The sequence below is a fragment of the Streptomyces sp. NPDC008238 genome (genome assembly GCF_042956445.1).
GTDB lineage: Bacteria > Actinomycetota > Actinomycetes > Streptomycetales > Streptomycetaceae > Actinacidiphila.
In genome coordinates this window covers 1-57,671 of record NZ_JBIBGK010000038.1, presented here as the reverse complement: position 1 = coordinate 57,671, position 57,671 = coordinate 1, and the positions used below count along the sequence as shown (strand labels likewise).

The window sequence follows — 57,671 nt, the reverse complement described above, 5'->3', positions numbered from 1 at the left end:
CAGATGGGCCAGAGCGGGGGAAGGCGCCGCACTCCGAGACTGGTCCACTTGCCCACGGGCATGAGCCCCTCCGCGGCGGGGCCCCCACCGCCCAGCCCACAGGCGGTGGGGGCCTGACACATTTCCCGGGCAGTCCCGCGGGCGCGTGAGGGGGGTGCCGTGCGGGACCGCACCTCCAGGATGCGCGCGAAAGCGAGCTGCCGCGCCGGTGTGGTTCCATCCGACGGGGTTTCGATGGCGGAAGTGAGGTAAGGCGACTGGCCGGAGCCGCCTGCCCCTGCCTCCTCCCAAAGCGTGGCCAGGGGGACGCTTTCGAAGCTACCTCGCATAAGCCGATCATCCCTGTCTCGGGCTCGCACGACGAGCCCCTCCCAGGCTTCGTGCGGAAAGCCTCACAGCTTGGCGCCCAGCAGACTGAGCACCTTCATCCTTACCTGGTTGAGCACTTCGACGAGTACGCCGACACCTACCCCCGGCCGTCCTCGCACCGATGCTGGGCCTCCACACCAACACCGTCGAAAAGTGGCGCCACCGCGCCGCTACCGACTGAACCGCCTACCTCGAAGCTCGCCAGGCAAGCCGCTCACCACACTGACTGCCGACCTCCGCCGCGGCGCCACTGATGTCACAGCTCTGAGGCATCGATCCAGCAAATCGTCGCCACCAAATCTGAAGTCTTGCCGGTTGCTTCGGCCGCCAACACAGCCCAGTTCCGGCAGCCAGCAGCACGCCGTGGGCGCGGCGGGCGGTCCCTGTCTTCCGCACGGCGCCAGCGCACCCAGCTCCTTCACCGCCATAGCCCACGCTGCTGCCCGCATCCCTGCCGGCGCAACGCGACTGAATCGGCACTCCACAACATTGCGCGTGTGAACCGCCTTGCCGGGCGCTGTCCGCCTGGCCAGCGCGGGTGAGGGAACCGGTTATGGGTCCGACCAGCTCCCTCGGAGGCGGTGCGGGCGATACCCCGTTTGCGCTGCCAGGTGCGAATGGCACGTGAGCTCCGGCCAAAGCGGCCGTTCCAACTGGTAGCGAGCCCTTGTGCCTCCGTCTCACTCGGCTATCTCCGTCCCCGGCGGGACCTCCGCTCACGCACTCGGATACATCCACGGGCCGAGCACACCAACCCGCTCCGTTTGCACCCCTACGGTGACAGTCGCAACGTGGAAGAACGGGCCTGTCCGCTCCACTGGGCGGGACCGCGACGATGATGATGAGAAAAGGGGCTTCCGCCGCTCGTGAGTTGAGCGGCGGAGGCCTCCGCCCTCACGGCCCGCTCGACGTACCTCCCACGCCACATCTGTACGGCGAGGTCGACTCGTGCCATGCCAGGGCCGGCTCTGGTAGGTGGCTGCTCCCGTTGTGTAGCCGCTACCCTTGCGTCGCATTCTGGAAGTGCGGCCTCGTCCGGCGCCACGGGCGAGGTCGCCGACCGGACGCTGCACCGCCACGGGCTCCCATCGGCTGTGGACGCCCGTAGCCGGGACGGTTCCGGGCAAGCAGTCGTCTGTTTGTAAGCGATCGTGCACGCATGGCAGCGGGATAGAGCTGGTTAGCTAAACAGGTGGTTTTTGCCCGCGCATGGCGGTTGATACTGACCACCGGGCAACAGAGAGTGACCCCCGGCAGGAATGATCAAAGGGGGGCGTTGGGACTTGGCGGGGTACCGCTTCACGTCAGCCCGCATCGTGCGCGTCGGCCCGATCACCGCGCACGCGGTCCTGAACGACTGGACTCGCGGGCAGATCCGTCCCCGTGCCCACGCTCTCGCAGATCAGCGGACTGCTGCCGCAGCACGGTCAGGCGACGTTGCCGGGCCTTGGGCATGGCCGTCAAGAAGGCTTCGACGTCGTGGACGTCGGTCAGGGCCCAGTCCCGCTTGTTGCACGTGCCGGTCAGGAAGCGGGCAAGACCGCGGACGATGGCCAGAGCCGCTTCGATGGTGCTGTCGGTGCGAGGCAGGGTGCCGAGCACAGCAGGTCAGTCCAGTGGGCGTTCACGATGCCGGCCTGTCGGACGCGATGACGACGCTGCGGTCCTCAGGGTAGGGGTAGTAGACGGTGGTCTCAGCGGCCTCCGGGTGCTCGCCGGACAGCAGGATCTCCAGGGCGCTGCGCGCCTCGTCCAGCGCCCGCAGGGCGGCACCCACCTTCTTGTGGGGTACACCCTTGGGTCCACTACTCGGGTACACCCTGTCGAGTTGCACAGCCAAGCACCCCTTCCGGAACGACACCCGCCGGTCGCCTTGGCGGTGACCGTGGACGGCACCCGCGACATCCTCGGTCGGTGGGCTGGCGACGGCGGCGAGGGGTCGTCGAGGGTGGACCGCCGGGGACGGCCAGCCGAAGTGGGGCCGGCTTGAGCAACAGCCGGAGACCTGTCCGTTCAGGGCCCGGCGAGCGTCGGCGGTGGAGCAGGCGGTATCGCCGAAGGCGTCCACCGGCTCTGTTCGTCGGCTCACAGGCGAAGCAGATCTGGGCTTTCGTGATGCTCGGTCACACCGTGGGGGCACTGCGGGTGCCGCCGCCCGCGGCGGCGGCACCCTTTTGGCGGGGCGGTCAGCCGTTGCCGTGGTCGCCGGCGGGCAGTGCGTTCTTCCGGATCACGTCGGCATACCAGTGGGCGCTCGCCTTCGGGATGCGGCGCTGGGTCGCGTAGTCGACGTAGACCGTGCCGAAACGCTTGGAGTAACCGTAGGACCACTCGAAGTTGTCCAGGAGGGACCACAGGAAGTAGCCGCGTACGTCCGCGCCATCGGCGATGGCCTGGCGCACCGCGTCCAGGTGTGCGTGGAGGTAGGCGATCCGCTGAGGATCGTTGACAACGCCTTCGGGCGAGACGTAGTCGTCGAAGGCGGCACCGTTCTCGGTCACCATCAGCGGCAGTTCGGGGTGCGACGCGGCCAGATCGGTGAGCAGGGTGTGCAGTCCGCTGGGGTCGATAGCCCAGTTCATCGCCGTCAGGTTGTCGTTGGCGAGGTGGAAGGCGATGTGCTCGGAGCCGGTCCACGGCGAGTGGTCGCTCGCGCCGTGGCCGTCGTTCTTGGTGGTGCCGGCGCCATCGGTGGGCAGCGAGACCACCGTCGGGGAGTAGTAGTTGACGCCAAGCACGTCGATCGGGCGGGAGATCTCCGCCAGGTCGCCGTCATGGACCAGGCTGTCCCAGTCAACGAGGTGCCGGGTGTCCTGGCGCAGGTCCTCGGGGTAGGCGCCGTCGAGGATCGGGGCGGTGAAGATTCGGTTTCCGACGGCGTCGATGCGGCGCGCGGCCTCGACGTCGCCGGCGCTGTCGGTCAGGGGGCGTACCTGGTGCAGGTTGAGCGTGATCGAGGTCTGCGCGGACGCCGGCAGGGCGGCGCGCAGTGCCCCGACCGCCAGGCCGTGGGCGAGGTTGAGGTGGTGGGCTGCGCGCAAGGTGGCGGCCGCTTCGGTGCGTCCGGGCGCGTGCACGCCGGAGCCGTAGCCGAGGAATGCCGAGCACCACGGCTCGTTGAGGGTGGTCCAGACACCGACCCGGTCACCGAGGGCGCGGGCCATGATGTTCGCGTACTCGGCGAAGCGGTAGGCGGTGTCGCGGTGCGGCCAGCCGCCCGCGTCCTCCAGCTCCTGGGGCAGGTCCCAGTGGTAAAGGGTGGCGACGGGGGTGATGCCCGCCTCCAGCAGTTCGTCGGTGAGCCGGCGGTAGAAGTCCAGACCTCGCTCCACGGCGGGGCCGCGGCCGGTGGGCTGGACGCGCGGCCAGGAGATGGAGAAGCGGTAGGCCTGGAGGCCGAGGTCCTTCATCAGCGCGACGTCGTCGCGGTAGCGGTGGTAGTGATCAGCGGCGATGTCCCCCGTGTCGCCGTTGCGGACCTTCCCCTTGGTGTGACTGAAGGTGTCCCAGATAGAGGCGGTCCGGCCGTCCTCGGCGGCGGCTCCCTCGACCTGGTAGGCGGCGGTGGCGGCTCCCCAGATGAAGCCTTGCGGGAAGGAGGTGGCCGGGGCCAGCCGGGGGCTTGCCTCGGGTCGTACGGCGGTCATGGTGAGAACGCTCCCAAAATTCGGGTGAACGAGCCGGACAGCGGGTGTCCGGCCCTGGGGGAAGTGCAGATGCGAAGGGGAGGGTGAGTCGTCGCCTGATACGGCCGCCTGCCAGGCGGCCGTACGAGCGGCGGCCGGAGCGAGCACACGGGCTGCAGGCAGGGCCGAGCCCGGCTGAGTGGGTGTCAGCCCTTCACGGCGCCCGCCATGATGCCTCCCACGATCTGCTTACCGAAGATCACGAACACCAGGAGCAACGGCAGGGTGCTGATCAGGGCACCGGCCATGACGATGCTCTGGTCGGGGGTGTAGGAGGCGCTGAGCTGGCCGAGGGCCACCTGGATGGTGGGGTTTTGCTGGTTCAGGGCAAGGAAGGGCCAGAAGAAGTCGTTCCACGCCTGGACGAAGGTGAGCATGCCCAGCACCATCATCGCGGGCCGCGCCACAGGCAGGACCACGCTCCAGACGATCCTCAGGTTGTTCGCGCCGTCCACCTTGGCGGCTTCGACCAGCTCGTACGGCAGGGCCTCGATGAGGTACTGGCGCATGAAGAAGACGCCGAAGGCGCCGACGAGGGTCGGGAAGATCACCGACTCGAGCTTTCCGCCCCAGCCGATGTCCGACATCATCATGAAGAGCGGGACGACGCTGAGCTGCGGCGGGATGGTCAGAGTGGCGATGACCGCCGTCATGAAGAAGCCGCGCCCGCGAAAACGCATCTTGGCGAAGGCGTAGCCGGCGAGCGTGCAGAAGAACAGGGTCGCGATCGTGATGCAGCCGGAGACGATGATGCTGTTGACGATCGCCTTGCCCAGGTTCGCCTGTTCCCAGGCGGCCTGGAGGTTGGTCCAGAGGCGGCCGCCCGGCACAAGCGGCGGCGGAGTGTCCAGGACCCGCTGCTGATCATGCGAGGCGGCCACCAGGGTCCAGTACAAGGGGAAGATCGACGCCAGGCCGACGATGACGAGGGCCGCGTAGGTCAGCGGGCCGGCCTTGAGTTGCTGGCCGGCGCCGAGCTTGAGGCGGCCCTTGCCCTTGCCCTGGGCTTGGGGCAGGCCTGCCGGAGCGAGATTCGGTGCGGCGCTGGTGGGACTGGTCGTGGTCATCGCATTCGCTCCCGTCAGGCCGCGTTCTTGTGCAAGAGCCGGCCGACGATCCAGTTGATCAGGGCTATGAGCAGCAGCAGGACGAGCATCGCCCAAGCCACGGCAGCGGCAGGGCCCAAGTGCCCCAGCTTCCAGCCGTAGTTGAAGAGATAGACGCTTAGCGTCTCGTACTGGTGCTCGCTGCCGCCGATGGAACCCAGGGTTCCCCCTTGCAGCAGCAGCGGCTCACCGAAGAGCTGCATCGAGCCGATGGTGGAGATGACGATCGTGAACAGGATCGTCGGCCGCAGCGAGGGGATGGTCACCTTGCGGAACTGCTGCCACCTGGACGCGCCGTCGATCGCCGCCGCCTCGAACAGGTCGGCCGGCACCGCCTGCATGGCCGCGAGGTAAATCAGCGTGTTGTAGCCGGTCCAACGCCAGATCACGATCACCGAAATGGCGATCTTGGAGGTCCACTGGCCATTGCCCCAGTCGATGTTGCCAACGCCGACGAAGTGCAGCACCCAGTTGAGCAGACCGCCGTCGGCCCGGAAGACCAGGGCGAACACCAGGGCCGCGGTCGCGACCGAGGTCGCGTACGGAGTGAGGATGACGGTCCGCCACACAGTGCTGGCGCGCAGCTTGTAGTTCAGAAGGTGGGCAAGGCCCAGCGCGACGAGCAACTGGGGAACGGTGGAGATGACACCGATCACGAAGGTGTTGCTGACAGCCGTCCAGAACTCGGAGTCTTGGAGGATCTTGGCGAAGTTGTCCCAGCCCACCCACTCGGACTGGCCGAGGCTGGTCATCTCCACCCGGTGCAGGGCGATCCACCCGGTGTACAGCAGGGGGTAGAGCCCAAAGGCGCCGAAGATCAGGAAAAACGGTGCGATGTACGCGTAAGGGGAAGCCAGGTCGTCGAAGCGCCACAGCCGGCTGCGCCACGCCTGCCTGCTCTTGGACGCGGCGCCGGAGCCGCCGGGCGGCGGACTGTAGGAGTCCGGGGTGGAGGTCGTAGTTGCCACGGGAGGAGGTCCTTGTCTGGGGTTCGGCCGGGGTCGTACGGGACCGAAGTCGCATCCTTGGGCCGGGCGCCGGTCCCCTCATCCCCACCAAGGGGGTCGGTACGGTACCGAGCGCGGCGCGGCCGGCACGGCGCCGGGGCCGCGCGGCGCCCTCGCCCTCACGGACCCGGGTGCCCCGCCGCCGCGGCAGGCCGGAACCTGCCGTACGGTTCGGGCACCCGGGCCGGATGCGGGCGGCTGTCAAGGACCGCCCGCACCGCAGTCCGTCAGCCGATGGCCTTGTCGATCGTGTCGGTTGCGGCCTTCCACGCGTCGGCGGGCTTGGTGCCCCGCTGTTCCATGTTGTTGATCTGCGTGGAGATCGTGTCCTTGATCACGCCGTCCTTCGGGCCGAGCACAGCCTCGGGGATGGACTTGGCCTCCTCGGCGTAGATCTGGCCGATCGGCGCATCGCTGAAGTACGGCAGCGTCGCGTTCTTCACATCGGGGAGCTCGTAGGCGCCCTGGTTCGACGGGAAGATGCCGGCCGCCTTGAACACCGCAGCCTGCTGCTCGGGGGCCGTCAGCCACTTGACCAGCTCAGTGGCCTCCTTAACGTGCTTGCCGCTCTTGGGGACCGCCAGGAACGAGCCGCCCCAGTTGGCCGCGGTCGTACCGGGCGCACGCGAGATGTCCCACTTGCCCTTGTAGGCGTCGCCAGAGTTGTTGGAGATCTGGTTGGCCATCCACGCCGGGCACGCCACGGTGGCCACCGAGCCCTTGCGCAGCGCCGCCGTCCAGGCGTCGGTGAACTGCGGCAGACCCTGGGTCAGCTTCTTCGACGCGGCCTCGGCGGCAAGGTCCCAGCCCTGCTGCACGGCCGGGCTGTCCTTGTAGACCGGCTTGCCGTCGGCGTCGTAGTACTGCTTGGCGTCCGAGCTGACGACCGCGTTGTACATGGCGCTCGCGGAGTCCATGAAGAAGGTGCCGGCGGGCGCCTTCGCCTTGTACTGCTCACCGAGCTTGATGTAGTCCTCCCAGCCGCCCGCGACCGCCTTGGCGACGTCTGCGCGGTCGGTCGGCAGGCCGGCCTTCTCGAAGAGGTCCTTGCGGTAGCACAGCGACATCGGACCGATGTCCGTGCCCGCGCCGATGACCACGCCGTCCTTCGTGGTGGCCTGCTTCTCCTTCCAGGACACCCAGTCGTTCACGTCGATCGACTTGCTCAGGTCGACGAACTTGTCGGCCTGAGTGTCCACGACCTCCTTGATACGACCGACCTCGATACCGGTGACGTCGCCAAGACCACTGCCGGTGTTCAGCTGCTGCAGAAGCTTCGGGTAGTAGTCCTGCTCGTTGGCAGTGACCTCTTCCTTCACCGTGATTTTCGGGTGGAGCTCGTGGTACTTGGCGAACAGCCCGGCTTCCTTGTAGCCGAACTGCCCGAAGTCAGCGACGGTGAGCGTGACGCTGCCGTCGGAGCCCGACGCGTCCGAGTCGCCGCCGTCACTGCTGCATCCCGTGAGCAGGAGCGCCGAGGCCGCCAGGACCGACGTCGTCAGGGCCGCCACTCTGCGGCCGCGACCGCCGCCGGTGCCAGTTATGCGCATTTTCCACTACTCCTTGTTCCAATGGGGGAACGGACCTCAGGAATCGGACTGCCAGCGGTCGACGGTCCTGACCTATCCCTCTCGGGCCGAGCAGCGGCCAGCGCAACAACACCACGAGCGGTGCAAACATGCTGGTCAAGCCGCGTTCGATGCGCGAACAACGGGACAGGCCTTTGGTCATTCAGGGCCGCGCGAGACGCCCCCGGCAATCCGTGGGACCGCTCCCATGCGGCATGCCGGAAGACTCCTTCGTGACGAGCCAGATGTCAAGACTTGAAGGCGGCGTCGTTGCGTAAGCGTGTCCAACAGATCACAAGGATGTGTGCCGCACCGGCCGCATGATGCACAATCTGTGCAGGTCACGCCCGGGACGCCGCGGCGGCAGTACGGCTGGCGGACCCCGGGACCCAGTTGCCGTGGCTTTCGGGACACAATGAAGCAGCCAATGCAAAACACCGGAAGGTGAAAGATGAGACCTGCCTCACAGCCGCCCGGGCCCACCCGCGCCAGACGCCCCACGCTCGAGGCCGTGGCCGCTCGCGCCGGTGTCGGCCGCGGCACGGTCTCCAGGGTCGTCAACGGCTCGCCCCAAGTCAGTCCCCGGTCTCGCGCCGCCGTGGAGCAGGCCATCGCCGAACTCGGCTACACCCCCAACCGCGCGGCCCGTTCCCTTGTCACCAGCCGCACCGATTCCGTCGCCCTGGTCATCCCGGAGTCCGAGACCCGCCTGTTCTCCGAGCCGTACTTCTCGGCCATCATCCGCGGCGTCAGCTCTGGCCTTGAGGGCTCCGATATGCAGTTGCTGCTGGTGCTCGTACGCGATGAGAGCGAGCGGGCCCGGCTTGCCACGTACCTGACCGAACAACGCGTCGACGGCGTCTTGATGGTGGCAGTCCACCGCGATGACACGCTCCCCGACCTGCTGGCCGAACGTGCTATTCCCACCGTCCTGGCCGGACGCCGCGGCGCCGCCGAGCCGCTGGGACATGTCCGAGCGGACAACGAAGGCGGCGCACGTGCCGCCGTCCGGCATCTGCTGGAGGGAAGCCGCCGTACCATCGCCACCATCACGGGACCGCTGGACATGGACGTCGCCCGCGCACGCCTCGACGGCTACCAGGAAGCTCTGCGCAACGCGGGCATCACGACCGACGAAAAACTGATAGCGGTCGGGGACTTCACCGAAGAAGGCGGGCGAGCGGCCATGCGCGAACTGCTACAACGCCGCCCCCACCTCGACGCCGTCTTCGCTGCCTCCGACGTCACCGCATCGGGCGCCATACTCGAGCTGCGCGCGGCAGGACGCCGGATACCCGACGACGTCGCCGTCATCGGCTTCGACGACTCGATCGTGGCCCGGCACACCGATCCCCCGCTGACCAGCGTGCGTCAGCCGATCGAGGAGATGGGCCACACCATGGCGAGCATGCTGCTGGACGAGATCGCCCAGCGCGGCAAGAGCCGGCCAGAAGTCATCCTGCCGACGCAACTCGTCGTGCGGCAATCGACATAAAACCGCGTACGGCGTATGACAGCACACCACATTCACCCCACACAGGTACCCGGACCTTGACCCCTGATGGCGGACCAACCTCACCCTGCGCCAACTGACCCCGCTATTCAGCGTCTACAAGTCCGCCGCCGACCGCCGTTGACCGCACCGGTCCACTGCTCGCCCTCAAGCAGCGACAGTGGTTCCGCAAGGGCACCGTCCTCATCGTTGCCGCTCACGCGGCCACCAGTACAGCACTGCCAGGCGCCTCCGTTACGCGATCGGTACTTCCGTCGCGATGTCGGCGGCCGTCGTCGCACTGGTCACACCCGCCCCGGCCGCGACGCCGCACCGCACAACCCGTCGTTTACTCAGGCGCCAGCACGGCGGGAACCGACACCATGAGGCCCGTGGCCATCTGCACTTCCTGCGGTCGCACCGTCACGTCAGCAGCCGGCGCGAGGCCTTCGGCGGGCCGGACTTCATCAAGCCAGTTCATCGTCTGAAGAACCAGCACATCGTCCCTGACCCTGAGCAGCGCCAGCTGTTCCTTGCCGCCGGTGCGCATGGTGACCTTGGTGATGGCGACTCGGCCGGCCTCGCGCATGGCGTCACGCAGCAGAACGTAGGGCTTGGCTGCGCTGGTATCGAAGCCGAGAAAGTAGGAACGCGACAGCTGTAGGGGGTCTACTGACGTTGCGTCGACGAAGGCCACGACGTCGACGGCCTTGATGGAGGGAAGCGGCAGCTCGGCCAGGTCGTCCTCCGTCAGCACGACGGTCCGGCCGTGAGGATCGGTGTAGCCGCGGACGACCTGCTGCACCGGGACCTCCCGACCGCAGATCTCACATCGACGACGAAGCCTGATGCGTCCGCCATCCTCAGCGTGGACCTGATGCAGCGACACGCCTTGCTCCTCGACGACCGAGTGGATCGTCACGGGGATCGTCACAAGGCCGAATGTGATCGCGAGCCTGGCGATGGACGGCATGGACTCATCGCACCCGGCGTGACGCTGCCCTGCATTCCGAGTAGCCCACATGGGGGTCGTCGCTCGTACGGGCGCCGCCCGGGTCACCGTCCCGCAGCCGGAATCACGAAGCGGGGTTGACCTCACCCGAACGCGCTGCCGGGCTCTGCCCGGCGGGGGCAACCCCCGCTCGTCCCTTCTTGATCTCCTGGGGGTACGGTTCGGGCGTGACAACGCTGAACCGGCTTTCGAGGGGCTATCTCCCGGCTGTCTCCTTCGACGAGGCGTACGGTGATCGAGAGCTCCGGACCGCGGTCGATGTACTCGTCAAGCGCGGTGACTGGCACGCGTTCCGTGATCTGCTGCTGGCTTCCGGCGATGACTGGGCTCTCAAGGATCACCGGGTGGGCTACGTTGCCACACGTGCCGCGGGTAGGCCGGTGCTTCAGGAGTGGGTCGACGCGGAACCCGACAGCCCTGATGCGCTGACCGTCCTCTCCCGTGCGGAGACGGTGCGGGCCTGGGCCGTTCGCTCCGGCCGGAGGGCGCGGTACGTTCGCAAGAGCGCCTGGCCGAAGTTCTTCGAGATCCTTGGCCAGGCCGACGACATCGCCGCGCGGGCCTGCGAGCTCGCACCAACGGACCCGACCCCCGCCGTGACCGCCGTGTCCCTAGCTCGCGGACTGCAGGTCTCGCGGGGGGAGTTCGACGCGCGCTGGGCAGCTGTGGTCGCCCGAGATCCCCTGCACCCGAGGGGGCACCATCAGGCCCTGCAGTACCTGTGCGCCAAGTGGTCCGGTTCCCATAAGCAGATGTTCCAGTTCGCCCGGGACGCCGCCGAGAAGGCGCCGCCCGGCCATCCTCTTGTTGTGCTGCCGCTGTACGCCAACCTGGAGATGCGGCTCGCCGACAACGGGGCGGGGCTGGGATCCGCGCGCTTCGGCATGGATCTGGCCCGGGTTCGAGAACGCTGGGTCAAGGTGAACCCCGACCCGTACCCACGCATCGTCGAGGACCGAGCCGTCCTCGCGTTCTACCTGGGCCTTGTGCAACGCCCGGCCGAGGCGGCGGTCCACTTCCGTGCCATGGGTCTCCATGGGTCCACCGTGGGCTGGGAATACTTCACTCTTGCTCCCCGGTACGCCTTCCGCCGGGACCGAGCTGCCGCTCTGCGTTCGGAGAGGGCCGGCCGAACTGACCGCAATAGGTGACTGTCCGGCGGCCCGGATCGCGGCGCAGGGCCCGGCGACCTCGCCGCCGACGCATGCACGCGCCCGCGAGGTACCGCGGAAGCGTTGATCGGCTGTGCGCGGCGGGTCCCGTACCTCTGTTGCCTCCGGAGCCGACCTCCTGATAGTGAAAGTCGGCTCCGCTCGAGGCGGCGCGAGCCGCCCTTGGTGCGGAGCGAGCGTAGCTCGACGGTCGTCTTTGAGGCACATGAGGCACAAAACTGATGCTCGGCGTCACGGAATTGGATCTCGACGAGTCAGCAGTCGGTCCGAGCGTCGGATCATTGGTGATCGACCTCGTGCCAGAGTGCGTCAGGCCGGGTGCGGCGGGCATCGGCAGTAAGCCCCAGGACGTATACCGGCTGGGTGCCGGGGACGGGTCCGAGGTAGTCGTGGCCGGTCATGTGGCACCAGGCCGACAGGTCCAGCGGGGCTGCGGGGTCGGTGGCGATGACGTGGACGACAGAGCCCGGCTCGAGGCCGTCGATCTCCTTGCGCAGGCGGAGCAGGAGGGTGACGCAGAGAAGGCCGGTGCCTCCGACGGTGAGGTCGGCTGCGGGGGGGGGTGGGATGCGCTGGCTCATCGGCTGCTCGCGGTGGCGGCGATGGCGGGAAGGATGGCCAGGGCGATGATCCCGCCGGTCAGTGCGAGGATCGGGTAGCTGGCCGCTGCGACCACGATGCCGGAGGCCAGACCGCCGGTGGCGCCGGCGGTGGCGATGGCGATCGAGACATCGACCATGCCCTGGGTCTTGGCGCGGGTGGCCAGAGGCACGGCATCGGTAATCATGGCGGTGCCGGAGACGAGTCCAAAGTTCCAACCCAGGCCGAGCAGCGCCAGGGCAAGGGCCAGCAGGGCGATGGAGTCGCCGGGCGCGGCAGCGGCGACGATCCCGGCGGTCATGAGGTGAGGCCGGAGGCCGCGGCGAGCGCGATGCGTCCATAGCGGTCGACGAGCCAGCCGGTCAGCGGGGAGGGCAGGTACATGGCGCCGATGTGGATGGCGATGACAAGGCCGGAGGCGGCGGTGCCATGGCCGTGGTCGTGCATGTGGATCGGGGTCATCGTCATGATGGAGACCATGACCAGCTGGGTGTGGATCATGGTTACGGCGCCCAGCATCAAACCCGGGCTGCGGGTGCCGCCCGTGACCGTGTCAGTGTCGCTTGAGGCTTGGGCTGCGGCTGCCGCCTGCTGCTGGAGGTCCAGCTCGCGGGCGAGCAGGAGCGGGTCGGGGCGCAGCCAGATGGCCAGGACGAGGACGGCGAGGATGTCAAACCTTCCGTCAGCCTCGCCGGTGCCCTCGGGCCTGCGCGTCAGCCCGTCCGCCGAAGCGGCGTTCGCCATGACCGACCCACCCGCTGCCGCACGCGGCCCGGGCGTCCTCGACCAGGCGCCGGCCGAGTCGGCTGCCGAACGCCGCCGCGGAGAATGACCGGCGCGGTCATCGAGGCTGGTCACCAGGGCGGTCGGCGCAGACCGGGTCGTCGATCGCGCTCACGGTGTACGGCGGCCGTCCCGGCGGCTCGTCGTTCTGGCTGTTGACGACGTAGAGCCGGCAGCCGTGGCGGGCCAGCGTCGTGGGCAGGTCGAAGGGCTCGCCGGTGACGCGGTGCGTCACCGTGCCGGTGCGCAGGTCCGGGTCGAGCTCGGCGACGTAGACGCCGTTCGGCGCACCGTAGTTGAGCACCGCGTACAGCGTCCGTCCGCGCAGCAGCATCCCGTCGGCGCCGAAGGACGCGCCGCCCAGGTCCACTTGGCCGACCTCCCGGGTGGCGACGTCCACCCGCCACACCGCCTCGGTCCCGTTGGACGCCACCAGCAGCGTGCGGCCCGTCCGGTCCGCGACAATGCCGTTCAGCAGCCAGTACTGCGCGGGGAACTGCGGGAAAGCGGAGCGGATGTCCAGCCACGGCTCCAGCGGACCGGGCCGGCCGTGGCGGAGGGCGGCCCGGTACACCACGGGGTTGGCCCAGTCCGTGACGTACACGGCGTCGTCGGTGATCACGAGGTCGTTCAGGTCGGACGCACCGAGCGGCCCGCCCTGCGCCGTGCGTGTGGCGAGCAGGCGGCCGCGGCGGTCGTGGACGGTCAACTCGGCGCCGCCGACCGAGTACACCCGTCCCCGGCCGTCGGTGTGCACGCCCCGTGTGCTCGGGCGATCCGCGAGGCCCTGCGCGCGGAAGGGCCGAAAGCGGGCGTCGCGGACGTCGCCGCGGTACAGCGCGCCGGTACCGTCGGAGGACACGTACATCGTGCCGTCGCGGTCGATCGCGATCCCCTCCGGCAGCACGCCGGGCGCCCGGGAGACGACGTAGGTGCGCGGCAGTTCGCGCGCGGCGGCCGGGGCGGCATGCAGGGGCAGGGCCATCAGGCCGGTCAGCAGGACAGCGGTGTACAGCCGCGGGAGTCGGGTGGTGCCGGGCATCGTCACAACCTCCGGGACGTGTGGCGTGGGTCCCCGTAGCGCGGGGACACACGAGAGCCTGCCGGGGCCCCGGGAGCGGCCGCATCGCCTTTCACGTCTGGGCGAAAGGCTCCGCCGGGCCGATAATCGGTTGTCGTGATCCGCTTACACTTCGACACCGCTGATCTGCGCCGGGTCACGCTCGCCCCGGCGCCCAACGCCCTGTGGGAGGCGGTCCTCAGCGTGCGCGGACTGCGGGCGCCGGCCGCCGGAACGGGCCGCACGCACGCCACAGCCGGGCAGTGGTGGCGGCGGTTGAACGGCAGCCTGGCCGACCGCGCCGGGGTCCTGCTCGACCTGGTGCCGCGTGACGGCTACCTGCCCGACTTTCTGCTCCAGCCGGCCGCAGCGGACCTCGCGACCGCCGTCGACCTGGCCGGGCGCACCCCCGCCGACCGCCTCGCCGCCGATCTGCGCGTCCTGCCGGGCGCCGGCGGAACGAGCGGCGGCCAAGAGCCCCCGAGCCGCTGGACGCTGGAGCTGGCCACCGGATCGCTCGCCGCACGACGCGTCCTGACGGCCGACCTGAAAAGCTATTTCGCCTCGTCGATCGCCCCGCTGTGGCCACGGGTCCGCACCGACGGCGCGGCGGACCGCGCCCTGCGGTCGGAAATGCTGCTGCGCGGGGGCGTCGACGCGCTGCTGACCACACTCGTTCCCACCTGGCGCTGGGATCCCCCGGTCTTGCACCTGCCGTCCCAATACGACTACGAAATCCCGCTGTGCGGCCGCGGGCTGCTGCTCATGCCGTCCTGGTTCGCCACCGGACCGATGATCGGTTACCTGCCCGACGAGCCGACCGTGCTCGCCTACCCGATGCACGTGCCCGAGCCGGCCCAGGCCCCGGCCGCACCGCCGGGAGCCACCCTCGGACCGCTTCTCGGGCGGACCCGGGCGACGGTGCTCCAGGCGCTGCGCGAGCCGGCCACGACCACTGCGCTCGCCGAGCGGGTCCAGGTCTCCCTCCCGGCGGCCAGCCAGCACGCGGGAGTGCTGCGCAACGCCGGGCTGGTGACCACGACCCGGATCGGCACCGCCGTCCTGCACAGCCTCACCCCGCTCGGCGCGGCCTTGCTGTCGGGCGAACCGCCCGCGGCGTAGCCAAGCCACGCCCCCAGGGCAACATCCGAAACGTGCCACGGCAGGCTGACGCCGTTCGACGACCGAGCCCCTTGACACCCGGCGAAGGTCCGGGCCCGCGACGGCGACCCGCGGGTGACCGTGCCCACGCCGGGCACCGGCTGGGTCTCGCTGCAGGTGACCGGCGCGAACCGTTCCGGCACGTCGGTGACGGAGACGGTCACCAGTTCCTCGGGGCGTTGGATGTGCTGTTCTCCCGGACGACCTCGCCGACGTGGTCCTACTCAGCGATCCGGTGCTCAGCCTTGTGGCCAAAGGCTGCCTTCCGGAGCCGACCCGTTAGCCTCGCAGGTCAGACAAGTCCTCCTCACGGAGACTGAGACCGTTCGCCGTGAGGTTCTCCTCCAGATGATCGAGAGAGCCGGTGCCCGGAATCGCCAGCACCGAGGGCGATTTCGCCAACAGCGAGGCGATGGCGACCTGCGCGGAGGTCGCGCCCAGGCGTGCCGCGTCTGGCCTGACCTGCACAGCGGACTGCCGCCTTACGATTTCGACCGTATCGCAGGGGCCTGCTGAGACGGAGCATGGTGGCCCTGCCGGGACGCAACGCTCTTTCAGGTCGTGGGCCAATCCTGGGTGGCTGTCACTTCGCGTGCGATACGACGCCACTGGTCCTCACCGCCAGGCAGGGGCCAGGCCCAGGTCGGTTGTTCCGCGGTGTCCAGGTCGTGGAGGAGGCGGACGAGCTGCGGGCCGGCGGTGGTGGCACCGTCCGGGACGTTGGGACCGTGGACGGCGCGGAGTCCGGCAAAGCATGCCAGTTCGCACTCGTAGAAGCCCGCGGCCTCCTTGATGCGCGCAGCGCGGTCATCGCGTGGCAGCGTGCGGTGCAACTGCAGCAACGGTGGATCGACGGACTCGGCTATCGCCGCGGCAAGCCGCGCGTGACCGTCCAGGATCAGATGGCAATCAAGGCCACTGACCCACCACAACAGGACGGGCGGAAGCGTCCCTTCACGGACCTGCTTGCGGTAGGCCTTGACCCGGCTGGCGTCGGCATCGGGCATCGGCCGCAGCGGAAGAATCTCCCACGAATGATTGTGGACAAACCAGTCGATGTATCCGTTGGGATGACCGTCGACGAGCATGGAGCCCCAGTACTCGGCATGCGAAGCGTCGGCGTGGCGCCAGCGCCGAAGCGGACTTTCGCACGAGAGCAGCCACCGGCCCTCGTGCAACGGGCTGCCCGGCGACTCGATCAGGTACTGGGCAAAGCGGTGAGCCCACCGATCCGGGCTGCCCGCCAGGGCGCGCCCCCCATCGACTCGCAACGGCGGGACGAAGGAGTGGTACTCGTCAGTGCGCCAGAAGTCCACGCCTTGGAGTTGTTCGTCGACAACGGCGAGCAAAACGGGCCGCGACTGCTGGGAAACCAGCAGCCGCTGGCCGGCACTGAACACGCACAGTCCTGGCTGGTGACGGTCCTGTACATCCAGGGACAGACCCACCCACGCGCCGTCGTCCCGCGTGACATCGCTGCGCTCCACACCCACGCCCCCTCCGTTCACCGTTTCCCCGCGTCGAAGCCCCGCATGGCGGTTTCCCAATCGATTCGTGCCGCGCCCTCGGCGTCGTCGATCTTGGTGACGGCAAACAGCCCAGCGACCTGGCCGATGATGCCGCCCTCACGGTCACACCGCCTCGTGCTGCTCGGGACGGCGGTCGGCGCGTCTGCCGCTCACTTCACCCAGTGTCCACTGCACGCACTCGGGGCGAATGCCCGTGCGGACCCGGCAGAACTCCTCGACGGCGGCTTCAATGTCCGCCGCCGGCAGTGTGCTGCGCGGTTCGAACCAGTACGGTTCGCCCGGATTGGAAATGACTTCCGGGTCGAAAGCGGGCGGGTTGGGATTGTCCGAGACCCAGATGTTGTCCAATACCTCATCCGGATCCGGACCTGGGTACCCCGCGTTGACGAACCAGATCAGTCCACCGTAGCCCGTCTCCCTGTTCAGAGAGACCATCAGGAAGTTGTTTGGAATGTGCCCTCTGTCCACGTGTCGATGTTCCAACCACGCGAACCAAGCCGTGTTCCCTGGATGCCAATACTCACCGCGCTTGTTCCAGCACTGCAGGTGACCGAGAACTTCAGCGACCACGGCGGAGACTTCGTCGCTTGTCTCAGCGAACCATTTGCGGCGCTCGCACTTCACGTTGAGGATCATCGTGCCGCGCACATTACCCCAGCACCCGGCACCCCAATTGCCCACACCTGGCTGGCGGGATCCCTTCTCACAGCCCCCACCACGGTGAAATAGGGACTATCGGTTACTCTCCACCGAGATCGCACAGCTCAGCGTTGGCCACCACCCCGGATCCCCTGGGCGGCAAGTCGGTGAGCGAGCGGCGGCTGCGGGCGGTGCCGCTGGTGGAGTACCCGGAGATGATCACGGTGGCCGAGGCGATGGCGGTGCAGGAGCGGCAGCGCATGTGAGGCCGCAGTTTCGACAACGCGGACCCGGGCTGGCTGACGGGCCGTGGGCCACTTGGGTGGGGCAGCGACTGGGCCTGCAGCGGCAGATGGCCCATGACGGTTACCTGGCTCTGTTGATGTGGCTGATGAAGCATCGCAACACGATTCGGTCGTGGAGCGGCTGCGGCAGGCCCCTCCCCCGCCGGGGTACCGATTCGGGCCGCTGGAGCCACTGGCTCCGCTCCAGGAGCTGGTGATGGGCCGGGCGTGGGAGGCGGTGTCCTGTTTGCCGTGGCAGCTGGGGTCGCCGGTGACAGCGGCGTCGTGACCGCGGCGCCGGTCCTTTGTGGCAGGGCCTGGCGGCGTGGCCGACTCAGGGGGACCGCACCGCATCGGCCACTGAACGATCCCGGCAGCCGAGGACCTGACTGCCGGCCGCGGCTCAGCCTGGCTTTGTCCATGAGAACGGGCAGTAGATGTTCACCGCTTCGGGAGGCATCAGAGCCAGTCGAGAATTCGAGCGGTGATGCTCAGCGTCGTGGCTGTGCTTCGGCCCCACAGCGCATTGAAAATACGTTGGTCGGTCTGCCACGGAGCTGCGAGGATGCCCCCTGTTCCCGAGCGGAGGACGTTTGTTCGTTTTCGTCTGTGTGCGGTGTGGCGCCGAGCTGACCGCCCCGTTGTCCCAGGTTGCCCTGCCGGCCCACGCTCGTCAGCAGTACGGGAACGGGCTTCAGCTCCCGGTGCTCATGGCATCGGGGACGTTCGCCGTGGAACTGGAGTGGGAGAAGATCGATCCGGACGAGGCGGCTGCCCGCGGCATCTACGCGCCGGTCCCCGCCCTGTCCGACGGCGCGCCAGGCGCGATTGTCATCGCACCGGGAGACACCCACGGCGCCGTGCTGATCCCGGAGAGGCGCGGCGGCGCCTGCTGCGGCTTCGCCGGGGGTGACGGCCCCAACATGGCCTGCGCGGCATGCGGTCTTCTCGTGGCGAGCAGGATCGACGACTGCTCGCTCTGGCAGGCCGTGTGGCTCGCACCGAACGCCGTGCGCCACGTTCCCGTCGCAGGCGCCGACGCCGGGCCGTTGTCCTGGGCGGACCTGCTCGCGCAGGGGGCGGGCGTGCCCCCGACCGAGCCGATCGCCCCGTGGGGAGAGCCGTTCCGGGCGGGCGACCGGTGGCACTGGAGTCCCCAGTGGGTGGCGGCGGCCGGGCAGGCGCTGGCCCACCTCCTGGTGGCCTCGGAAGGCCGGGCGGTGACCGTTCAGAACGGCCTGACCGCAACGATGTTCCAGCGCACCCTCGACGCCCTGCTGCCGGCCGGTCCGCCGACGCGGCGCGCAGTCCTGGCCGGACCGGGACTTCCGGCCCGCAACGCTGACGCGGACATCCTCCTCGTGCCGTTCCACCCGCAGACCGGGATGACATGGACCCCAGCCGCTCCGGAGTACTTGGTCCCGTTGCCGTTCGGGCTGTGGCTCCAGCTGGTCTTCCCTGAGCCACAGCTGCCCGTCCCCGCATCGGGTCCAATACCCCATGGCGTCCTTCGCGACGACCCGCCCACGCCGAGTGTCCATGACGTGTTCCGGATCGACTGGGACGTCTTCCGGCGAACCCTGACCCGGCTGCCCGCCGTCCGCACCCCATGGCTACGCGAGATCACCGAGGACCTCACGCAACGCATACGCACCCACCTCCTCTAGCGGGACCGCCAGGGTGCCAGTACCCAGTCTCCGACCTGTTCGCGCACTTCGCTTTCGACTACTTCCAGCCTCTGCAGGACCAGACCCAGGCCACCTTCGTCTACTGCCGTACCGGCGCACGTGAAATCGTCCAGGACACCCGCAACGAAGACCGGGCACCTGGACCACCTAGTCATCGAGCAGCTACCTCGGCGGCAAGTCGCTCGGCTCCAACTCCAGGAACGCTCCGCTCACCTGGAAGTTCGCCGGCCGATTGGTGGCCAGGGTGGTCTCGCGCGCGAGCGCCTCAGGCCAGGACTGCATCTACATCGACGGCACCAAGACGGCCACCGCCGGCCTCAAGTCCACCGCCACCAAATATCGCGACGTGCCGTGCAGTGAACCCAATTGTGGACGACCAGCGGCGCACAGACCGTCAAGATCGTCGTCGGCACCTCCGGGCCCTGACGAACCAGGCCGTTGCCCCACTTCGTTCCTTCTCCTGGTCAAGCCCCGTCTTCAAGCGGTCCGGGATTGTCCGTCGTTTCCCTTACTGGAGTACGACGGTGACGCCGTACTCGCGGAGGAGCTTCACGGTCTTCTCGAAGTAGGACAGGCCGCCGAGGTGGTACAGGATGTGTCCGGCGAGGGCGTGGCGGGCGATGTCCGCGTCGTGCCAGACGAGGGTGAACGGGGGGACGACGGAGGGCCCGCCGCACAGGTAGTCCTGCACCGAGTCAAGGCATGTCCCGTGGTTGGCACCGGGGCCGAGCAGGGCTTCGCCGAGTGCCAGGAGCAGGCCGGGCCTGTCGGTGACGTGCTGTCCGTCCAGGTGGTAGGTCCCGCCGGAGAGGCCCTGCAGCCCGTACGGGCCGACGCGGGTGAGGTTCAGCCACTCGGACCGGCCCTCGGCGTCGAACTGTGCCCACTGGTTGGGCCGCGTGGGAACACCGTCGGACCAGATCTCCCAGACTGCGCGGGCGGCCGGGGTGGGGCGGTCGTCACCGGGGTCGGTGATGGTGACGTCGATCAGGGCTCCGCCGAGGACGGATGGGCGTGCCTCGACGGTGTCCAGGTCGAGGCGGTGCCTGGTCATCGTCCGGCCGTGGCGGTCGAGGCACCAGAGCGTGATCGGGTCGCCCTCCTGCGGAAGGGGACGACACAGCAGGGCCAGAAGCGGTGCGGCGGGTTCGCAGCCGATCAGGTGCACGGGCTGGGTGGGTCGCCGCGGGCGCGGGGTGAGCAGGCCGTCAATGGAACGGCAACCGCCCGATGGGTTGTCCCCGCGGATCGACGGGAACCACAGGTCGAACCGCGGGCTCGGAGGCAGCCGCTTGCTGCCCCAGCAGTCGTCCTCCCTGACGCCGGTGCCCACGACGATGTCCACGCGCCCGGGATCGCCCGGCGTGGGCCACTGGGCCAGGACTGCCGTGTCCTCCAGGTCCCAGTAGCGGGCCGGCCCGCCGTTCGAGGGATCCACAGGCTCGATCGAGAGCATTCCGTCCCCCAGCAGCCGCACCGGTTCGGCGCTGTCCGTCACGGCCTGGACCAGCAGGCTCTCGCGCGGGCAGCCGCGCAGTGTCAGGACCTCTCGCGGCAGCGGAGGCGCGTCCATGAACAGTCCCTCGACCTCCGCGCACCGCCCCCACAGCACGCCCTCCTCCTCACCGTCGGTGTCCTCCCGCACCAGGAGATACCGGACCGGCAAGTCGCGCTCCCACCCGACATGTTCCTCAGACCGCACGCTTCTCCCCTGCCTCCAGGCTGCCTTGGCGCGCCAACCCTACGGCTCGCTGACACCGAAGCCCTCCGAATATCGCGTGCTTGGAATGACGCTCCCCGCCAGTCGGCGCCTCACAGTGGACCGCAGCGCAGCGGCAGGCCTACGCCAACGACCTGGACGGGCCGCGGGCACTGGTGGCGGTGACCGCGCGCAGCAACCGGGCCAAGGCTGACAGGGACGTTGCCGGGTGGCTGCCGCGCCGTCGTGGCAGCACGACGCCCCACAAACAACCGGCGACCGTCTGCACTCACATCCGAGCCGCCGGTCATGTCCCCCACAACCGGCGTAGACAGCCTGCTGCCGTATGGCGGGAGAGAGCGGCGCGCAGTTCGTCGCGGCGCACTTGCAGAGGTCTCCTCGTCGGGGTGGGGCGGGACCCGGGCCGGTTGCCGGTCGCGGCGGACGCAGAGGGTGGCCTGCCGGCTCGCCCGGTTCCGCGCGAAGCCGCAGTCCGGCGGGCGGCAGGTGGCCGGGGCCGGGTGCCTCGTACGGGGCATCGCCCTGTCCTCGCTCCGGGTACGCCCCGGAGGGGACTTCAGCACGGCGCACCCCGGCTTCGCACCGGGGCCGGCCCCCAGGCCGTGCCGGGCGGCCGGGGCGTTCCGGGACAGGGGTCTTTCCCCGGTGCGAACGGCCCGGGCCGGGTGGTGTCCTGCAGGTCGTGCCCATGATCGCGAGGAACTCCGCTGACATCGATGTCCAGGCCGGGCCCCAGGCCCGGCCGGGGGGACGTCCGCCGCGATCGCCTGAACCTGAAAGGCCGGTCTTGAAGACGACACTCTGGGATGCCGCGCCGAACCGCCGCTCCCTGCTGCGCACCGCGGCCGCGCTGCCCACAGCCGCCGCCCTGGCCGGCGGGGCCCTGGGGGGCACGGCGGCCGTCGCGGCCGAGACCCCCGGGCTTCCTGATTTCGCGCCCGTCCCGCCCGCCGCGACCGGGCCGGAACTCAACGACGCGGGCTACTTCGTGGGCCGGATCGACGGACACCTCTACTGGGTGACCGACGGCTTCTACCAGGCGATGTTCCTCAGCACCCGGGACGGTGTCGTCCTGGTCGACGCCCCTCCGACCATCGGCCACAACCTGCTGCGGGCGATCGCGGACGTGACCCGGGCCAACGGCCGTCCGGCAAAGGTGACTCACCTCGTCCACTCGCACTCGCACGCCGACCACGTGGGTGCCTCGTCGATCTTCGGCAAGGACGTCGTGCGCATCGGACACGCCGAGTGCCGGCGCCTGCTGCTGCGCGCCGCCGACCCGAACCGCCCGGCGCCCACCGTCACCTTCGAGGACCGCTACACGCTGCATGTCGGCGGGGAACGGCTGGAGTTGGCCTACCACGGCCCGAACCACTCCCCGGACAACATCTTCATCCACGCGCCCGAGCACCGGACGCTGATGGTCGTCGACATCCTGTACCCGGGCTGGGTGCCGTTCAAGAACCTCGCGGTCTCCCAGGACATCCCGGCCTGGCTGCGGGCGCACGACATCGCCATGGGGTACCCGTGGCGGACCCTGGTCGGCGGCCACCTCGGCCGGCTCGGCGTGCGCGCGGACGGCGACCTCCAGCGCGCGTACATGGCCGACCTCGAAGCCTCCACCCGGGCCGCCATGAACCTGGACCCCACGCCCTACTTCGACAAGTACGGCCCGCTGGGCAACTCGTGGGCGATCTTCAAGACCTACCTCGACGCGGTGGCGGCGCAGGCCGCCGCACCGGTCGCCGCGAAGTACACCGGGGTCCTCGCGGCCGCGGACGTGTTCACGCTCGACAACGCGGCGGCCCTGGTCGAGTCCTTCCGCATCGACGCCGGGACGCTGGGCCCGTTCGGCACCCGCCCCTGACGCCGGCCCCCGGCTCCGGCTCCCGACCTTCGATCCTTCGCCCGGTCCCGACCGACCGGGCCCGCTCACCCATCGTTTTCCGTTCGCGAGAAAGGCCCGACGGCCATGACCAGCCCCACACCCGTCCTCTTCATCCACGGCCTGTGGCTGCACAGCACGTCCTGGCAGCCGTGGATCGACCTGTTCGGCGCCGAGGGCTACGCCCCGTCCGCGCCCGGCTGGCCCGGCGACCCCGACACCGTGGAGGAGGCGCGGCAGAACCCCGAGAGCATCGCCGACCACGGCATCGACGACGTCGTCGAGCACTACGCGTCGATCATCCGCGGCCTGGACACGCTGCCGATCCTCATCGGGCACTCCTTCGGCGGCATGATCGCGCAGAAGCTGCTCGGTCAGGACCTGGCCGCGGCCGCGGTGGCGATCGACGCGGCGCAGATCAAGGGGGTCCTGCCGCTGCCGCTGTCGGCGCTGCGGTCGACGCTGCCGGTCTTCAAGAACCCGGCGAACAAGCACCGCGCGGTGTCCCTGAGCGCCGAGCAGTTCCGCTTCGCGTTCGGCAACGCCGTGAGCGAGGAGGAGTCGGACGCCCTGTTCGCGCAGTGGACGATTCCCGCGCCGGGCAAGCCGCTGTTCGAGGCCGCCGCGGCGAACTTCAACCCGCATTCGCCGGCCAAGGTCGACACCGAGAACTCCGGGCGCGGCCCGCTGCTGCTGATGTCCGGCGGCAAGGACCACACCGTCCCGGAGGCCGTCACCCGTGCGACGCTCAAGCAGTACCGGCACTCCGAGGCCGTCACCGACTTCATGACCTTCCCCGACCGCGGGCACTCGCTGACCGTCGACAGCGGCTGGCGCGAGGTCGCGGGCGAGGCGCTGTCCTGGCTGCGGCGACAGGGCCTGGAGGGTTCGCGGTGACCGCTCCTTCCCACGACCTCGGCCTGGAGGGGCAGCGGGCGGTGGTCACCGGCGCCGGCCGGGGCATCGGCCTGGCGATCACGCAGGGCCTGCTCAGGGCCGGGGCCCGGGTCGTCGCCGGGACCAGGAAGCGCACGGAGGAACTCGACGACCTGGTCAAGCAGGGCGCGGAGCTCACCGTCGTCGAGGTCGACCTGGCCACTCCCGACGGCCCGGCCGCGTTGGTGGCCGCCGCGGTGGAACTGCACGGTGGGCTCGACGTCCTGGTGAACAACGTCGGCGCGGTGCGGCCGCGGGTCGAGGGCTTCCTGGCCATGACCGACGCCGACTGGGACTGGACGTTCACGGTCAACTTCATGGCCGCGGTGCGCGCCACCCGCAGCGCGCTGCCGCATCTCGTCGACACCGGGGACGGCCGGATCGTCACCGTCTCCTCGGTCAATGCCCGGCTGCCCGATCCGCTGGTCATCGACTACAGCGCCGCCAAGGCCGCGCTGTCCAACTTCTGCAAGGCGCTGTCCAAGCAGGTGGGTCCGCAGGGCGTGCGGGTCAACTCGGTGAGCCCGGGGCCGGTCGAGACCGCGCTGTGGCGGGGCGCGGACGGGGTGGCCGCGACCGTCGGCGCGAGCCTGGGCCTGGATCCGCACGCCGTCGCCGACACCGCCGCGGCCGCGGCGGTCACCGGCCGGTTCACCCTGCCCTCCGAAGTGGCCGACCTGATCGTGTTCCTGGCCGGCCGGCGGTCGGGCAACGTCACCGGCGCCGACTTCCTCATCGACGGCGGCATGACCGACACCCTCTGATGATTCTGGAGCCCGAGTGAGATTCCACCTGCCCCGAATCCGCCGCCTGGCCGGCGCGGCCCTCGCCGTGGCCGTCGCCCTGGGGGTGACCACGTTCACCACGAACCGGCACCCGCGTCGGCCTCGTCCGCCGGCGAGCGGATGCCCGCGGGATTCAGCGAGCACAAGACCCGCGTCGCCGGCATCGGCCTGCACTACGTCATCGGCGGCCACGGGCCGACGTTGCTGCTCCTCCACGGCTACCCGCAGACCTGGTACGAGTGGCACGGCATCATGCCCGCCCTCGCCGAGCACTACACGGTCGTCGCCCCCGATCTGCCCGGCGCCGGGCAGAGCGACGCCCCGCCCTCCGGTTACGACAAGAAGACGATGGCCGCCGAGCTGCACGCGCTGCTGGTGTCGCTCGGCAAGGCCGGCGACGTGCGGATCGTCGGCCACGACATCGGCACGATGGTCGCCTACTCCTACGCCGCGCAGTACCCGGCGACGGTGAAGAAGCTGGTCCTCAGCGAGGCGCCGATCCCGGACAAGGGCATCTACTCGATCCCCTCGCTGACCGAACAGGGGCCCGGCGTCTGGAACTTCGGGTTCTTCAACCTGACCGACGGCCTGCCGGAGAACATGATCAGGGGCCGGGAGGTCGCCTGGACCGCTGGCTTCATCGGCGGGTTCGAGGGCGTCCCGGGAGCGGTGAGCCCGGCCGACATCCGGGTGTTCGCGCACTACCTGCGCGATCCCGCCCACCTCGCGGCGAGCCTCGCCTGGTTCCGGGTGTTCCCGCAGGACATCCGCGACAACGAGGAGTTCGCGAAGACCCCGCTGCGGATGCCCGTGCTCGCCATCGGCGCCTCCGGCAGCCTCGGCGACGCCGAGGGCGAACAGGCCGCGAAGTACGCCTCCGACGTCACCGGGGTGACCATCGCCCACTCCGGCCACTGGATCTACGAAGAGCACCCCGAGGAACTGACCGCCATGCTGCTGCGCTTCCTCGGCCGTCCCGCCCCGCATCTGGAGAAGAGATCGTGATCAAGAGTTTCCCCGGCTTCGAAGACACCTCCGACACCGAGCCGTTCTGGTTCCTCGGCGGGCAGGCCAGGATCCTGCTCCCGGCACGGGCGACCGGCGACGCGATGAGCGTGATGGAGTTCTCCGACCCGATAGGCCATGCGCCGCCGCACCACGTGCACGAGAACGAGGAAGAGCTCTGGTTCGTGCTGGACGGCGAGATCTCCTACTTTGTCGGTGACAAGCGCCACGACCTGACCCCCGGGCAGGTCGCCTTCGGCCCGCGCGGCGTGCCGCACAGCTACCTGGTCCGCTCCGAGGGCGCGCGGCTCGCCGTCGTCTTCAGCCCGGCCGGCATCGAGGAGTGGTTTAGGTCCAACGGTGTCCCGGTGACCGACGCCAGGGACATTCCGCCGGCCTTCGACCTGGCGTCGATCGTGGGCTCGGCCGAGGCCTTCAAGCTGCGCGTCACCGGGCCGCCGCCAACGCTCTGAAGCCCCCATCAGCTGTCCACACCCAGACACCCAGACATCCAGAAGGGAAGTTGACATGAAAAACACCCTGCTGCGACGCAGGAGCGTGCTGATCCCCGCGCTGGTGGCCGCGGCCCTGCTCGCCGTCCCGGCGAGCTCCGAGGCCGCGCCGCACTTCTCCGCCCCGCCGCCCGCCGCCGCGCACACGGCGAAGCCAACGGTCGTCCTGGTGCACGGCGCCTTCGCCGACTCCTCCAGCTGGAACGGCGTCGTGACCCGGCTGGAGCGCGAGGGCTACCCCGTCCTCGCCGTGGCGAACCCGCTGCGCGACCTGGCCGGTGACGCGGCCTACGTCTCCAGCGTCCTCGACGGCATCCCCGGGCCCGTCGTCCTCGTCGGGCACTCCTACGGTGGCGCGGTCATCACCGATGCCGCCGCGGGCCACGCCAACGTCAAGGCCCTGGTCTACATCGCCGCGTTCGCGCCCGACCAGGGCGAGAGCGCCCTGGGGATCACCAGCGAGTACCCGGGCAGCCAGCTGCCGTCGTCCCTGGTGGTGCGGCCGTTCCCCGGCGGCGGCCAGGACGCCTACATCGACCCCGCCGCCTTCCGGAAGGTCTTCGCGGCGGACGTGCCGGCCCGCGAGACCCGCCTGATGGCGGCCGCGCAGCGCCCGGTGGCCGTGGGCGCGCTGGCCGCGCCCAGCAGCACACCGGCCTGGCGGACCATCCCGTCGTGGTACCTGGTCGCCGACGCCGACCAGGCCATCCCCCCGGCCGCCGAGCGGGCCATGGCCCAGCGTGCCCACTCCCACACCGTGACGGTACGGGGCGCCTCGCACGCCGTGGCTGTCTCCCACCCGGGAGCCGTCGCGGACCTCGTCGAGGCGGCCGCCCGGGCCACCGACTGACCGACGGGCACCGGTTGACGTCCGCCGCCGGGCGGCGGGCGTCAGCCGGCCGGGGGCTGATCGCCGTGGCGGGTCAGCACGGCGGCCAGCTGGCCCCGGGAGGCGATGCCGAGCTTGGGGAAGATGCGGTACAGGTGCGAGCTGACCGTACGGTGCGACAGGAACAGCCGCTGCCCTATCTCGCGGTTGGACAGCCCCTGCGCGGCCAGCTCGGCGATCTGGGTCTCCTGCGGCGACAGCAGTTCGCGCGGGTTCGCCGCGGGCTGCCACCCGCGCTCGCCCGTCGCACGCAGCTCCTGGTCGGCGAGGTTTGCCCAGGTGCGGGCACCGACGGCGTCGAACGCCGACCGTGCCGCCCGCAGCGGTCCGCGGGACTCCAGGACACGTCGCTGCCGGCGCAGCCACGAGCCGTGCGCCAGGTCGATACGGGCGCGGTGCCACGGCAGCCCGGAAGCCGCGCCGTCCCTGGCGGCCCGGAACAGCGACTCGGCCGACGCGCGGTCGGCCAGCACCGCCCTCGTGTACTCCAGGGCGATGGCCGCCCCTGTGGGAGGGGCATCGCCCACGAGCCGTTCGATGGAGGCCAGCGCGGTTCTCGCCTCGGCCCGCCGATCGGTGCGGACGGCGGCGTCGGCCAGGTAGCCGAGCGCCCACACCTGCTGCATCCGCTGGAACGCGGGGTCGGCGGGCTCGAAGACGCGGTGCAGCTCGCCGTACGCCTGCTCGTGCCGGTTCGCGCCCAACTCGGCGGTGCCGCGCGCCAGCTGCACGCCGGCCAGCAGGGACGACGCGGCGATCGGGGTCCGCAGCGCCACGTGCTCGGCCTCGGAGAGCAGGACGTGGCGGGTGTCCCAGCCCTCGCGCACCCCGTCGATCAGCGCCACGGCGATGCGCGCGGTCGCCGCCCACAGCGACTGGCCTGTCTCGTCGGCGAGCCGCACGGCCTCGTCGGCCGAGCGTGCCGGGTCGAAGACCCCGAGGTAGACCTCGGCCCAGGCGCGTATCGCGAGCGCCTCGGCGAGCAGGCTCATGCGGCCCTGGGCGCGGAGTTCCCGGACGGGGGTGGACAGGAAACCGACGGCCTGGCGGAAATCGCCCGTGCAGAACGCGGCGATGCCCAGCAGCCCGGCGAGTTCCGGCTGCCCGCCGGCGTCGGCCGGCCACCGGGCGAGCTGCTCGACCACCATCGGCGTCCGTTCGTGGAACCCGCACAGCGCGTGCAGGGCCAGCAGCCGCGGGTCGTGGGCCGGCAGGTTCACCTGCTCCGCGGCCCGGACGATCTCGTGCCGCACGGCCGGACCGGGATCGCGCCACCACACTCTGCGGGCCGCGCCGACCAGCAGCTGCATGGCGAGGTCGACGTCCTGTTCGCCGGTGGCGTGCTCGGCCAGTGCCACCAGGTGGCGCACCTCCGCGGGTTCACCCGTGGAGCCGTCGTGGAAGACGCCTTCGAGCCACGCCAGCCGCGAGCGGTCGCGGTGCCGGAGCGTCATCCCCGCAACTTGGGCCTTGATCTGCTCGACGTGGCTGAACCTGCCGAGTTGGAAGCCGAGTTCGGCGGCGCCGAGCAGACGTGCGGCCTGCGACGGCGGGTCCGGGCTCAGTGCGGCCGCCCGTTCCAGCCACGCGGCGGCCGAGGCGATCGCACCGCGGCGCTGGGCGTTCCCGGCGGCCTGTTCCAGCTCGGTCGCGATCCGTTCGTCGCGTCCCGACACCGCGGAGGCCCGGTGCCACACCGCGCGGTCCGGATGACCGGTCAGGACGCGCGCGAGCGCGGCGTGGGCCTCCCGACGTGCGGCCGCCGTCATGCCCTGCCGGAGGGCCGAGCCGACCAGCGGGTGGGCGATGCGGTACCGCTCGCCGGTCACGGTCAGGAGCCCGTGGTCGAGGGCCGGTTGCGCCGTGCCCAGGTCGACCGGCGAACCGTGGAGGATGCCCGCTGCGGCGAGGACGTCGCCGAGGCCGTCGCCGTCGTCGACCGCGGCGACGGTCAGGACGGCGCGGACGGCCGGGTCGAGGTGCTCGGCACGCGTGGCGAACGCCCGCTCCAGGCGGGTGGTCATGGGCAGGTCGTCGTCGAACTCGGTCCACGCGTACCGCCCCGACTCCAGCGCGCCGGCGAACTCGACCAGGGCGAGCGGATTGCCCCGCGCCTGCCGCAGTACGCGCTCCCGCACGGCCGCCGGCAGCTGCGGGGCCCGTGCGTCCAGCAGCTCGGCCGACGCGGCGTCGTCGATGCCGTCGAGTTCCGTCCACTCGATCGTGTGGGAGTCGGCGAACGGCAGGGCCTCGGGCCGCGACGTGCACAGCACGATCACCCGCTCACCGGCGATCCGGCGGCTGACGAAGGCCAGTGCGTCGATCGACGGCTGGTCCATCCAGTGGAGGTCGTCGAGACAGACCAGGACCGGGCTGTCCGCCGCCGCGTCGACAAGCAACTCCAGGGCCGCCAGGAAGGCGAAGAACGGGTGCACCTGGATCGCGTCGCTCATGGCGAAGCAGACGTGAAGGGCGTGGCGCTGCAGGGCCGGCAGCCGGTCGGCGCGGGAGAGCAGGGGCCGCAGCAGTTGATGGAGGCCGGCGAACGGCAGGTGCGTCTCGGACTGGCTGCCCCGCGCGGTGAGCACCGTGAACCCGGCGGATCGCGCGTGCTCCACGGCCTCCGCCTGCAGCGCGCTCTTGCCCACCCCGGGCTCGCCGAAGAGCCCGATCGCACGACCTCCGGATTCGACCGCGTCAAGGTGCCCGAACAGGGATCGCAGTTCGTCGTCGCGCCCGACGAGACGCCGTTCGTTGGTCGTGCTCACAAGAATCGATCATGCGGTCGACGGCGCCGCATGTCCAACCGCGCCGGATCGTGGCGCGGCCGCTCGGCCGGCCGCAACCAGGTGGGGATCAGCCGGTCGCCGGCCCTTCGAGTGCGGCGGCGATCCGCCGGCGCGAGGTGATGCCGAGCTTGCGGAACACCTTGTTCAGGTGGAACTCGACCGTCGAGGTCGTGATGAACAGCCGCGAGGCGATCTCGGCGTTGGTCAGTCCCGATGCGGCCAGCAGCGCCACGTGCCGTTCCTGGGGCGTGAGATCGGACCGGGTCTCCGGGACGCGCCGACGCGCCTTCTCCCCGGTCGCGAGCAGCTCGATCCGGGCCCGTTCGGCGAACAGCGCCGCGCCCCAGGCGTCGAAGGACTCGTACGCGGCCCGCAGGTGGTCCCGGGCCTCGGACCGGCGCTTGCGCCGCCGCAGCCACTCGCCGAACAGCAGCCGTGACCGGGCGTGTTCCATGGCCAGGGGAACGCTGCCCAGGAGGTCGATCGACTCCCGGTACCACCTCTCGGCCTCCGCGTCCTCCCCGGTCAGGGCCCGGCAGCGGGCCAGCAGCCCCAGTGCCCACGGCGTTCCGGCCAGCCGCGCGCGGTGTTCGAGCCGCTGGAGCGCCAGGGCCGCCGTGGGCCCGTCGCCCGCGCTGACGGCGGCCTCGACGAGGAGCGGCAGCATCAGATTGCCCTCCGACGGGAAGTCCTCCTCGTAGGCTGGCAGCGCGTGGCGCAGCGCCTCGTCGTAGCGCGCCATGCCCAGGTCGAGGATGCACCGGGCGTGGAGCGCCAGTTGGCGCAGCATGCCGAGTCCGAACGTCGCGGCGACGGCGTCCATGGTCGCGGCGACGGCGCGTACCTCGCTCTCCTTGCCCATCCACGCGTACAGCAGGGCCTTGTTGAGATCGCCCTGCGTCGCCAGGCCGATGGCCGCGGCGTAGTCGTCGGCCTCGGCCAGGAGCCCGTCGGCCGTGGTCAGCCGCCCGTTCCAGATCTCGGTGTACGCCTGGACCGTCAGGGACAGGGTGAGGCTGTACAACGCTCCCTGGCTGCGGTTCTCGGCGGCGAGCCGGCCGGCGATCCCGGCGTACGCGTCGATGTCCCACACGTCGCCCGCCGCGAGGCCCACGATGATGGCGAGCGGGCTGGCCATGTCGTGGAGTTCGGCCGACCTACTGAGTGTCGCCAGGGCCTCCTGGATCACCGGGACGCTGCTCTCGTAGCCGTAGGCGGTACGCAGGGCCAGGCCCTCGATCAGCTTGTCGGGGCTCCAGTCCGGGGCGTCCTGGTCGTGGGAGGCGCCGATCACGGCCTTGGCCACCTCTGCCAAGGTCGTGCGGTGCATGGTGTGCTGGGCGATGACGGCGGCGTGCATGGCCTCGTAGAGCAGCTCCCGGGTCATACGGGGATCCGCGTCGCCGAGTTCGGCCACGGCGTCGAGCATCATGGCGGGGACGCGGTCGTTGCGGGTCTCGAAGAGCTCGGCCGAGGCCCGTATCCGCAGCGCGAGGGCGCGGGCGGAGGGCCGGTCGAGGGCGGGAAGGGCGAGGTCGAGCAGGGGGTGCACGGCGGCGTGGTCGCCGGAGGCCAGATGGGCCTGGGCCGCGCCGAGGTAGCGCTCGGCACGTCTCGCCGGTTCGGTGGTGAGTTCGGCCGCCCTGGACAGGAACAGCGCCTGGGCGGAGTAGCCGCCCCTGACCCGGGCCCGGTCCGACGCGGCCTCCAGGTCCGCGGCCGCCGCGTCGTCGGTGCCGAGGACCGCCTCGGCACGGTGCCAGGCACGCCGGTCGGGGACGCGGGCCGGGTCGCTGGCCGCTTCGAGGGCGGCGTGGACCCGCCGCCGGTCGTCCCCGGAGGCCGCCGCGTATACCGAGGAACGGATCAGCGGATGCCGGAACCCGGCGCCGGGCCCGTGCTCCAGCACGCCCGCCTCGACGGCGGCGGCCGCGGCACTGGCCGGCAGGCCCAGTGCGCCCGCCGCGTGCCGGACCACCGCCAGGTCGTCGGTCGGCGCCGCCGCCATGAGGAGGAGCAGCGTCCGGGTGTGGGGCGGCAGCGCGGCGACGGACCGCCGGAAGTGCTCCTCCAGGAGCCTGCTCACCGGCAGCGGCTCGGGCAGGGGCGCGACCCCGGCCAGCTGCTCGGCGCCCAGGTGCGCGGCCAGTTCGACGAGGGCCAGCGGATTGCCCCCGGTGCCGGTCACGATCCGGTCCGCGACGGCCGGGTCCAGGTGCCCGCCGACGGCCCGGGTCAGCACCTCCCGGGCGTCGGTGGCGGGCAGCCCGCCGACCCGCAGCGAGGGCAGGGCGTCGAACAGCCCCCGGTCGCCGAGGTCGTCCCTGGCCGCGAAGATCAGGCCCAGGGAGTCGGCGTGGAGCCGCCGGGCGACGAAGGCCAGTGTCGCGGCGGACTCGGGGTCGAGCCAGTGGACGTCGTCGATCAGGCACAGCATCGGCAGCTCCGACGCCGCGCCGGACAGCAGGGTCAAGGTCGCCAGGCCGACCAGGTACCGGTCCGGGTGCGATGCGTCGGTCAGGCCGAACGCGCCGTTCAGGGCGTCCTGTTGCCGGGGGGGGAGCCGGTCGGTGCGGTGGAGGTGCGGCCGCAGGAGCCGGTGCAGCGCGCCGTAGCCGAGGGGCTTCTCGGCTTCGACGCCCACCAGCCGGGTCAGCGCGACGCCGGTGGCCTCGGCCGCCGCGTGGTCCAGCAGCCGCGTCTTGCCGATCCCGGCCTCGCCCACGAGCACCAGGACGCCGCTGAGTCCTTCCCGTACCGCTTCGAGCAGCCGTCCGATCGCCTCGCGTTCGGCGGGGCGGCCGACCAACGCCCGCCCCGCCGCGGAACGAGCCCCGCGCCACGCCATGGGAATCCCCTGTTCATCGCGTTCCTGCCGTGAGAACACGCTAGGCGCGCGACGACGACGGAATCGACCGTCACATGACGGTGGTTGTGCGCGCGTCCCGCGGCGAGACGCGCGCAGGGCCCCCGGGGCGGGTGGGCGGCCGGGGGCCGGCCGCCGTGCCCGAGGGGCCTTGCGGTGGTTCAGCGGTGGGGGCGTCAGGCCGTGGTGGCGGCGAAATCCTCGACGCCGTGGTGGACCTCGCTCATCAGCTCCGTGAGCGCCGTCAGGGGGCCCGGGGCATCGCTCTCGGTGTGTCCCTCTCCGGTGGCAGCAGCGTGTCCCGGTCCCCGGACCCTGGCCGAGCCGAGCGCGTTCACCGACGACCGGCGGGACACGGCGATGGCGGTCTTCGAACGTCTCGGACTGGAGCAGGCCCGGGTGCGCGGAGCCTCGGTCCGCGTCGACCACCTGGTCGACGCGGCAGGCACAGCGCAGCAGCTCAGCCTCGACGCCGGCCGGGAGAACCGCCGGCGCCGGGACCCGGTCGTCAACCGGTGCAATGCCCGTTCCGGCCTGGCACCGTCACCCGGGGCACATTCGCCACCGCCGTCACAGCGCCTGACCCAGGCCGGCGCCGCGTGCACGACGACCTGCCCACCGAACTCGCCCGCCTCCGCGTGAGCGAGTTCCGTCTGCTGCAGCAGCTACGCAGGGTCCGCGAGCCGATCTACAAGGTGGAGACCGGCGGCCTGCCCTGGGCGTTGGGCCCCGCACCTGGCTGGCGCCTGTAGCGCCTTCCGGGCGCCGCCGGCCGGGCGGCCCGGTATGACTGCACCGAGGACTGCTGGATCAACGACGGCCAGGTGCTCCCCGATACCGAAGCCACCGCATGGGCCGCCCGATGGGACGTGCTGGCTGGCCTGCGACCTGTACGCATCCCGCCTGCAGACCAACAGGTCGTTACTGGGTCCCAGCGCCCCGGACGGTCCCACTGCCTTCCAAGCCTCGCCGAGGCAGTACTACGGGAAGATCCCCGGCGGCTCGTCCCCTCCAGCTCTCCTCCGGTAAGAGCGCCAAGTGGACCCAGGCTGTGGCCACCCTCGGTGTGTCACTCAGCGCATCCACCTCCTACGATCGCGACCACAAGCAGCGCATCACCGCCGGCAAGACCGGTTCGCACATCATCTGGGGCAATAATGGTCCGCTCTCGAGCAAACCTGGCGTCTTCTACTCCTAGTGGACGCCTTCGCGCCACCGCCCCCCTGGTCCTCGCCGCCGGCGTTGCCCTGGCCGGATGCTCCGGGGAAGACGGCCGTCCCGCTCAGGGCCGCGCGCTGGACGGTGGAACCTATTCACAGGGCACTGTCGGCAGCGACCACGCGAAAGTCGGACAAGTGTGGTGGGCAGCGCTTCCACCACCCACCAACGTCTCGGACCAGGACCTCGAGGTCACCGGGGCGAAGGTACTCCGAGTTCCGAAAGGCATGAAGGTTCTGCGGTACGCCGCTTACAGCGCCAAGGACACCGACGGCATCGTGATGCTCGGGATCGAAGGCGACGCGGAGGATCCTCACTTCGAACGCCTCCACAACCACCTCCACGAGCCCATCAAAATCAAAGCGAAGGGCGACACTGACATCTACTACGTGGTCCGCGTGCAGATCACCGGACCCATCAAGGGCAACCTGAGCGGCGCTCGCTTCACCTACCGCCAGGACGGCCGCACCTACGAACAGACACTCAGAAGCGACGTAGCTCTGCGAGTCGAGCAGACCTGACACAACCGTCTGTGGCACCCCCAGAGAGGGGTGCCACACACGCCGGAAGCCACGCTATGCCGCGAGCCCGGAGGAGACGCGGCGTGGAGGCGGCCGGTATCGGAGGATGAGGCCGGCAGCGGCCCGGTGCCGAGTGAACGGCGGTTCGCCAGCATTGGCCGAGCATTCCACCGGATCTCCGAGTCGATGTAGTCGATCTCGCTCACGTCCACCTCCAGCCCCGAACGCTCCGACCACGGTCGCGGTCTCGGCATCGGAATCAGGTCTCCCGCAAGCCCTCGGTCACCGATCGCGCGCAGCCGCTTGCCGCTCGCGCCAGGGTGCACGTTCGGTCTCGGTCCAGGGGTCTGCCGCACGATCGGGCCCCATCACCCGCTAGGGCCGCGTCGACCTGCTCTGCATCGACGAACTCGGCAACACGGAACTCGACCGGCACGGCGCCGAGCTCCTCTTGCAGGTTCTGACCGAACGCGAGGAGAAGACCAGCATTGCCATCGCTTCGGACAAGCCGATCGGAGGCTCCAGGCTCTGCGCTGCCATCGTCGACCGGCTCACGTTCAACGGCACCATCATCGAGACCGGCACCAACCCCGACCGCCTCGCCTCCACCAGGGCGAAGACAGAGGCGGCTGCCAAGGCTGGCTGACACGTGTCCTTTGACCGTGACGTCCGTCGCACTGTCATCCCAATCGAGGCATTTGACGGCGAAGCCCGTCGCCAGCGCCCACGTTGCCGGTGGCGGCTTTGCGGGACGGGCCGCCGATCTGCCTATGCTCAGGCCCATGGCTCTGGAATGGGAACAAATCATCGTCGACTCCGCCGACCCGGTCGCACTCGGGCGCTGGTGGGCCGAAGCTCTCGGCTGGGTCGTGGTCGACGAGTCCGAGGAGATCATCGAGATCCGGCCTGAGCCGGACCGGATACCGGGCCTGCTCTTCGTGCCTGTCCCCGAGGGCAAGACGTCGAAGAACCGGCTCCACCCCGACTTCCGCCCCGACAACCAGGAGGCCGAGGTCGCCCGACTGCTCTCCCTCGGTGCCCGGCGCGTCGACACCATGCAGGACGGGCAGCACTGGGTGACCCTCCTCGATCCAGAAGGCAACGAGTTCTGCGTCCTCAGTAACCGCAAGAACTGAGAGGGACCGGGCAGCTGTCCGGGGCCCGACGTCCACCTCGTTGACACGCACGTCAGTCCGCCCCAGGTCAGGTCACCCCTGACTGACCATCTGCACTGTCACCTTCGCGGACCGTCGAGCGGAACACCCGGCCGTGACCTGCCGAGGACCCTGACAGCGGTCAGCGGCCCTGCCCGCCGCGTTGCGGGCGTGGGCGGCGGCGTTGCTGCGGCGGCCGCCGAGAGCGTCTGCGCGGCGCAGGGTCCTCGGCCCCGGCGGAAGCGGAGAACAGCGGCGCCGCCGAGAAACCGCCCGCCACGCCTGCGCTCGCGTGCGCCTGCGCGGGAATCACCGCCGTCGCGGCCGGCGGCCGGGCCGTCGCGACAGGACGGGGACGGGCGGCGGTCCCCATCGGCTTGGCGTGCGGGATCATCGGGGCGCAGACCTGGCAGACCTCTTCCACCGTCCACACCCGGCCGACCGCGGGGTCGTGACACAGGATCAGCACGACGCCGCCCGCGCACAGCACCTTGGTGTCGCCGTGGGCAGTGCACTGCCGGGCACGGCAGTGGCAGGCCGCGTCGGGCCGGATGGTGGCCACCCGGGCGTCGGCGGCGGCAAAGGTGCGCAGCGCCTTGAGGTCCCTGGATCAGGGCGGCATCTTGCAGGCGGTGCTGCTGCAGGGACTGGTACGGAGTTCGCTTCCCGCGCGAGGTGTGGCCGATCAGCCGGCTTGCCCCGGATCGGCGTTTATCTTCTTCATGCACGCGTCGTCGTAGGCGAGCAGGGTAATCACGCCGACCTGGCTGCTCAGGTACTCCGCGACCATGGTCCAGCCGCGCTGTTTGAGAACTACGCGGGCGTCGTAGACCACCCCGTCCGGGCCCCTGCGCTTGTCCGGTTCCCGGGCCTGCTGCCAGTCGCGCTCGCGCAACTCGCTCACCACCGACTCCCAGCGGGCAACGTCAACCTTGGTGGCCTTGGTACCGAAGCCCTTGAAACCGAGGGCGCACGATCGCGACGAACCCGCCTCAGCGTCCTCGTTCATGCCTCCGAAGTCCGGTGCGTTCGCCGGAACGCCCGCGTCGGCCGCGGAGGTGTCGAGGTCCGTCCGCACGACTTCCTTTGTGAGCGGTCCGGTGCCCTGGGGCCGAGGCTGAGGCGGCGCCGGCACCGGGGCGGCGGCCGCCTCCGTGCCGGTGTCGCCGGCCCCACAGCCTGCGGCGCCGAGCGCAATGACCGCCACCGCCACGGTGGCCCACTTCGTGTTGCGCAAAGTCGCATCCTTCCAGGTCGGGGGCTGTACACCCCCGTGATCAAGGGAGGAGTCTGCCACGGGGTACCGACAAGGCGACACGGGTTATGCGGCAGATCAGCTGTGGCCAAGCCTTGTGGCGGGTCGAAGCGCCGGGCTGTGAGCAGCAAGGGGGAAACCGGGCACGGCCCCAACACGCGGACCGCCCACCGGCGGCTGCCCCGCCCTCGCACTCCGACGGACGAGGATGAGTTCCTCCGGCTGCCGTAGGGCGGTCTCCGAGGAGGGGAACGGCGGGACACGCCGAGGGGCCATCCCATCGACCCGTGCTGGCGCCACGCGGAAACACCGCGGAACATACTCAAGTCTACAGTTGTATACTTAGCGGGCAGCACGACCTTCCTGCGCTCTGGCGCAGGAGAAATCCGTATGGGAGCAAGGAATGAACCTCAATCTCGAGGGCAAGCGCGCTCTGGTCACCGGCTCGAGTGCCGGCCTGGGCGAGGCCACCGCGAAAATGCTGGCGGCGGAGGGCGCCGCGGTCGTCATCCACGGCCGGCACAAGGACCGCACCGAGCAGGTCGCCCAAGACATCCGCCGGGCCGGAGGCACCGTCAGCACGGCACTGGGTGACCTGGCCACAGACGAGGGCGCCGCCGCGGTCGCCCAGGCCGCCACCGCGGACGGTCCCGTCGACATCCTCGTGAACAACGCCGGCTTCTACCGGCATCTGTCGTGGGCTGAGGCGAGTCCGGCGGAATGGACCGACGCCTACAACATCAACGTCGTCTCGGGTGTCCGGATGATCCGGCATCTGGTTCCCGTCATGCGGGAACACGGCTGGGGCCGGGTGATCACGATCGGCGGCGGACTCGCCTCCCAGCCGATGAACACCCATCCGCAGTACAACGCCACACTGGCCGCCCGGCACAACCTCGCGGTGTCACTCGCCCGCGACCTCAAGGGCACCGGCGTCACCTCGAACATCGTCTCGCCCGGCGCGATCCTCGTCGAAGCGACAAAGGAGTTCGTCACAGCCCTCGGTCCCGCCCGCGGGTGGGGACAGACCTGGGAGGAAGTCCAGCCGAACGCGGTCGAGGCCCTCATTCCCAACGACCACGGCCGTTTCGGCAAGCCCGACGAAATCGCCGCCGCCGTGACATACCTGTGCAGCGACTACGCCGAGTACATCAGCGGAGCCACGATCCGCGTGGACGGCGGACTCATCCGCTCCGCATTCTGAGCTGGGGCGCCGATGCAGGCCACCCGCCAAATCGCCTCCGCGCTCGGAATGCGTCACGCGGCAGCCCGCACGGCAAAGCCAGCACAAGGCGGCCCGCGCCGGTCGCTCCGCGGGCCCATCGGGCGCGTGGCCACCGCGCCCGACGGCACTGCGGCCGGCACAGCCTGCCCGGTCGGCCGCCGTCCTTACGGTCCGGTCGGGCAGGCCGTCAATCACATCTCCGGCCTCCCGGAACACCTTCGCCTTCACCTGGAGCTGACCGGAGAATCCGGTACGCCTCACGCCGGCGACCGTTAGTGCTGGGGGCCGGTCGGGCGAGTCGTCCGGCAGTCGGCGCCGGAACCGCGCAGCGGTCGCCCGGCGCAGATTCGGCGCCCCGCCGTCGGCCCGTAGGCCTCACCCAGGGGCCTACGGGCCGAACGGCGGCACGGGCGGCAGAGAACCTCAAAGCTCTACAGCCGTAGACCGGCGTTTCGGCCTCACTACACTCGTGTCGTGGAAAACGAACCGCCTCGGCGCGAGCCGCCGCCTGCCGCCCCCCGCCGGTCCCGCAACGCGGCAGCGACCCGCGAGGCGATTCTCTCGTCCGCCGTGGAAGCCTTCACCCGCCTCGGCTACGACGCCGCCGGCGTGCGGGACATCGCCAAGGACGCCGGCGTCACCGCGATGATGGTCAACCGCTACTTCGGATCCAAGGAACAACTGTTCGCCGAGGTCGTGGACACCTGCTTCGCCCCACGGACCGTGGTGGGCAACGATCCGGCAGCCATGGTCCACGACGTCGCCCGGTCATTGGTGGAGCGCACCGCGCCCGAGGCCGACGAACTCAGCCCTTTCCTGCTGATGCTGCGATCCGCATCCAACCCACAAACCGCCGAAGTCGCTCGCCAAGGCATCGAACGGCACGTGGAACGGCACCTCAGCAGTTTGATGACAGGCGACAACACAACGGAACGCTCCGCACTCGCACTGTCGGTGATCGCCGGTGTGTGGCTGATGCGGAAACTGATCAGGAACACGGCACTGGTGGAAGCAGACCCCAACGAACTCGCCGAGCGCCTGGAGAACCTCCTACGAACCCTCCTGGAAGACACCCCACCCGAAGAACACTGACCGACCCGCCCCCGGCCTCGGTCCACTCCGACGACTCCACACAAACCTCCTTCCACTCCAGCAGCGCTTCGCTATCCGGCCTGGTGAGAGGCGTCGTTCGGAGTGTAGGGCGTCTCCAAGGACTCACGGCCCCGCGCCGACCACCTCATCGAAGCGTGGAAGCCCGGCGAGTCGTCCGAGGTCACCTTCGTCACGTGCCGGGGTAACCACCAGTAGCGGCGCCGTCGGCGACGCAGACAGCGAGATCCGGGACACGTCCGGCCTCCCCTCCCCGAACGCCGTCCGCATACCCGCCCGCGACGGTCTCCCCACTCGGCGTCCGCCCCGCTGGTCTGCATGACAAGGCGATTCACATCGGTACGGGGGTGACGCCCACGCGCCGCCCGGCACAGCACCGGGACGGCGCGTCACATCACAAGCGGGCAACTAACCAAGCACTCCCGAGTGCAAGGGTCAGAAGTGACTGATCGCCACTACCTGCCGGCGCGCCCATTTTTCCACGCGGACCATATGAGGGCGATGGCGACATACGTGGCTACCAGTCCTAGCGCGAACATGAGCCAGAAGACGGTCACACCGAGTACCGGCACCTTGTACGTCACGCTGATCAAGATGGCCGCCAGGATGCCCCCGAAAGTCCACAACCCACAGATGAGCCCGACATCATCACTGGACTTACTGCTCACTGCCCCACCCCTCAACTCCAGGCCCGGAGTTGGGCCTGTGCCGGCAGGCTACCGGCCTTGCCCCCTCCCCCTACGGAAGCATGACCCGCAGGCTTGCGTGCCAGCAGTCACACCGTCACGCCGGACGCGACACGGCACTCACATGCAGGTATGAGCGCGAACCAACCAGGCTCTACCGCTCAAAGTCGATGCCGGAGAACCCACCTCGAGCCCGGCAGCGCGACGGCCGCGGTCTTCGCCGCGCCCTTCCACGATGGCATCCCTCTACGCGCCGAACAGGGAGTCCCAAAAGGCATCTTCCGGGTCGGGTTCTTCTGGGTGGAGCATGCAGCGTCTGCAGCGCAGGAGTCCTGGTTCGTTGGTGCCGGAGGCGGCGCTCATCCATGGCAGGGCCTCCTCCATGGCGTGTGCGCACTCTTCGTCGGCGAGGGCGTCGACGGTCCGGCGGAGCTCCAATTGGTGCGCGGATGCGCGCTCCGCAGCCGCTGAAGGGCTGCCGGCGCCTCCTCGCGTACAGACGCGTCCGGGTCCTGGCGGAGCCGTTCACGAACCGTCTCGGTCACAGGATCGGGGTCCGTCCCCGGCAGAGGAAAACGGTCGAGGGCGATAGCGACCCCACCGCGCGCCCGCGCCTCGCGGTCGTCGGCGGCAACACGGATCACCGGCAGGATCTGCGGACGCAGGTTCGACCGTTTGCGGGTCAGGCACCCATCAGGAACCCGACGGCTACAGCAGAGAACGGTGCTGCGGCGCCCTTATTAAAGAATGGCACGCCAAAGCGGCGATGAGAGACCGCGAAAACCCCACCCCGAGGTCCGCGCCTTATGAACAACTTGCAAAGGAAAGCTCACCCGATGGCCTGTACACAAGAGGACGGAATAGCATTTATCGTCGTGCGTTGACCTTTCCACCATCCCCGAACCGGCACAGATCGGATCTTCTGGATCAAGATCTTTGACCAGGTCAGACGCGGCGAGTGGGGCGAAGAGAGCTTCAATCGGACGCTCGTCCGGGCCCGGGTGCGCCATCCGGAAGTGCGACCTCCATTCACGTCGACATCCCCCGTCACCCTTCACCGTCAGTAAAGGGCTTGGGAAAATCCGCGTAATTGCATAGCCTGCGGGTCTCGCACGACGCGTGTATTCAGAGAGGTTGGACATGACAGACCCGCATTCGCCCGGTGGCAGGAAGAGACGCTCCATAGCGGTCCTGCTAGCCCTCGGGCTGCCATTGACGGCCGCCTCCACTCTCGTCCTGCCGCCAGCAGAGGCCTCAGCCGCCGCAACCGACGACCCGTACGGGCCTACGGAAGCCGTCAAGGTGACCAACGCCAACGGCACCCCCGCCGACGATCCCACCAACAAGTACCAGGCCCGCAAAACCGTCACGCTCAACCTCTACAACTCCGCCAACGACCTTGCCGGGTTCTGCTGGCGTGCGGACTTCGACTTGTCCGTGTCGAACACCCCCTGCGAGTACGGCACATGGGTCGACGTCGGACCCGACCACCACACCGCCACCATCACGGTGACTCCGTCCAACTGGCCGGTCAGCACCTTGTACGTCGTCGCGTACGACACCGCCGGCAACCCCTCCCCCCTGGAGACGGCCCCCCTCAGCATGACCAAGTCCGACTTCGTCTACGCCCCGGGGCAAGACCCCGGAACTGGGCTGGCGCGCCAAGATCTTCCCGGCGACGTAAACGGAGATGGCTACGCGGACATAGTCGCGACCGACAAGGACGGCAAGCTCCGACTGTACGCAGGAGACGGCACTGGCGGTCACTCAGCCGCACAGTTCATCGGAACCAGCGGATGGGGCGACGCGCTCATCGCCCACCACGGCGACTTGGCCGGCTTCACCAGCCCGGATGCAGCGCCCGACGGCTACGAGGACTACGTCGTCCGCCTGGCGAACGACAAGCTCTACATCTACGGCGGCAACGGACTTGGCGAACCCGTTTACGACACCCGCCACGAACTCGTCCATCCACCGTCGCTCGACGACGCCCCAGACTGGCGCCGCATCCGGCAGCTGACCTTGCCCGGCGACATCGACAAGAACACCACCGAAGGCCACGCGGGAGGCAACGACCTCCTCACCATCGAGTGCGTCGACGACGCCTGCACCGACGCGGCTCTCTGGTTGTACACCGGAAACACCTTCCTCGGCGCCCAGGATCCGACCGAGCCGTTCGACTTGGACAACCGCGTCAGCATCAGCCCCAGCGGTTGGAAGGACCTCACCGTCCTCGCCGTCGGCGACCAGAGCGGTGACGGCGTCCAGGATCTCCTCGTCCGCACCCCCAGTAGCGGAATGCTCGACCTCTACCCCGGCCGGCTCGACAACGGAGTCCTCTCCCTGGGCACCCCCAGCGTGTACGGGTCGGCCGACTGGCAGAACCGCCCCCACCTGGCGTCACCCGGCAACGTCCAGGGAACCGTCGTCACGGCCACCTACGATGACCCCGACGCCGGCACCAGCATCACCTACCGGCAGTTCCAGCCCACCCCCGGCGAGACCTCGGGCGATCTGTGGGCCACCACGCCCGCCGACCCCGACTACACCGTCGACTACGTCGACGACACCGGTGCCGCCAAGTCCACCACATGCCCAAACGGCTGCCTGCTGTTCTACCCCGGCGGACCTGCCACGGTCAGGAGTCCGCGCCTCGTAGGCACCAGCGGCTGGGACACCACCGTCACCAACATCTTCTAGAACCCAGGCCTAACCAGGCCCAACACCCCGCCCGCAAGCCCGTCACTGCCACGATGAATATCTACGGGACGCGAACAGAAAGGGTGGCCTTCGGCTCCGGCCAGAGGCCACCCTTTCCTCCTTCCTCATGTCTGCTGCTCCTGCCGCTCGTGCCCGTCAGGGTTGCGTCCTTGGAAGTGGTGCAACGGGTTGGACATGATGCGGGGGTTTGCTCCGGCGTCCGGGTTGGTGCCCGCATGGACAAACGGCCACCGGCTGATCTTCGAAGTGTCGAAGCCTCGAAGGAGATCAGCACGATGACCGCACCTGACATTCTGCCCCTGCACGCGCTTGCCGAGGAGAACCTCGCCGCGGCGAGTCCGGATCTGTTGCGCGCGATGGTCAAGACGTTCACCGCCCTCCTCTGCCTCGACAACGCAGCAGGAACCCGATCAGGCCGGAGCCGAGTCCGGTTCCGGGGAGGAAGCCCGCACGACCATGTCCGGTGCGTCGCCGGCGACGGCTCCGCCCGTCCGTCCTTGGTGCACCTTGTGGTCGCCCAATATGCAGTCGATATCCGCGGAATTCCTACGCTATCGACGCCCTCCTCCCCGGCGGGTTACCCGGGGGCCGTGGTGCGGGCGGGAAATGGTCACGAGCTTGTCAGTCGTGCGCAGTACAGTCCGCACAGCAAACGCACAACATCAACAGGCAACAGGGGTGGGACCGGATGAGCACGTCGAGGCGTATGCGCCTTGCCGCCGCGGTGGGGGTCGCGGCCTTCGCACTGACGGCGACGGCCGGCTGTGGGGCGGCGCACGACACGGCGAAGGCCGTGGGCAAGGCGGACACGATCGCGGAGATCCTCGCACGGGTCACCGACCGCACGGAGAAGATCGGGGCGGCGCAGGTCACGTTCGTCACCGACCCGGGGCAGGGCAGCCCGATCACGATGACGGGCACCTACTCGTGGGGCAAGGGACTCGCCTACGACGTCATGATGGACACCAAGGCCGCCCAGATGCAGGCTCTTCAGGACGCCCCGAAGCTCCGGGCCCTGCTGGTGGACGGTGCCTACTACTACAACGTGGATGCGCAGCCGGCGGGCCCGCTCAAGGGCAAGCACTGGATGCGCATCGACGTGTCGGCGCTGCTGGGCGAGAAGGGCGCTGCGGCGGTCGAGAAGAACGGTGACCCGACGGCGGGGCTGCGTTACATCGGCATGTCCAAGAACGCCAAGGACTTGGGCGAGGAGCCGGTGCGCGGCATCAAGGCGCATCACTACCGCGTCACCATCAACCAGGACGACCTGGGCACCGGAATGTCCGCGGAGGACAAGAAGAACCTCCTCGACTCCATGGTCGGTTCCAACGGCGGCATCGACATGGACGTCTGGGTCGACGGCAAGGGCCTGCCGGTCCGGTTCGTCCAGGTGATGGGGACGGTCAAGGTGACCGCTGACTTCCTGAAGTTCGGTCACGCCAAGACGGTGACGGCGCCGCCGGTATCGGACACCGCCGACCTCAGCGAGCAGATGAAGGCCGCACAGCCGACCTCCTGACCACCTGCCGACCCCCCGACGCCCCCGTCCGCATGGCGCGGACGGGGGCGTTCGCGTGTCCTGACGTGGGCTCGGCCGCGGTCCCACGACCCCGTTCTCAGGCACGCCGGCATCAGATGTGGTCCCCTCAAGTCGGGGCTGCGACAGCTCGATGCGCAGTCCCCGCAGCCGGCGGGGTGACGTGCCCGCTCAGGCGTGCAATACGGCTGGTGCCCCCTGCCGACTCGCACGGCAGGCACGCCCGAAGACGTACAACCGCGTGAACGGCAATCCGCGAGGGATGGCCGTCCGCGCGCACGTCAGGCGTTGGGGTCGAAAGGGATTCCGGACGGCTTGGAGTTGGCGAGAGTGGAGTTGAAACGGGCGTCGTTGATCTTGATGGTGGCCGAGCCGAAGTCCGCGTTCATGAGCTTGTCGCGGAAGCCCGCCGGGTAGCCCTCCCACCCGACGAGGCGAGGGAAGAACCAGCCACCGGTGGCGTTCTCCGCGGGCTCGTCGTTGGTGTTGGCGAAGCGGAAACAGTGCGTCGAGGCGCCGTCCTTGTGGTACACGATCTTGGGGTGGGTGCCGTCGAAGCGGATCGCGGAGCGGGCGGCGATCTGGTAGCCGGAATGCTGGGACGCCGAGACGTACTCGACCTGGTTGTTGTGGATCCAGACCACGACATGCTCCCAGTCGTGGGTGTGGCCGATGGCCGCAGGGCCGAGCGTGGCCTGGTCCTTCTCGAAGTAGCTGGCGTACACCACGGCGCACCAGTCGTTGTTGCACTTCTCGCGCGAGTACGTGTTGGCGTTGGCCAGCTGGGCGTAGTCGTGGCAGCGCCCGTTGACGTCCCCGCCCAACTTCAGGCCGGGATTGAGGGTGCCGTCCGCGCCGATCGCGGCGGTGGCGTAGCAGCCGTCTCCGTCGTAGTCGTAGGCCGGGGAGAAGGACTGCTCCAGGCCGTCGGCGTTCTGCGGCAGCAACTGCAGGACAGAGGCGTTCGCCTCGGCGGGGAAGCCCAGGACGACCATGGCGCCCAAGGCGGTTGCGACTGCTCCCAGACGCAGGCGGTTGGTGCGCCGGGGAATTGATGCCGTTCCAGTGGAACTCTTCCTCGCCGGCTTGAGGTTGCGCACGAGAACTCCTCGACATGAGAGGGGCAAGGGTGTCTCTTGAGATTTCCGTGCCCGCGAACTGACGGCTCTACTCGACGAAATGTCCGACGTGCCGGAAGCCCGGTCGGCCATCTCCGGTTCTGTCCAAACTTATTGACGCGCCGACAAGTTATCCGAGCTCGTTCCGGCGACGCAAGCACGCATTTCCGAATTGACATTCCCGACATGTCCCGGCTTCCGGCGAGGAAAGAGACCGGGAAATTGGAGTGAATGTCTGGGTGCTATGCGCACACCCCCTCGCAAAACCGGCCGACGACAGTTGCCTCGTGCCGGCCACCGGGCCGTTGCTCGGCATGAATGCGTGGCCCTCCGAGTCCGCACCAAACGTGGTGCCCCATGCGCTGCTTGTCGTCGATGCGCAGTCGGTGATGTCCGTAGGGCTCGACGTGCGCCGCGTCGCGCATGGGCAGCGGGACGCTGTCAGCCAGGAACGGAGACTGGTCCCAACTGGTCAGCGGGGCGGCGCTGTGGGCCGTGGCGGAACCCGACTCCAGGGGTCTCTTCGGGAACCGTGCTGCCCGCAGTCCCACCAGCTGCGCCCTCGAGCAGGCGTTGTCCAGGCGCTCGAATGTGGCTGCTCCGGCGGGACAGGACACCATGCTCGTTCACGACGGGAGCATCAAGCTGCCGGACGAGTCCACCTCTCACGGCGCCCTGCGCCGATGCAGCAGCGTCCGCAGTGCACAGCCTGCTCGGGCACGGGCGCTGCGCGAGCAGGTACCCCACTTCATCGTCGGCCGGCTCGGTACCGACAACGGCATACCGCGATGGCTACTCGTGTCAGCGGATGTCGTGGCCGGAGTGGGCCTGGTCGTAAACGTGCCGCGCTTCGGCGATGACGGCACGATGTGCGAGGGACCAGTCGGCGAGTGCCTTGACGAGGTGGGTCAGGCCGGCCCCGGTCTCGGTCAGGCGGTAGTCGACCTGGGCCGGAACGGTTGGGTACACGGTGCGTAGCACCAGTCCGTCGCGTTCGAGCCTGCGCACGGTGAGGGTGAGCATGCGCTGGGAGATGCCGTCGATGGCGCGCTGGAGTTCGCGGAAGCGACGCGGCCCGCCGGCGAGTTCGACGGTCACGAGCACCGACCACTTGTCGCCGATGCGATCGAGGACATCACGGATGCCGCAGTCGGGGTGGTCCTTGCGTCCGCACGGGTCGAGTTGGGCGGGGGTTGTGGTTACGCCGGTGTGCGTGAGTGACATCAAACTGCCTTCTTGTAGCCGGTCTGCGTGCGGTCGAGGATCAAGCGTAGTTACTGATGAGAACCACGACGGAAGACTGCGATTGATCATGATTTTGGTGACCGGAGTGAACGGGAACCTCGGCTCGGCCACTCTTGCGGCGCTGCGCGCCCGCGGTGCCTTTGCGATGGGCGGCAGCCGCACGCCGGGCGAGGGAGTGCGGCGTCTCGACTTCGACGACCTGGGAAGCCTCGACCTCACCGGTGTGTCCACTCTGGCACTCGTCTCCGCCGGCTACGCCGAGGACGACCAGGTCGTCGCCCGGCACGCGGCGGTCCTGGACGCCGCCGCCCGTGACGGCATCAGCCACGTCGTGTACACGAGCGTGACCACTGCCGGCGACCACCTCGGTTTCGCTCTGGCGCACCGCGCTACCGAGCGCCTGGTGCGGGCGAGCGGGTTGCCGTGGACGATCCTGCGCAACGGCCTGTACGCCGAACTCTTCGGCGGTCTGCTGATGTGGGCCGGTGAACGGGTGGAGTCCGCGTTCGGGGACGGCGCCCTGGCCGCGGTCGCGCGACAGGACCTCGCCGAGGTCGCGGCGATCGTCGCGTCGAATCCGGCACCCCATGGCGGGCGTGTCTACGACCTCGTCGGCACTCCGGTCACAGCGGGGCAGGTGGCCGATGCACTCGGTGTCGCTCATCGACCGATCAGCCTGGGAGAGTACCGGCGCAGGCTCCTTGAAGAGACGCCGGGGCTGCTCCCGTTCCAACCGCCGATGCTCACCTCGATCGCCACGGGCATCCGCCACGGCTTCCTGCACGCCAGTGGCCCTGACCTCACCGACCTCCTTGGTCACGCAGCCCGCGATCCACTGGCCACAGCCGCTGCGGCCGCGTCCGCCGGCAGGCCGTAAGCGAGCGGAAGGACCGCCAGGTCATCTGCAGTCGCCATCGCGCTGGAAACGACACAACCCCGAGAGTGTCTCCAGCTCCTGACGGCCTTTTCGGTCCTGAGCGTCGGCAGTGCCGCTCAGTCGTGCGGGTCCGAAGGAGACCACGTATCAGTCGTACGGCGCATTGGATCACCATGGGGTAGTGGTCGTGCGTGGTTCGCTCCTCAGGCCGGCTGCAGACCGCTGATCACGCCGCTTGTAGATCTCTCGGTCGAGGCCGGTGGCCCGCCGCCCCGGCTCCCGCGACGCAGCCGGTGATCCAAGAGCGTGCCGTAGGCGAGCTCGTGGGCCCGGGTGCCGTCCGGCTGGAGGACGTCGACGGCGAATCCGCGATCAAGGCATCGGTGAGGCCGACGAGCTGGGTCACAGTTTTGGACCGATCCGTCCAGCATCCGGTTTTTTACCGTACGGTCCATAACGGGCCCACCGTGCTGAACGCGGGCCTGACGCGTAGCAACTGCCGCGGAGGGAAGACCTCCGCCGAACAGGAGTCTTGATCATGGGACAGCTCGACGGTAAGACAGCCATCGTCACTGGGGGTAACAGCGGAATCGGGCTGGCCACCGCCAAGCGATTCGCGGCCGAGGGCGCATATGTGTTCATCACCGGCCGGCGTCAGGAGGCGCTCGACGCCGCGCTGGCCGAGATCGGTCCGAACGCCACTGCCGTCAGGGGCGACGTCTCCGATCTTGACGACATCGACCGCCTCTTTGCCGCCGTTTCCGGGCGGGGCCGCCGCGTCGACGTGCTGTTCGCCAACGCCGGTGGCGGCGAGTTCTCGGCCTTGGAAGACGTCACCGAGAAGCACTTCGACTCGACTTTCGGTATCAACGTGAGGGGTACGCTCTTCACGGTCCAAAAGGCGCTTCCTCTGCTGAACGAGGGGGCTTCGGTCATCCTCACCGGATCCACTTCCGCAACCTCGGGCGGCGAGGCCTTCGGCGTCTACGCCGCTTCCAAGGCCGCCATCCTTCCCCCCTCCCGCACGTGGGCCAACGAGCTCAGGAACCGAAAAATCCGAGTGAACACCCTCGTCCCGGGACCGATCGAGACGCCCGGCAACTCCGGGCTCGCGCCCAACGCCGCGGAAGCCGCCAAGCTCTGGGACTTCTTCGCCAGCCAAGTTCCTCTGGGGCGGATGGGACGACCCGAGGAGGCCGCGGCGGCGGCGCTCTTCCTCGCCGGCGACCAGAGCAGCTTCGTCACCGGAACCGAGCTCTTCGTCGACGGCGGCCTCAACCAGGTCTGACCGCCGCTTCGACTTCCGATGCATCCTCCCCCACGGACGACCGCCCATCGCGCCGGTTCACGGAGTGGACCAAGGCCCGGGTGTGGCGAAGCTGCACAGCCTGGTGCCCGAGCCAGGGCCGCGCCGGCCGCTGGGGAGATCCACGTCGACGGGTGGGCGCCGACCTTCTTCGGCTTGGTTCTGGCCCTCAGCCAGTACGATCCGGCGGACGGCACCCTCCAGGAAAGCGACATCCATCACCTTGAGGAGAAGGCGCAGAAGAAGGTGGCCGCCGCCTGAACGTCCAGCTCACCAGAGGATCAAGCCGACGAGAGGGCCTTGGCACGGATGGCGGTCCCACCACGGTGATCGATTGCGCTACGCGGCTTGTGGACAGTCGTCAACTGTGACCACGGGCTGTCTCTCGAGGTCATCGCGCGTACGCCGATGCCCAGCGGCGTCGTACGGGGTCGAGCTGGACAGATCGAGTCCCGATGGGTGAACGAGCACACCGAACTCCGAGCGGGCAGGTTGCTCTTGGTCGACGACCCATCTACCACGGGCTTCACCTCTTCCCGCACCCGTCGTGCCGTCAACTCAGCCGTCCGGCAACCGGGCTGAAGACGACGAAGGGGGTACTCGGTGACAGCTTCACCGTCTGCTCGAACAGCGAGCCCCTTTCGCCCTCCTCGTAATCCCTGACGACGTGGTCCGGTGGGCTGTCAGTTCGCGGGGCGTGGCAGCACAGCGAGGGCGGTGCGAGCGATGTCTGTCAGCATCTCCTCGTTGGCCCCGGCCTTGCCCAGTGCTTCGATGCCGCGCAGTACGGCGAGCACCAGTGCGGCCAGCCGTGCGGGGTCCGCGTTCGCGTCGAGGTCGCCGCTGCGCTGGCAGGCGGCGATGTCGTCCTCCAGCAGTGCGTGCAGCGCTTCGATGGCTGCGTGTGCGCGCTTCGCCACGGTCTCGTCGTGTTCGGCCAGCTCGGCGGTGCCCTTGGCCAGCAGACATCCGCGATGGACGGTGTCCGCGGCCGTGGCTGCGGCCACCGCGTGTATGTGGGCGGACAGCCGCGTGTACGCGTCCTCGTCTTCGCCGCGCAGCTGCTGGGCGGTGGCGTCGACGACTGAGTTGCAGTAGTCGTCGAACACGCGGTGGAAGAGGTCCTCCTTGCCGCCGAACGCGCCGTACAGGCTGCCTTTGCCGAGGCCTGTCGCCGCGGCGATGTCGTCCATGCGCGTGCCGGCGTACCCAGTCGCCCAGAACTGCTCCCGTGCGGACGCCAGCACCTGCTGCTCGTCGAATTTCCGAGGTCGTGCCATGAGGCGAGCATACGCTTTCTTGACCGCCTCGTCCATAACGGTTACTGTTGTGGACGATGCAGTCAAAAACTATCGAGGAGTGGCGCGTCATGAGGGAAGCACTCGCGGGCAAGACAGCCGTGATCACCGGGGCGAACAGCGGCATCGGACTGGCCACGGCGCGGCGATTCGCAGCTGAGGGCGCGCACGTGATCATCACCGGCCGACGCCAGGATGCGCTGGACGCGGCCGCTGCCGAGATCGGTCACAACGTCACCGCCGTCCGCGGAGACGTAGCCAGCCCGGCCGACCTCGACCGGCTCTTCTCGGTCGTCGCCGACCAGGGCCGCCGCATCGACGTGCTCTTCGCGAACGCGGGCGGCGGGGAATTCGCAACCCTGGAGGAGACGACGGAGCAGCACTTCGACGACACGTTCAACATCAACGTCCGCGGGACGCTCTTCACCGTGCAGAAGGCCCTGCCGCTCCTCAATGACGGCGCCTCGGTGATCCTGACCGGCTCCACCGCTGCCACAACCGGCGGAGAGGCGTTCGGCGTCTACGCCGCGTCGAAGGCCGCGGTCCGGTCCTTCTCACGCACCTGGGCCAACGAACTGCGCGGCCGTGGCATCCGTGTCAACACCCTGGTGCCCGGGCCGATCAAGACCCCGGGAATCAACGGCCTCGCGCCCGACGAGGAAGGGGCCAAGTCGCTCCGCGCCTCCTTCGCGCAGCACATTCCCCTCGGCCGCATGGGCGAGCCCGCCGAAGCGGCCGCGGCCGCCCTCTTCCTCGCATCCGACCAGAGCAGCTTCGTCACCGGCGCCGAACTCTACGTCGACGGTGGCCTCAACCAGATCTGAGGAGTCCTCCGTTCCGCATCGGAGGACCGAGAGAGCCCCCGCCTTCAAGGGGCCGGGATTCGCCTGCCGCGTGACCTGCCGCACTGGGCGGACACCGCCCGAGCGACGCAGCAGGGCACCGGGGCGACTGTGGTCCGCGCCGCCTGCCCGGCGATCCGCCGGACCGCGCGCACGCCTCGTTCTCACGGTCACGCCGCTGTGACCCTGCCGCTCACGTCCCACGCATGCGGCGCAGCCGCCGCACAACAACGCGGCACGGGCCACCCAGGGCCCCCGATCCTTCCAGGGAAGAAGAAGCATGAGTGATCACTCCAGCACGGCCTCGGTCGTCGGCCGACCGGAACCGATACGAGCGGCAGGGCACGCCACACCCTCACCGCAGAGCAACTGGCCGGCCGTCGCCTCGGTCGCCTTGATGTCCTTCGTGCTGGTGCTCTCGGAGTTCCTGCCGATCGGGCTCCTGCCCGTCATCGGATCCAGCCTCCATGTTTCCGTCGGCACCGTGGGCCTGGTCGTCGTCGTACCCGGCCTGACAGCAGCCGTCACAGCGCCTCTGCTCACCATCGCCTCCGGAAAGCTCGACCGGCGCAAGGTGCTGATCGCACTCGCGGTGTCCTTCACGGCCTCCAACATCGTGGCAGCACTGGCCCCCAACATGCCGGTGATGGCGGTGGCGAGGATCCTGCTCGGCATCGCCGTCGGCGGATTCTGGGCGATGGGTGCCGGCGTCGCCGCCCGGCTGGTGCCCGCCGAAACGGTCAACCGCGCCAGTTCGCTGATCACCGCCGGCATCTCCGCCGGCACGGTGGTCAGCCTGCCGCTCGGGGCACTCGTGGGACACCTCGCCGGATGGCGAACCGCGTTCTTGATCGCCGCAGGCGCCGCCCTGCTCGCCCTTGCGGCTCTGACGCTGCGACTCCCCTCGCTGCCGCCCACCGGAGCCATACGCATGGCCACGCTCACGTCGTCCCTGCGCAACCGCGCGGCCCGCATCGCCCTGCTGGCCACCGCCCTGATCTTCCTCGGGCACTTCGCCGCCTACACCTACATCACCCCCTACCTGGAAGACCGGACACGTTTCGGCTCATCCGCGGTGACGCTGGTTCTCCTCGGGTACGGCGTGGCAGGACTGGCCGGCAACTTCGCCGCCGGCGCGATCATCGGCCGCAGCCTGCGCGCGGTCTACACCACCGCAGCCGTCCTGGTCGCCGCCAGCGTCATCCTGCTCAACACCCTGACGGGCGCCGCACCCGCAGTCGTCGTACTCGTCCTGCTCTGGGGTGCGGCCTTCGGCGCGGTGCCCCTGGCACTGCAGACGTGGATCCTGCACGCGACCCCCGACGCTCCCGAGAGCGGCCTGGCTCTCCTGGTCAGTGTGTTGCAGATCGCACTCGCCACGGGATCGCTCATCGGCGGCATGGTCGTCGACGGCTACGGCGCTCCGGCAGCCTTCGCCCTCGGCGGCACGCTCGCCCTGCTCAGCGCGGCCACTCGGATCTTCCCGCGTCTGTCCCGCATCTGATCGCGATCCTCACGTTCGACGACGGTTACGAGGAGTGCGAGGACGGTGAGATGCCCGCAAGGGCTCCGCGCGCCCGGGCCGGCATCGCTGGAAGATCGAACGGAACCGCAGGCTCACCGACCCCTAGGACGGGCCTGTGCCCTCACCGCAGTGGCGGGCCAGTGTCTGCCTGATCTCGTCGGCTCGGTGGCGTGGAGACTGCTCGGAGGAGGCCCACGCGATGTAGGCGTCCGGTCTGACCAGTACGGACTTGCTGGTCAGACCGGACGGGGTGGCGACGCACTCCACCGCCCCGTTCCAGGCTTCGGTCACCGAGGCAGAAAGTGGCGCGTCTGCCGGTGTGACCAGCACAAACCTCCGGCCGCGCAGCACCTCGTACAGACGTCGGCCATCGGCAAGGAGGACATCCGGTGCCCGCTTGCCCGTGAGCGGGTGAGCGCCGGCCGGGGCGCCGTAGGCGATGTCGATTCCGGACATCGCCCGCCCCAGTCGCAAGGCGACCGGCGGGAGACGCAGGACGGTCCGGGCGGCGAGGTCTCGGACGCCGCGAAACGCCCGCGGGGTGGTCAGGACACCACGCAGCAGCGCGCCACTCATGCGCAGCACTCTGCGCCCCACCGGGTGCCTCTCGGCCTCGTAGGTATCGAGCAGGGCTTCGGGGGCACGGTCGCGAAGAACGGCAGCAAGTTTCCAGCCCAAGTTCGCGGAATCTTGGATGCTGGTGTTCATGCCCATGCCGCCGGCGGGGGAATGCACGTGCGCCGCGTCACCGACGAGGAAGACCCTGCCTACGCGGTACGACTGTCGCTCATCGCTGTGGAACCGTGAGATCCAGCGCGGATCGTGCATGCCGAAGTCGCGGCCGAGCGCTCGGTGGGCGATGGCCCGGATCTCCTCCAGATCGACCGGTGCGCTGTCCGGCATCTCATGGTGGCGATTCCACGCCATGATGCGGAACCATCCATCGCCGAACGGAACGAGGATGGCGAAGGCATCACCCACTGCCCCTACGGTAGGAGGCTTGCGCGGGGGGTCGGCCAACCGGACGTCGGCAAGCATCATCGACCGCACCGCGGAGCGGCCGGGGAACGGCAGGCCGAGAGATTGGCGCACCACGCTGTTTCTCCCGTCGGCGCCCACGACGAAAGCCGCGCGCAATGTCTGAGGGGAGCCATCCGCAGCCCGGACCTGAACGTCAACGCCGGTCGCATCCTGCGTGAGCCCGATGGCTTCCCAGCCTTCCCGTATATCGGCCCCATGGGAAAGGGCCCGTGCCCGGAGTACTCGCTCGGTGTGATACTGCGGCGTCACCAGCACGTGTGGGTAACGGGTCGGCAACCGCGACAGATCGATCCCCAAGAACTGCAGAACTGGGTTACGGACGCCGGTTGCAAGCAACGGGTCGGCCACGCCACGGGCGTCCAATTGTTCCATCGTCCGCGCGTGCACTGCGAACGCCCGGGTGAGCTGCGATTCCTGTACGCGACGTTCGACGACGGTACAGCCGACACCGGACTCCGGCAGATCGCCCGCGAGCAATAGCCCCGATGGGCCTGCTCCTACGATCAATACCCGATTCTCGGAGCCCATATGACCCCCTACAAAATCGCCGGAACCACCGTTGCGACTGGATTTACGGTTGACCGAGGAAGTCATCGCCCGCGATACCGAAAAGACCGAAGCACAGGCCGGCGGTTAGCCCTGCGGTGCCTATGAACACCGTACCGCCGGCTCCAGGCCTACGCGCGGCGGCGTCATCGGGGGGCGGTCCAGGCGCTCCGACACGGTCTGACACGATCGACGTCCCAACCACGCGGCCGACGGAGACCTTCCGCAGCTATGACTTTCCTCCAACGGCCCGCTCAGTCAGCAAGCCCGATCACCAACCACATCAGCAGTGCCCCCGTCACCGTCAACAATAGAGTGGCCTTGGAGGGGTGCGGACTGTGGGCTTCCGGCAATATGTCCGACGTCGCCAGATAAAGCAAGAAGCCGGCAAAGAATCCGAGATAAAGGCCCAACAGCCCCGTCGGTATGGTGAACCCCAAAGTGATCGCTGCCCCGACCACCGGAGCCAGCGCGTCAGCCGCTAGTAGTAGTTGCGCCCGACGCCGGGCATTGCCGTACAGCCTGGCAATCGTATAGGTATTGAATCCGTCGGCGAAGTCGTGCGAGATCACAGCGATGGCGACGACGATACCCAGCGTATTACCAGCCTGATATGCAGCGCCGATGGCGAACCCGTCAATCACGCTGTGGCCCACAAGTGCCGAGGCGGCGGTCAGACCGATTCCCTGCGCGGACTCCTGCGCATGCCCAAAAGCATGGCTGTGCGGTGCGTACTCACTCTCGTGAGCGCGGTGAATGGCAACCCCTCGCTCTACCACATGCAGAGTAAGAAATCCTGCGACGAACATCAGCAGCGCTGCGGGAACCCCGAAAATGCGCCGTGGCTGAGCAGCCAGCGCATCGGGAAGCAGATCGAAACCGATAACACCTAGCATGAGACCGGCGGCAAGACCCAGAACCAGATGACGGCGGTCACCGACCCGCTGCGCCACGACCCCACCCACAAGAGTCATGACCATGGCACACGCGGCTATCAGAACCGGCATGAAGCAATCTTGTGCGACGTCGTGAGGGGTCGCTACTCAGCCATTCGGGCCTTCACGGGGAGCCGACGCGGCATCGAGGCCCTCGGTAAGGCGGCAGCAGCCCCGAATCCCTTCATGCAATCGCCGACACCGCTCTGGGTCTGCTGCTCGCTTGTAGCGCGGTGACCGGAGGTGAACCGAACCGGGCCAGTTCGCGCGCACGCCAGGAGCGTGCAACTCGCGACATTCCGGCGCACGGCAACCTGCGCGTCGTCTCCCTCGGCGCGATCAAGGCAAGCCCGACACGAACGCAGCCGCGCGGGCGTCGGCCTCCGGTACCGTCCGCACCCGCGCTGCCGGTACGGAGACTGCGCGGAACTCAACTGGACCGCGGTCTGCCGGCGCGACCGGCCGGGCGCCGAATGGGACGGGCAAGCCGAAGCCAATTTGCCTCTCCTCGACGGATGCCACCAGTGGTACCGTTGCCACCATGAGCGCATCTGAGAAGGCCGAGAAGAAGGCCATGAGCCTCCGGTTCCCGGACGCAGAGCAGTACGAGGCCATCGCCGGGGCGGCCAAGGCCGCCGGGGTGAGCATGCAGGAGTACGTACTGTCGGCCGCCTACGAGCGCGCCACGGCCGTTGAGAAGATCTTCCTGGACGCCGCCCAGGAGGCCGCCGAGTACACCCGCGAGGCCTTCGCCGAGCTCGGCGACAACATCCCCGACGCCGAACGGCGCGCCGCCGACCTGGCCGCAGACCGACGACTGGCCGAGCTGGACCGCGCCGAGGCCGGGCACGGGAACGCCGCGTGAAGCACACCATCGACGTGCCGTTCCTGCTGCACGTCGCCGAGCGGATCGACGGCGACCCGCAGGTGCAGGAACTGGGCGTGCTCTACGGCGCGGTGGCCCGCGTCCACTCCAGCGCCATGGACCGCGACTGCTACGGCTCGGACCACCTCAAGGCGGCCGCGCTCATGCACGAACTCGCCCGCATTCCCAGTCTGGAGCACTCGAACCTGCAGTTCGCATGGATGAGCACCTACGGGTTCCTGTCCCTGCAGGGCCACCGCGTGCTCTACCCGCCCAAGGACGCCGCCGCTCTCGTCCGCGACGCGGAGGCCGGCCGGGTTACCGTGAAGCAGATCGCCGCGACGCTGCGCGGCTGGACCGTCCGATGAGCCACCGTCCCGGCGAGTACGTGCGCCGCCACTACGGTGTTCCAGCCGGCCGGGGCCTGGCGATCACCTACTGATCCAGCCCGGACGCGGCCGCTATCGCAGTCGGACACAACACCCTCTCAGCCGCCCACGTCGACACCGTGCCCCGCGCACACCGCACGGATCCGGGCCGCCTCCCGGTCGTGGGCGGACCGGTCACCGCGGGCGTCCGCTTCCGCAAGCGGCCGTCGATGTCCTCCGACCGGCCTGGGAGAACAGCCACAACGAACGGTACGGCACTGCGGGCCCCCAGCTGCGCGGGAGGATCGCCGCACAGGTCGCCTACGCCCTCACCATCGGGTCCCGGCACGGCGAGGCCGTCGAATGGGCCCGCCGTGCGAGCGAACTCCCGCCCGAGCCGCTTGAGTCGGGACTCACCACCTATGTCCTGGTCTCCGCACTGATGCTCGACGGCCGTCCCGCCGAAGCCACACGTGCAGCGGCCGACGCCGGGGAGGCACCGGGCGCACTGGTGGGCTCCGCGATGCTCGCCGTGGCGGCAGGACGCCCCGACGAAGCCCAGCGGGACGTCAGCGAAGCACTCGACCGGCTCCGCACCGGCCCCGCACCCGTGCGCTGCTTCGCCGAGGTCCTCCTCGGCAACGCCCTGACCGCACTCGGCGACTGGGCGGCCGCCGACGAACACCTCGCCCTCGCCGCCTCGCTCGCCACCGACCACGGCCAGCGCTGGCTGAAGCCGCTGACCCACGCCGAGGCCGCCCACATGGCCGTCTCCCTGGGCGACTACGCCCGGGCCGAGGAACACCTCGCCGCCACGCGACGTAGCCCTGCCTATCGGGACGGAGGCAACGGCCGCCGCCACGCCCTGCGGGCCGCCTCCTTCCTCGCCCTGGTCACCGGTGACCCCCGCGCCGCGCTCACCGCCCGGAACGAACTCCCGCCCTACGCAGCCGGCGGCGCACCGGCCGACCTCCCGTGGCGGCTGCTGCTGGCTGAGGCCGAACTCGCCGACGGACACGCGGCACGGGCCGCAGGCCTTCTCGCACCACTGCTCGGCCCCGGCCCCGTCCCGGCCCCGATCCGGGCAGGCGCCCTGCGCGTCACCGCTGGCATCTCCGCCGCCGCAGGGGACCCCGACCGTGCGGAATCCGCCCTCGACGAGGCACTGCTGACCGTGCACGGCACCCCCGACCCCCTGGAGAGGGCCCGCATCCACCTCGACCTCGGCTGCCTGCTCCGGCGCCGCGGCCTCCGCGGCCGCGCCGCCACCGAACTCCGCGCCGCCTCTCCCCGCCTGGAGGCCCTCGGCGCAGTCCCCTACCTCCAGCGGGCACGCCAGGAACTCCGCGCCTGCGGCAGCACCCCGGCCCCCGCCGAAGAGACGTCCTCCCACACCCCCACCCGACACCGCCCGTCCCCGACCACCGCACCCTCGGAACCGCTCACCGCCCAGGAGACCGCGGTCATGCACCTCGTCTGCGAGGGCCTCTCCAACCGCGCCGTCGCCAAATCCCTCTCGCTCAGCATCAAAACCGTCGAATACCACCTCAGCCGGATCTACCGAAAATTCAGCATCGCCTCCCGCACCGAACTCATGGCCATGACCTTCCGACACACACCATGACCCGGAACCGTTCCTAGTTCGATAGAGATCTCAGACGTTGTGTGTGACCTGGGGTTTCGTGGTTGTGAGGTAGTGGCGGGCTTCGTATTCAGCGGGTGGGATGTGGCCTAT

Annotated in this window: 46 protein-coding genes and 4 pseudogenes; 28 read left to right on the top strand and 22 right to left on the bottom strand. The window is 69.5% G+C overall.

Translation table 11 applies throughout. The features are described from left to right. Window positions 1-1,701: 1,701 nt before the first annotated feature. From ACFZAU_RS38560 to ACFZAU_RS38535, 6 genes are all read right to left on the bottom strand, one after another. The gene (locus ACFZAU_RS38560; RefSeq protein ID WP_500556091.1) at window positions 1,702-1,971 is read right to left on the bottom strand and encodes a hypothetical protein; all 270 of its coding nucleotides are present in this window, start codon (window positions 1,969-1,971) and stop codon (window positions 1,702-1,704) included. Between the two features lie 22 nt (window positions 1,972-1,993). Next, on the bottom strand, window positions 1,994-2,146 hold the full coding sequence (locus ACFZAU_RS38555) for a hypothetical protein (protein ID WP_500556090.1): 153 nt from the start codon (window positions 2,144-2,146) through the stop codon (window positions 1,994-1,996). Window positions 2,147-2,555: 409 nt separating this feature from the next. After that, window positions 2,556-4,016, bottom strand: coding sequence for a GH1 family beta-glucosidase (locus ACFZAU_RS38550; protein ID WP_500556089.1), 1,461 nt, complete (start codon window positions 4,014-4,016; stop codon window positions 2,556-2,558). Between the two features lie 185 nt (window positions 4,017-4,201). Beyond that, window positions 4,202-5,122, bottom strand: coding sequence for a carbohydrate ABC transporter permease (locus ACFZAU_RS38545; RefSeq protein WP_500556088.1), 921 nt, complete (start codon window positions 5,120-5,122; stop codon window positions 4,202-4,204). Between the two features lie 14 nt (window positions 5,123-5,136). Beyond that, window positions 5,137-6,129: a carbohydrate ABC transporter permease gene (locus tag ACFZAU_RS38540; RefSeq protein WP_500556087.1), complete on the bottom strand. Its 993-nt coding sequence runs from the start codon at window positions 6,127-6,129 to the stop codon at window positions 5,137-5,139. Between the two features lie 266 nt (window positions 6,130-6,395). Next, the gene (locus ACFZAU_RS38535; RefSeq protein ID WP_500556086.1) at window positions 6,396-7,718 is read right to left on the bottom strand and encodes an ABC transporter substrate-binding protein; all 1,323 of its coding nucleotides are present in this window, start codon (window positions 7,716-7,718) and stop codon (window positions 6,396-6,398) included. Between the two features lie 469 nt (window positions 7,719-8,187). On the opposite strand from ACFZAU_RS38535, the gene ACFZAU_RS38530 reads away from it, so the two are divergent. Then, entirely contained in the window at window positions 8,188-9,231 is a 1,044-nt protein-coding gene (locus tag ACFZAU_RS38530; RefSeq protein ID WP_500556085.1) for a LacI family DNA-binding transcriptional regulator, read from the top strand. A 67-nt stretch (window positions 9,232-9,298) separates the two neighbouring features. Beyond that, window positions 9,299-9,398, top strand: a pseudogene (locus tag ACFZAU_RS38525) (IS5/IS1182 family transposase); the annotation flags it as partial. Between the two features lie 179 nt (window positions 9,399-9,577). Here the strand turns inward: ACFZAU_RS38525 and ku are convergent. Continuing rightward, entirely contained in the window at window positions 9,578-10,201 is a 624-nt protein-coding gene (gene ku, locus ACFZAU_RS38520) for a non-homologous end joining protein Ku (protein ID WP_500556084.1), read from the bottom strand. 206 nt (window positions 10,202-10,407) lie between these two features. Here ku and ACFZAU_RS38515 point away from each other — a divergent pair, with 206 nt between their 5' ends. Beyond that, a complete protein-coding gene (locus ACFZAU_RS38515; RefSeq protein WP_500556083.1) occupies window positions 10,408-11,391 on the top strand; it encodes a hypothetical protein in 984 nt (327 codons plus the stop codon). Window positions 11,392-11,690: 299 nt separating this feature from the next. On the opposite strand, the gene ACFZAU_RS38510 is transcribed toward ACFZAU_RS38515, so the two are convergent. The 3 genes and pseudogenes from ACFZAU_RS38510 to ACFZAU_RS38500 all read right to left on the bottom strand — a co-directional run bounded on the left by ACFZAU_RS38510 (window position 11,691) and on the right by ACFZAU_RS38500 (window position 13,837). Then, window positions 11,691-11,993: a sulfurtransferase TusA family protein gene (locus ACFZAU_RS38510; protein ID WP_500556082.1), complete on the bottom strand. Its 303-nt coding sequence runs from the start codon at window positions 11,991-11,993 to the stop codon at window positions 11,691-11,693. After that, window positions 11,990-12,810, bottom strand: a pseudogene (locus ACFZAU_RS38505) (MFS transporter); the annotation flags it as partial. The pseudogene ACFZAU_RS38505 and the gene ACFZAU_RS38510, both read right to left, overlap by 4 nt. A 43-nt stretch (window positions 12,811-12,853) precedes the next feature. Beyond that, a complete protein-coding gene (locus ACFZAU_RS38500) occupies window positions 12,854-13,837 on the bottom strand; it encodes an SMP-30/gluconolactonase/LRE family protein (protein ID WP_500556081.1) in 984 nt (327 codons plus the stop codon). A 135-nt stretch (window positions 13,838-13,972) separates the two neighbouring features. On the opposite strand from ACFZAU_RS38500, the gene ACFZAU_RS38495 reads away from it, so the two are divergent. Next, window positions 13,973-14,977: an ArsR/SmtB family transcription factor gene (locus ACFZAU_RS38495; RefSeq protein ID WP_500556080.1), complete on the top strand. Its 1,005-nt coding sequence runs from the start codon at window positions 13,973-13,975 to the stop codon at window positions 14,975-14,977. Between the two features lie 593 nt (window positions 14,978-15,570). Here the strand turns inward: ACFZAU_RS38495 and ACFZAU_RS38490 are convergent. Both ACFZAU_RS38490 and ACFZAU_RS38485 read right to left on the bottom strand, forming a co-directional pair. Continuing rightward, window positions 15,571-16,509, bottom strand: coding sequence for a hypothetical protein (locus ACFZAU_RS38490; RefSeq protein WP_500556079.1), 939 nt, complete (start codon window positions 16,507-16,509; stop codon window positions 15,571-15,573). A gap of 138 nt (window positions 16,510-16,647) precedes the next feature. Next, complete coding sequence (locus ACFZAU_RS38485; protein ID WP_500556078.1) at window positions 16,648-17,181, bottom strand: Imm1 family immunity protein; 534 nt, start codon at window positions 17,179-17,181, stop codon at window positions 16,648-16,650. A 134-nt stretch (window positions 17,182-17,315) separates the two neighbouring features. On the opposite strand from ACFZAU_RS38485, the gene ACFZAU_RS38480 reads away from it, so the two are divergent. Together ACFZAU_RS38480 and ACFZAU_RS38475 are read left to right on the top strand one after the other, a co-directional pair. Then, a complete protein-coding gene (locus tag ACFZAU_RS38480; RefSeq protein WP_500556077.1) occupies window positions 17,316-17,450 on the top strand; it encodes a hypothetical protein in 135 nt (44 codons plus the stop codon). 611 nt (window positions 17,451-18,061) lie between these two features. Continuing rightward, entirely contained in the window at window positions 18,062-19,135 is a 1,074-nt protein-coding gene (locus ACFZAU_RS38475; RefSeq protein WP_500556076.1) for a hypothetical protein, read from the top strand. 529 nt (window positions 19,136-19,664) lie between these two features. On the opposite strand, the gene ACFZAU_RS38470 is transcribed toward ACFZAU_RS38475, so the two are convergent. After that, window positions 19,665-20,822 (bottom strand): barstar family protein, encoded by a 1,158-nt coding sequence (locus ACFZAU_RS38470; RefSeq protein ID WP_500556075.1) that lies wholly within the window; start codon window positions 20,820-20,822, stop codon window positions 19,665-19,667. 841 nt (window positions 20,823-21,663) lie between these two features. Between ACFZAU_RS38470 and ACFZAU_RS38465 the strand changes: the two genes are divergently transcribed. From ACFZAU_RS38465 to ACFZAU_RS38440, 6 genes are all read left to right on the top strand, one after another. Continuing rightward, the gene (locus ACFZAU_RS38465; RefSeq protein WP_500556074.1) at window positions 21,664-22,743 is read left to right on the top strand and encodes an MBL fold metallo-hydrolase; all 1,080 of its coding nucleotides are present in this window, start codon (window positions 21,664-21,666) and stop codon (window positions 22,741-22,743) included. A 105-nt stretch (window positions 22,744-22,848) separates the two neighbouring features. Next, the gene (locus ACFZAU_RS38460; protein ID WP_500556073.1) at window positions 22,849-23,658 is read left to right on the top strand and encodes an alpha/beta hydrolase; all 810 of its coding nucleotides are present in this window, start codon (window positions 22,849-22,851) and stop codon (window positions 23,656-23,658) included. Then, window positions 23,655-24,461, top strand: a complete 807-nt coding sequence (locus ACFZAU_RS38455) for an SDR family NAD(P)-dependent oxidoreductase (RefSeq protein WP_500556072.1) — start codon at window positions 23,655-23,657, stop codon at window positions 24,459-24,461. The genes ACFZAU_RS38460 and ACFZAU_RS38455 overlap by 4 nt, the downstream gene beginning before the upstream one ends. 141 nt (window positions 24,462-24,602) lie before the next feature. Next, window positions 24,603-25,487 carry an alpha/beta fold hydrolase gene (locus tag ACFZAU_RS38450; protein ID WP_500556071.1) on the top strand — a complete coding sequence of 295 codons (885 nt, stop codon included), beginning with the start codon at window positions 24,603-24,605 and terminating at the stop codon, window positions 25,485-25,487. Continuing rightward, window positions 25,484-25,960 carry a cupin domain-containing protein gene (locus ACFZAU_RS38445; RefSeq protein WP_500556070.1) on the top strand — a complete coding sequence of 159 codons (477 nt, stop codon included), beginning with the start codon at window positions 25,484-25,486 and terminating at the stop codon, window positions 25,958-25,960. The genes ACFZAU_RS38450 and ACFZAU_RS38445 overlap by 4 nt, the downstream gene beginning before the upstream one ends. Window positions 25,961-26,015: 55 nt before the next feature. Continuing rightward, complete coding sequence (locus ACFZAU_RS38440; RefSeq protein WP_500556069.1) at window positions 26,016-26,849, top strand: alpha/beta fold hydrolase; 834 nt, start codon at window positions 26,016-26,018, stop codon at window positions 26,847-26,849. A gap of 41 nt (window positions 26,850-26,890) precedes the next feature. On the opposite strand, the gene ACFZAU_RS38435 is transcribed toward ACFZAU_RS38440, so the two are convergent. Together ACFZAU_RS38435 and ACFZAU_RS38430 are read right to left on the bottom strand one after the other, a co-directional pair. Further along, on the bottom strand, window positions 26,891-29,656 hold the full coding sequence (locus ACFZAU_RS38435; RefSeq protein ID WP_500556068.1) for an ATP-binding protein: 2,766 nt from the start codon (window positions 29,654-29,656) through the stop codon (window positions 26,891-26,893). An 88-nt stretch (window positions 29,657-29,744) separates the two neighbouring features. After that, the gene (locus tag ACFZAU_RS38430; RefSeq protein ID WP_500556067.1) at window positions 29,745-32,525 is read right to left on the bottom strand and encodes a helix-turn-helix transcriptional regulator; all 2,781 of its coding nucleotides are present in this window, start codon (window positions 32,523-32,525) and stop codon (window positions 29,745-29,747) included. A gap of 617 nt (window positions 32,526-33,142) precedes the next feature. Between ACFZAU_RS38430 and ACFZAU_RS38425 the strand changes: the two genes are divergently transcribed. The 4 genes and pseudogenes from ACFZAU_RS38425 to ACFZAU_RS38410 all read left to right on the top strand — a co-directional run bounded on the left by ACFZAU_RS38425 (window position 33,143) and on the right by ACFZAU_RS38410 (window position 35,418). Next, window positions 33,143-33,295: a hypothetical protein gene (locus tag ACFZAU_RS38425; protein WP_500556066.1), complete on the top strand. Its 153-nt coding sequence runs from the start codon at window positions 33,143-33,145 to the stop codon at window positions 33,293-33,295. Window positions 33,296-33,898: 603 nt separating this feature from the next. Then, the gene (locus ACFZAU_RS38420) at window positions 33,899-34,282 is read left to right on the top strand and encodes a hypothetical protein (RefSeq protein WP_500556065.1); all 384 of its coding nucleotides are present in this window, start codon (window positions 33,899-33,901) and stop codon (window positions 34,280-34,282) included. 379 nt (window positions 34,283-34,661) lie between these two features. Beyond that, a pseudogene (locus tag ACFZAU_RS38415) lies at window positions 34,662-34,928 on the top strand (ATP-binding protein); the annotation flags it as partial. Between the two features lie 136 nt (window positions 34,929-35,064). After that, window positions 35,065-35,418, top strand: coding sequence for a VOC family protein (locus ACFZAU_RS38410; RefSeq protein WP_500556064.1), 354 nt, complete (start codon window positions 35,065-35,067; stop codon window positions 35,416-35,418). Between the two features lie 160 nt (window positions 35,419-35,578). On the opposite strand, the gene ACFZAU_RS38405 is transcribed toward ACFZAU_RS38410, so the two are convergent. Both ACFZAU_RS38405 and ACFZAU_RS38400 read right to left on the bottom strand, forming a co-directional pair. Next, a complete protein-coding gene (locus tag ACFZAU_RS38405) occupies window positions 35,579-35,998 on the bottom strand; it encodes a hypothetical protein (protein WP_500556063.1) in 420 nt (139 codons plus the stop codon). Window positions 35,999-36,121: 123 nt separating this feature from the next. Beyond that, a complete protein-coding gene (locus ACFZAU_RS38400; RefSeq protein WP_500556062.1) occupies window positions 36,122-36,673 on the bottom strand; it encodes a hypothetical protein in 552 nt (183 codons plus the stop codon). A 421-nt stretch (window positions 36,674-37,094) separates the two neighbouring features. Here ACFZAU_RS38400 and ACFZAU_RS38395 point away from each other — a divergent pair, with 421 nt between their 5' ends. The 5 genes and pseudogenes from ACFZAU_RS38395 to ACFZAU_RS38375 all read left to right on the top strand — a co-directional run bounded on the left by ACFZAU_RS38395 (window position 37,095) and on the right by ACFZAU_RS38375 (window position 43,952). Then, window positions 37,095-37,895 carry an SDR family NAD(P)-dependent oxidoreductase gene (locus ACFZAU_RS38395; protein ID WP_500556061.1) on the top strand — a complete coding sequence of 267 codons (801 nt, stop codon included), beginning with the start codon at window positions 37,095-37,097 and terminating at the stop codon, window positions 37,893-37,895. Between the two features lie 495 nt (window positions 37,896-38,390). After that, entirely contained in the window at window positions 38,391-39,008 is a 618-nt protein-coding gene (locus ACFZAU_RS38390) for a TetR/AcrR family transcriptional regulator (RefSeq protein WP_500556060.1), read from the top strand. A gap of 1,844 nt (window positions 39,009-40,852) precedes the next feature. Continuing rightward, a complete protein-coding gene (locus ACFZAU_RS38385) occupies window positions 40,853-42,412 on the top strand; it encodes an FG-GAP repeat domain-containing protein (protein ID WP_500556059.1) in 1,560 nt (519 codons plus the stop codon). A 296-nt stretch (window positions 42,413-42,708) separates the two neighbouring features. Then, window positions 42,709-42,876 (top strand): annotated as a pseudogene (locus ACFZAU_RS38380) (IS256 family transposase); the annotation flags it as partial. A gap of 245 nt (window positions 42,877-43,121) precedes the next feature. Beyond that, window positions 43,122-43,952 carry an SCO4651 family lipoprotein gene (locus ACFZAU_RS38375; RefSeq protein WP_500556058.1) on the top strand — a complete coding sequence of 277 codons (831 nt, stop codon included), beginning with the start codon at window positions 43,122-43,124 and terminating at the stop codon, window positions 43,950-43,952. Window positions 43,953-44,251: 299 nt separating this feature from the next. On the opposite strand, the gene ACFZAU_RS38370 is transcribed toward ACFZAU_RS38375, so the two are convergent. Beyond that, window positions 44,252-44,965: an NPP1 family protein gene (locus tag ACFZAU_RS38370; RefSeq protein ID WP_500462160.1), complete on the bottom strand. Its 714-nt coding sequence runs from the start codon at window positions 44,963-44,965 to the stop codon at window positions 44,252-44,254. Between the two features lie 924 nt (window positions 44,966-45,889). Continuing rightward, window positions 45,890-46,312 carry a winged helix-turn-helix transcriptional regulator gene (locus ACFZAU_RS38365; RefSeq protein ID WP_500556057.1) on the bottom strand — a complete coding sequence of 141 codons (423 nt, stop codon included), beginning with the start codon at window positions 46,310-46,312 and terminating at the stop codon, window positions 45,890-45,892. Between the two features lie 88 nt (window positions 46,313-46,400). Between ACFZAU_RS38365 and ACFZAU_RS38360 the strand changes: the two genes are divergently transcribed. Together ACFZAU_RS38360 and ACFZAU_RS38355 are read left to right on the top strand one after the other, a co-directional pair. Next, a complete protein-coding gene (locus ACFZAU_RS38360; RefSeq protein ID WP_500556055.1) occupies window positions 46,401-47,210 on the top strand; it encodes an NAD(P)H-binding protein in 810 nt (269 codons plus the stop codon). Between the two features lie 538 nt (window positions 47,211-47,748). Beyond that, complete coding sequence (locus ACFZAU_RS38355) at window positions 47,749-48,498, top strand: SDR family oxidoreductase (RefSeq protein ID WP_500556054.1); 750 nt, start codon at window positions 47,749-47,751, stop codon at window positions 48,496-48,498. Between the two features lie 701 nt (window positions 48,499-49,199). On the opposite strand, the gene ACFZAU_RS38350 is transcribed toward ACFZAU_RS38355, so the two are convergent. Beyond that, complete coding sequence (locus ACFZAU_RS38350) at window positions 49,200-49,796, bottom strand: TetR/AcrR family transcriptional regulator (protein ID WP_500556053.1); 597 nt, start codon at window positions 49,794-49,796, stop codon at window positions 49,200-49,202. 56 nt (window positions 49,797-49,852) lie between these two features. Here ACFZAU_RS38350 and ACFZAU_RS38345 point away from each other — a divergent pair, with 56 nt between their 5' ends. Together ACFZAU_RS38345 and ACFZAU_RS38340 are read left to right on the top strand one after the other, a co-directional pair. Further along, complete coding sequence (locus ACFZAU_RS38345; RefSeq protein ID WP_500556097.1) at window positions 49,853-50,638, top strand: SDR family oxidoreductase; 786 nt, start codon at window positions 49,853-49,855, stop codon at window positions 50,636-50,638. A 298-nt stretch (window positions 50,639-50,936) separates the two neighbouring features. Then, window positions 50,937-52,160: an MFS transporter gene (locus ACFZAU_RS38340; RefSeq protein ID WP_500556052.1), complete on the top strand. Its 1,224-nt coding sequence runs from the start codon at window positions 50,937-50,939 to the stop codon at window positions 52,158-52,160. A 123-nt stretch (window positions 52,161-52,283) separates the two neighbouring features. Here ACFZAU_RS38340 and ACFZAU_RS38335 read toward each other — a convergent pair whose 3' ends face one another. Both ACFZAU_RS38335 and ACFZAU_RS38330 read right to left on the bottom strand, forming a co-directional pair. After that, window positions 52,284-53,750, bottom strand: a complete 1,467-nt coding sequence (locus tag ACFZAU_RS38335) for an FAD-dependent monooxygenase (protein ID WP_500556051.1) — start codon at window positions 53,748-53,750, stop codon at window positions 52,284-52,286. A gap of 272 nt (window positions 53,751-54,022) precedes the next feature. Further along, window positions 54,023-54,775, bottom strand: coding sequence for a ZIP family metal transporter (locus tag ACFZAU_RS38330; RefSeq protein WP_500556050.1), 753 nt, complete (start codon window positions 54,773-54,775; stop codon window positions 54,023-54,025). Window positions 54,776-55,244: 469 nt separating this feature from the next. On the opposite strand from ACFZAU_RS38330, the gene ACFZAU_RS38325 reads away from it, so the two are divergent. The 3 genes from ACFZAU_RS38325 (at window position 55,245) to ACFZAU_RS38315 (ending at window position 57,560) form a co-directional block, all read left to right on the top strand. Beyond that, on the top strand, window positions 55,245-55,568 hold the full coding sequence (locus ACFZAU_RS38325; protein WP_500556049.1) for a hypothetical protein: 324 nt from the start codon (window positions 55,245-55,247) through the stop codon (window positions 55,566-55,568). Next, window positions 55,565-55,936 (top strand): fic family toxin-antitoxin system, toxin component, encoded by a 372-nt coding sequence (locus tag ACFZAU_RS38320; RefSeq protein ID WP_500556048.1) that lies wholly within the window; start codon window positions 55,565-55,567, stop codon window positions 55,934-55,936. The genes ACFZAU_RS38325 and ACFZAU_RS38320 overlap by 4 nt, the downstream gene beginning before the upstream one ends. A gap of 442 nt (window positions 55,937-56,378) precedes the next feature. After that, window positions 56,379-57,560 (top strand): helix-turn-helix transcriptional regulator, encoded by a 1,182-nt coding sequence (locus ACFZAU_RS38315; protein ID WP_500556047.1) that lies wholly within the window; start codon window positions 56,379-56,381, stop codon window positions 57,558-57,560. Window positions 57,561-57,671 lie beyond the last annotated feature (111 nt).

Excerpts from the sequence above, each read along its gene's own strand:
- ACFZAU_RS38550 (WP_500556089.1), bottom strand. The coding sequence starts at position 4,016 with ATGACCGCCGTACGACCCGAGGCAAGCCCCCGGCTGGCCCCGGCCACC.
- ACFZAU_RS38545 (WP_500556088.1), bottom strand. The coding sequence starts at position 5,122 with ATGACCACGACCAGTCCCACCAGCGCCGCACCGAATCTCGCTCCGGCA.
- ACFZAU_RS38535 (WP_500556086.1), bottom strand. The coding sequence starts at position 7,718 with ATGCGCATAACTGGCACCGGCGGCGGTCGCGGCCGCAGAGTGGCGGCC.
- ACFZAU_RS38530 (WP_500556085.1), top strand. The coding sequence starts at position 8,188 with ATGAGACCTGCCTCACAGCCGCCCGGGCCCACCCGCGCCAGACGCCCC.
- ku (WP_500556084.1), bottom strand. The coding sequence starts at position 10,201 with ATGCCGTCCATCGCCAGGCTCGCGATCACATTCGGCCTTGTGACGATC.
- ACFZAU_RS38510 (WP_500556082.1), bottom strand. The coding sequence starts at position 11,993 with ATGAGCCAGCGCATCCCACCCCCCCCCGCAGCCGACCTCACCGTCGGA.
- ACFZAU_RS38500 (WP_500556081.1), bottom strand. The coding sequence starts at position 13,837 with ATGCCCGGCACCACCCGACTCCCGCGGCTGTACACCGCTGTCCTGCTG.
- ACFZAU_RS38485 (WP_500556078.1), bottom strand. The coding sequence starts at position 17,181 with ATGATCCTCAACGTGAAGTGCGAGCGCCGCAAATGGTTCGCTGAGACA.
- ACFZAU_RS38460 (WP_500556073.1), top strand. The coding sequence starts at position 22,849 with ATGACCAGCCCCACACCCGTCCTCTTCATCCACGGCCTGTGGCTGCAC.
- ACFZAU_RS38450 (WP_500556071.1), top strand. The coding sequence starts at position 24,603 with ATGCCCGCGGGATTCAGCGAGCACAAGACCCGCGTCGCCGGCATCGGC.
- ACFZAU_RS38440 (WP_500556069.1), top strand. The coding sequence starts at position 26,016 with ATGAAAAACACCCTGCTGCGACGCAGGAGCGTGCTGATCCCCGCGCTG.
- ACFZAU_RS38430 (WP_500556067.1), bottom strand. The coding sequence starts at position 32,525 with ATGGCGTGGCGCGGGGCTCGTTCCGCGGCGGGGCGGGCGTTGGTCGGC.
- ACFZAU_RS38410 (WP_500556064.1), top strand. The coding sequence starts at position 35,065 with ATGGCTCTGGAATGGGAACAAATCATCGTCGACTCCGCCGACCCGGTC.
- ACFZAU_RS38395 (WP_500556061.1), top strand. The coding sequence starts at position 37,095 with ATGAACCTCAATCTCGAGGGCAAGCGCGCTCTGGTCACCGGCTCGAGT.
- ACFZAU_RS38385 (WP_500556059.1), top strand. The coding sequence starts at position 40,853 with ATGACAGACCCGCATTCGCCCGGTGGCAGGAAGAGACGCTCCATAGCG.
- ACFZAU_RS38375 (WP_500556058.1), top strand. The coding sequence starts at position 43,122 with ATGAGCACGTCGAGGCGTATGCGCCTTGCCGCCGCGGTGGGGGTCGCG.
- ACFZAU_RS38370 (WP_500462160.1), bottom strand. The coding sequence starts at position 44,965 with ATGGTCGTCCTGGGCTTCCCCGCCGAGGCGAACGCCTCTGTCCTGCAG.
- ACFZAU_RS38365 (WP_500556057.1), bottom strand. The coding sequence starts at position 46,312 with ATGTCACTCACGCACACCGGCGTAACCACAACCCCCGCCCAACTCGAC.
- ACFZAU_RS38360 (WP_500556055.1), top strand. The coding sequence starts at position 46,401 with ATGATTTTGGTGACCGGAGTGAACGGGAACCTCGGCTCGGCCACTCTT.
- ACFZAU_RS38355 (WP_500556054.1), top strand. The coding sequence starts at position 47,749 with ATGGGACAGCTCGACGGTAAGACAGCCATCGTCACTGGGGGTAACAGC.
- ACFZAU_RS38350 (WP_500556053.1), bottom strand. The coding sequence starts at position 49,796 with ATGGCACGACCTCGGAAATTCGACGAGCAGCAGGTGCTGGCGTCCGCA.
- ACFZAU_RS38345 (WP_500556097.1), top strand. The coding sequence starts at position 49,853 with ATGCAGTCAAAAACTATCGAGGAGTGGCGCGTCATGAGGGAAGCACTC.
- ACFZAU_RS38340 (WP_500556052.1), top strand. The coding sequence starts at position 50,937 with ATGAGTGATCACTCCAGCACGGCCTCGGTCGTCGGCCGACCGGAACCG.
- ACFZAU_RS38335 (WP_500556051.1), bottom strand. The coding sequence starts at position 53,750 with ATGGGCTCCGAGAATCGGGTATTGATCGTAGGAGCAGGCCCATCGGGG.
- ACFZAU_RS38330 (WP_500556050.1), bottom strand. The coding sequence starts at position 54,775 with ATGCCGGTTCTGATAGCCGCGTGTGCCATGGTCATGACTCTTGTGGGT.
- ACFZAU_RS38325 (WP_500556049.1), top strand. The coding sequence starts at position 55,245 with ATGAGCGCATCTGAGAAGGCCGAGAAGAAGGCCATGAGCCTCCGGTTC.
- ACFZAU_RS38315 (WP_500556047.1), top strand. The coding sequence starts at position 56,379 with ATGCTCGACGGCCGTCCCGCCGAAGCCACACGTGCAGCGGCCGACGCC.